Origin of the sequence: Desulfocurvibacter africanus subsp. africanus DSM 2603, from assembly GCF_000422545.1 — a bacterium.
In the GTDB taxonomy this organism is placed as follows: Bacteria; Desulfobacterota; Desulfovibrionia; order Desulfovibrionales; family Desulfovibrionaceae; genus Desulfocurvibacter; species Desulfocurvibacter africanus.
This window is the reverse complement of record NZ_AULZ01000029.1, coordinates 1-43,267: the sequence shown is the minus strand read 5'-3', so window position 1 is coordinate 43,267 and position 43,267 is coordinate 1. Positions and strand designations below refer to the sequence as shown.

Here is a 43,267-nt window from a genome sequence, read left to right as displayed (position 1 = left end):
CCGCAAGGCCGGCGTCTGCTGACAATGCTGGGCGGCCCGCCGACTGACTCATGCCCCTTGCTCATGGATGGAGCCTATGAGGGCAATGAAACAAGAACTCTGAGCCGAGATTTGGGTTTTGTTCCCGTGGTTCCTCCAAACCCCAATCGCTTGGAACCCTGGGAATATGACAAGGAGCTGTACAAAAAGCGCAATGAGATAGAGCGTCTATTCAGACGACTCAAAGGTTACAGGCGCATTTTTACCCGCTACGACAAGCTCGATGTCATGTACCTTGGCTTTCTCACCTTGGCACTAATTGTAGAGGCGCTCAGATAGCGTTAACAGGCCCTAGTTGGAACCGCGAGGCTTTCTCTGGTCAAGCCAGCAAATAAAGCCACTCGCAACCAGTCAACCGCGTACGGACTCTAAAAAACTGCCTGGGCGGGGGCCAGCCAACCGTGAAGAACACAGAGTATCTGCAAGCGAAGCGCAAGCCCTGCGCAGCCTGTGCAAGATTGAACATGTCGGGCAGGCTTGCCTTCCGACTATAAAGATCAACGCAGGAGCAAGGCGGGATCAATGCGCAGGGGGCGCGGGTCCACACAGCCCAGAATACCCAGATTCAGCCCGTCGGCCTGGGCCTGGGCCAGATCGATGATCCTGGGCTGACAGCGGCGAAGCCGCTGGTCGAGATATACGCTTACCGTGGGCAGGAGGCTGTAATCAGGGTTGACGCTACGCACCACGGCGATGCTCCCATCCGTCAGCCGCACCAGGCTGCCGGGAGGAAAGACGCCGATGCACTTGATGAAGCGCTCTACATAGGTGGGGAAGAAATGTGCGCCCTGCTGGTGGTAGATGTGGCCAAGGGCCGTGGTCGGCGTGCTCGCCTTGCGGTAGCAACGGTTGCTGGTCAGGGCATCGTACACGTCCACCAAGCTGATGATGCGGGCCAGCGGGCTTATGGCCTGACCCGCCAAGCCGCGGGGATAGCCCTGGCCATCATGGCGTTCGTGGTGCTGCATGATGGCCAGGAGCACGTCACGGTGCAACACCGCCGAGTCGCGCATGACCCGGTAGCCCTCCACGGCGTGACGCTTGATTAGAGAGTATTCCTCGTCATTCAGTTGCTCGGGCTTCTTGAGGATATCCTCGGGAATGCGCGCCTTGCCCACGTCGTGGTAGATGCCGGCGAGGCCGAGCACCCTCTGCGCTTCCAGGGGCAAGCCCAAGCTCCGGCCAAAAATGATCGAGAACATGGCCACATTGATGCTGTGGTGGAAGGTGTATTCGTCATGGACCTTCAATTTGGCCAGGCTGATCACGGCGGACTGGTTGCGGGTTGCGCTGGCGATGAGCTGGTCCACGAGAGGCAAGGCCTCCCGACAGTCCACGATCTTGCCACGGCGCACCTCGTCCATGAAGTGCCGCGTGTACTCCACCGCTCCGGTTAAGACAGCGTCGGCCGCCTCGACTTCCTCCTGGAACGGCACCACCTCCGACATCGGCCGGATGCGACTCCATAATTCAAGAATGCGTCGCCGATCTTCGCTTAGAGAATTCTTACCGCCATTGCCTGCCTGGGCGGAATCGGTGGGAGTTGTCATGGAATGAAGCGCATCCTGCATGCCGCACTCCGCATCCACCAAGCACGAACGGGACAAAACTCACAGTATGACAGGCCCTGCATGCTAGACTCCGGGGATAGCCTCATTCTTTATCGTGCTGAAACTGCATCATAGGGCGAGGAGATAACGGACGCAAGCAGTGTACCGGACCATCAAGGGATATCCGGCGATTACTCACTTGCATTTGTGACACTCGCCGGGATTGCGTAAGGCGAGAAAGGCTGCAGGATGCTTTATCCTAGCACTTGCCGGGACTCCTCCGAGGTCCCATCCATTGACCGGAAGGCCATTCTATGGTGACCTCCAGCGAACGCGTAAAGCGTCATTTACGGTCACGCCAGCGGGACAGGCACCAAGGAACAGCGACCATGCCTTACGATTCCCATCCACACCCGGAAGCCCCTTTGCCCTCTGCACCCTATGAGATAGGGGCCAAAACGCTTGCACCACAGAATATCCTCGGGCCGGTGCTGGCGGACCTGCCTGCTCCTGGGCGCACGCGCTATGCCCCATCGCTGGCCCGCTGCATGTCGCTTTGGGCGGCATGCCTGCGAACGGCCCGGCTGGAATCCGCTGGCGGCCCGATTCTGGCTCTATGGCTTCCGGCTGAAATAGAAGCCGAAGTAGAGCGTACTCTGAGCGAAGAGCCGGCCCTGGGTCTGCTGCTGCACCGTCTGGCAGCGCGACTGGTCATGGCTGCACTGGCCGACCTGCGGCCCGATCTCGCCGAACGCAGCTGCGCGCCCCTGCCCGAGATCGATCCGACACTGGCTCGCGCCTTATTACTCAACGGTCTGGCCACCGATGACGGACACCTCGCGCGCCGCTATGCCGTGCTCACCTTCGATAGCCACGGATCCCTCTCCTCTCACCAAGATGGATGCGCAGGTTGCAGCCTGCGCGCGGGCTGCCTGGGACCGTGCAACCGAGGCACGTCATGAAATTGCTCATGTTTTATGCTCCCGAATTCTGGCACAAGCCCTTCCAAAAGACTCTGCCCGAAGCCCCGGAAGCCGAGCCGACCGGTGCAATGGCCCGCGATGCGGTAGTCGTTTTCTACCATGGCGAAGCCGAGGACCATGACCGCCGGAGTAGCGTCCTGTCCAAGATGCTGAAGAACATCAAATGGCTGGGAGGAAAATTCAACACCAAGCAGGTTGTACTGCACTCTTTCGGGCACCTCTCGGAAAGCAAAGCTGACCCGGAATTCGTGCGCGAGCTAGTCGCAGAGGTACGCCAACGGCTGGAGAACACTGGCTACAGCGTGGGCGAGACACCCTTCGGCTATCTGAACGAGTGGAAGCTCCACGTGGCCGGGGACTCCCTAGCCAAGGTTTTCAAAAGCATCTGACAGCTCCGAGCCATTGTCGCTCGGCGTTTATGGGATGTGGGAACGTGGCGGGAACTTGGGAGGACTTAGGGGCTCTCATCGCTTCAGACTGAAGCCGGATTCGGATCAAGTCGCGCAGGAGCAAGAGCTACTGAAGCTTAAGGATGCTGTAAGCGCTGAACCACTCGTTTAGCACGGAAAAAGGAAGAGATACTTAGCGCCGAATCCGAGCCCCAGGCTTGGCGGCTGCTTGCGCTTTGGCGCTGGTCGATAAACCTGGACGCGCAGGCGGCATTTCGCCGGCATAGGAGATGGAGGCGGGCACAGGTCTGCCTGCCAGGAACCTTTCGACCAAAGGTCGCTGGGCGGCGTTCAAACGCACATCCGACAACGGCAAACCAGAACGCCGGCCTCCGTAGAGCTTGAGCGCTCCGTCCACGAAACCGGCCTGCAGGAATCCGACCTGCAAAGGACGGGGACTTCCCGAACGCGATAAATGCACATCCAGACGCAACGAGCATATTCGTTCCGGCCCATAGGTCGCCAGATTTCCCGTGAGAACGAGCGTTTCAATCACGGTTTCGGTCAAGATACCTGTCAGGAATGAGAGGTCTTCAGCGAATTGGGGCAAGATGGCCAGGTAGAAATCAGGATCGATCTTGAAGGCCGAAGACGAGCCCGGCCTGTTCAGGAACTCGCCGGATTGATCGAAAGCCAGCGCCAGGGCGCGCTGCAGGCGTTCCAGCAGTGCGGAATAATCGTTCAGGGGCATGACGTCTCCTGTGGAAGAGCATGCTGTCTGGCAGGCTTGGCTTTGGCTGAATACGAGGTTGTCGTTTAAGGCTCAAGCCCATCTTCCGGCCATGGCAACAAGTCCAGGTTGGCTGGTTTGATAGTGGCAAAACGAGCTGAACGGACCAAGAAGGCCGACTGGATACGATCCATGCGCACGCAATGCCGCTGTTTGCTCAACAATTGCAACCTGTTGAAAGACAGGACAATTCTTATTCTACACAGCCATAAGGCATCGCAAATTAAGACTAAAATATTATCTTAACATGAAAAGCATGCAAGCCTTAACGGGGAAGGACCCTGGGCGCTGTACACATTCATAAAAATGGTCCTTAATGACACGCGGCCATGAAATCAATAACCCCAAGCATACTGTTGCCGGCTGAAAACCAGCGACATGTACACCGAGAATCAAATGGATGCAGCGCTAGTACATTCCGCGATGCTTTTCGTTACGCTTAGCCCTAGTGAAGTTATAGTCATTGATCGCTCGATTGCCTCCTACCAGCATGGGCAACAGTTCCGAAACGACCAACACCACAACTACGAGCGTGGCAAGGATCATAAGCGCGAGTTGCGTATTCATGAGTTCCTCCTGACTTCGACAGCGATAATCCCTTGTGCCCATACACTATTCAATTTCCATACCGCGCTTCCGACCGCCTTCGGCATTGACCTCCATGTGTCATGACTCCAGCATAAGTGGACGAGCTCCCAGACTATTCCTTTTTCCATAGACGGCAGTGCATTCAAGGGAATTTAAGCGAGCGCGCCGGGCAGTGCTCTCACGTTCCCTGGGTCACACCCTGGCGCGAAAGCATCACTCTGCAACGTATTTCCCTTTAGAGCAGATTGCTTTTAAGACGCCCGCTCCGGCGTTGACGGCGCAAGTGAATTGCGCCTACGCCTACGCGGCGGCACGCCATGCCGACGCATGGCTTGCAGAGCATTTTCAAAAGCAAAATGCTCTAATGCGCAAATCTTTGTAGTTTATTGGTCTGCTCTGCCGAGATTCGACATAAAAGTAATGGCAAAGCTTACATAGCGTCGCGGATGCAACCTGGCAAAGATTAAGGAAGCAAGCCAGCATTAGCTGCATGGTCAGAGCTGACGTTACTTGGCTCAAGCAAGCAACTGCCTAGATTGAATGTATCTATAGATAGTGGTTGTCTGTCGAACTTGGCAGGCGCAATCTTTGGCCGGGTCACGAGGTCCTAGAGCAGATTGCTTTTAAGACGCCTGCTCCGGCGTTGACGGCGCAAGTGAATTGCGCCTACGCCTACGCGGCGACAAGCCATGCCGACGCATGGCTTGCAGAGCATTTTCAAAAGCAAAATGCCCTAAGAATGAACGGCGCGCCCTTGGGCGCGCCGAACAGCTTCAAACAGAGCTCAAGCCGCCTTGGCCTTCTTCTTCTGGCTCTGCTCTTCCTGCTCGAACTTGCTAAACATGTTGTCCAGCTCCTGAGCCGAGAAGGAATCCTCGATATCATCGAAGATTTCGCTCTCTTCTTCCTGGATATGGTGCTGGATCAACTCCATAAGTACCTGGGCCTTGGCCTTGAAGGTCTCGTCCGAGGTACCAACATCGAAAAGCTGCTTACAGACGTATTTCGCTGCGGAATGCTCCTCGATGCCCTCTAAGGCTGTCTCCTTGACCTCTCCACCCTGCTGACGCAAGGCCGGATAGATATGCTTCTCCTCGGCTTCCATATGAGGAACGAGGTTCTCACGGAGTTGATCAAGCCACTGCTGACGGTCCGACTCGGATGCCTTGACCAGCTTGCGCAGGATGCTCTTCACTTCCTGGTGTTCCTGATGGAGATGCTTGAGTAGCTTGTGCTGCGCCATCTCGTGTTCCTCCTGGTTTAACCTTCTGGTGTCTTTGGTCCCGCCGCGATCAGCCGAAATACGGCATGACGACTTCTATCTTGATAGCCTCAATGCCAACGAAACGCTGTCGGAGGAGCGAGAATCGGCGTGTAGGAAATATGGCAAGAAAAAGGCCCGGCTCTCGAAGCAGTCCGGGCCTTTGGCCTTGTGCCATTTCACCATTTCTCATGGATGCACAGCCCCAACCATCAATTAACTCTGGGATGAACACCGGTACGGCCAATCGACATGCGCATATAGGCCGAACGTCCGTGTGACTGACGTATGCTTCTGCCGGTTAAGCCTTTTCCGGCAACCTGGCGATAGCCTCGATCTCCACCTCCGCACTCATGGGCAAAGCCGAGACCTGGATGGTCGAGCGGGCCGGGGGGGTGCCCGTGAAGTACTCAGCATAGACCGCATTCATGCGCTTGAAGTTGCCCATGTCGGTCAGAAAGACCGTGGTCTTGAGCACGTGCTCCAGGTCTGCACCGGCAGCCTGCAGAATAGCTTGAATGTTTTTGATGACCTGTCGGGTGGCCGCTTCGATATCGCCGGCTACGAGCGCGCCCGTGGCCGGGTCTATGGGGGTCTGCCCGGAGACGAACAGGAGATTGCCGCTCGCCACACCCTGCGAGTAGGGTCCAAGGGCCGCCGGGGCCTTGGGCGTGCTGATGCGCTGCTTGGTCATGTTTCCCTCGTGCGCCGCGCGCTCTGGCGTAGCGCCTGTGCTGGATTGCAAGCCGACGACGCAGAGATCATACGGCCTATGCGCCAATCAGCCGGAAACACAAAACTAGCTGACTTTACTGAACAAGCCAAGCTAAACGCATTTGCAATTCCACACTTCACACTACAGGCGCGTCTGCACCGCGACGGTCCTGTCTTGGAATCCGAACGCGTTACTGCCGTACACCCTGCTCCAGCTCATTCAACAGTTTTCGGACCTGGGCAAGCTTCGCCTGAAGCTCTGGATTGTCGATCCGGCCTCCAAGGGCCTCGGCCTGACCAGAGACTTCGCGAAGTGCCGTGCGCGCCTGCTGCGAATTGATCTGTTGCGTGACCTGCTTGGGGCTCACGGCCTTGGATTCCAATGACCGCAACTTGGAGAGCATGGATTGTTCAAGAGCCGCAAAGTGTTGATCGACAACGTTGTCACGACTGGAGAGCTGCTGATCGACATCGGACCGCAGGGCTGACAGGCGCTGGTCCATGGTGGCGCCCAGCTCATCCATCCGGGAGGTCATCTGCTCGGACAGGATTGCCGCCTGCCCCTGAGAGCGGCTGTCCGTTGCGCCCATCTTCTGGAGCGCATTGTGCGTGTAGGCGGCCAGCCCACCGCAGAAAATGACCGCGACTATCGCCACAGCAAGAGCCGCAAGGGCCGTATCCTTGGTGTTTCGCAATACGCTGAGATCGAGATAGGTAGTGGTGCGCTCCTGGTCCTGCGTGCCTTTAGCCGTGTTCTTGCCTTCAGCCATGATCCTGCCCTCCCGGCATGTGCTTGCCGATGGTTGCCGTCCCTGTTCGGCGTGTACGCCAAGCAAAGTAGTCCTGTACATGCTGTAGCATGAACCGGCTGACTCAAGTCCAGGATTTCCTGTCCGTATCAACGCACCACGAGCACCGAACACGGCGCGTAGGCTACGACCCGACTCGCCACGCTACCTACCAGAAAGCGTTCGATCGCCGAGCGGCCCTTATGCCCCATGACTATCAGGTCCACGCCATGCTGCTCGGCATGCTGGACGATCCTGCTGGCCACGGAAGTTCCCTCCAGCACCAAGGTCTTCGCGGCCACGCCCTGGTTCTTGGCTTTCTGCTGGGCCTGATTGACGAGATCCTCGGCATTTTTCCGGAACTGCTCGAAGATAACCTGTTGGGCGCCAATCTCCGCCGCATCAGCGAAGTTGGGTTCAACCACACTTAAGATTGTGAGCTCGGCCTCCTCGCGCTTGGCCAAGTCAATGGCTTTGGCCAGCACCTTCTCCGCATAGGCTGATTGGTCGATAGCAGCCAGAATCTTCATGGCATCTCCTCCTTTACGGAATCGTTACGCTGGCATGTTCCCAAAGCCCGTACAGCCGTCCGGGTCAGTTCCTCATATCCGAATGTCCTTGATGCGTACCGAAGGCTCAAGGTTTACCATCCGTAGCTTTGCACGGGTGTACAACTCTTTTAAGTTCAAGCTTGTCCAGGCCTGCCTTCCACTCCTCGAGCGAGCAATGTTCCTCATCCAGAATTTCAAAGAACTCACCGGATTCCAGACTCAAATCAGGCCGCTCCGGATGATGCGTCCTCATCCACTCGAGCGCCTCCTTGGCCTCATCCATGCAACTGGCAGTAATGCAGTCAATGGGTTCCGTGCATCCATCACTGCCACATTTAAGGAGCATGTAACGCTTCTTCATGGCTGCCACACATGCAGTTACTTTGCCTCTAAACATTTGGCTTCGGCTCTGTTCGAGCCGAAGCCGGGACCTACTTGCTGATGGCTTCGACCAAGGCTGTTTCGGGAGAGAATGTCACGACCTTGCGGTCGCCTTCCTGCTTGGTCTTGAATGTCCCCAGACCTTGGATATCGACTGCATCATCATTATTCAGGCCCATGGCGATGATGGCCTTCATGACATCCAACGTCAGATAGGCGTCTTCCTCAGTGGGAAACTTTTCTGGAAACGTGCTTTGCAGATTTTTAACAATTGTCTTGGTATAACCTGTCAGGGGAGTTTCATGTACACGGGCTCTAGCAGCATCAACATCAGCATACTCAACATTGCAATTCTCATCAGTACAAGCGAGACATACGCCTGGGTAGTCCATGTTAACCACGTCTAAAACCTCCTATTTTTGGCATTTATACACTAATCCTATTTCAATATCGACTATTTCAAGATAGCAGTCAAAGAAAACAAAACTATGAAATCAGGCGTAAAATATAAAGGTTTCATGCTCATTGCTAAGTCAATCTCCACCTTTTCAGTACACATTGCCGACCAGATGAAACAAAATACGAAAGCAGAACGTGTAAGATGGCTCATTGTATTCGTTGCAGAAAGGAGTATGAAAAAACAAAGACCGGCGTGGCCAGCCGCAAAAATGGTAGAAGAGGCTGAAGGCAAACCATAAACCAGGAGTGCGCCATGGAATTCAAGGAAAACGATCTCCCGATCGAGCTACATCACGAGGATTCAGTGCGTCTTGGCGCTGGAGAAACCATACGCTTCGAAGCGAATGGAGAGGCTAAGGATGTTTTCATCGGTGACGCGTTCACCCCGACGATCCAACTCTTCCCGGACACGGACTACACATTCAACTCCGGGGACAAGCAGTACCAGGTGCGCGCCCATTTCGAAGACAAGCTCAGCGTGAAGCGACTTTGATGTCACCCAATAAGTCGGCTTTCACTATAGTTAATCAGATGCCATTTGGCGAACGGACCTGCACACGCGTGCCCAGGGCTTCTACGCCAGTGGCTTTGATTGCCTTCGTGCAGGCAGTACTGCTTGAAAGGTAAACGTTTGTTTGAAGGCTTATGGAAATGGATGCAGGCTGCCACGCCGCGATCCAGGAGTCCTTGTTAACAATCCGGCTGATTACAAGTACCTAGCCACGCCATGCGACTTTGCCTTTTCAGCATTCCAGCTTCGGAGTAGTCGCTTTTATTCTCGATCTCCCCTTGGTGAAATGAAGACGGCAGTCAGTGGTCGAACAACGAAGCCAAGCCGGCTCGTATCCTTGCAGCATAGTCTTGCCTGCACCATATTCTCTCCTGTATGGAAGGGTCGCAAACGATCATTGCGCTGACCCGAATAACAACCCACTCGAACCGGCGGCGAATACCGCCAGCATGCACCAAGCCAGCTTACGGCGGATCGAAATGTCCAGCTCTATCTCTTCGGCCGCGTACCGGCGAAAGCCGGTCTGCCCCGCACGCCTGGCGGCGGTCATGCTCGTCAGTCTGCTCCTGCTGACCGGCTGCGGTCTTTCCACAACCAGTCAACTGGGCAACTTCTCTTCGCTCTATGCCCGGGGGCTGTACCTGGAGGCCGAGAAAGCCGCCATGGACTCCAAGCAGGAGCTTAGCGAGATAGAAGGCGGCGACGGGCTGCTCCTGTGCCTCAACGCGGCCTCGGCCGCCCTGGCCGCTGGCGAGTACAGGCGAGCCGTGGATCTCCTGGATCGGGCGGAAGCACTCTCCGGGGATGCGGACCTGGAAGGCGCCCTCTCCAAGACTGGCGGAACGGCGGCGGAGATCCTCCTTAATCGCAACGTGCTCGGCTATGAGCCCCGGCAGTACGACCGCATCTTCATGAACTCCTATAAGGCCCTGGCCTTCCTGGCCATGGGAGACGTAGACAATGCTCGCGTGGAGCTCAACCGGGCCTTCGATCGCCAGCGTCGGGCCGTCGAATTCTTTGAGGCCGAGATAGCCAAGGCTCGCGACGCAGGGGCACGCAGGCAAGCCGGTTCCTCCCCCAACTCATCCCTGGATACGCAACGGATCGCCCAGGCCAGCCGCGCCCAAGCCGAGCGCATGGCCGACGAAGAGCATTGGAAGCCCTACCCGGATTATGTGAACCCCTTTGCCACTTACCTGAACGGCCTCTTTTTCCTGCTGGCCGGGCAGGATTCCGGGGATCTGGATAAGGCGTTGAACAGCTTGCGTCGTGTGCGCGGCATGGTCGGGGATAATCCGTACCTGGAGCAGGACATCGCCCTGGCTGAGGCCTGGATCGACGGAAGCGGCAACCGCCGAACCACCGAGCCCACAGTTTGGGTGATCTTTGAAAACGGTCTGGCCCCGGATTTGGCCCAGGCGCGCTTCAATCTGCCGCTGTTCGTGGTCAATGCGCGCATGCCGGTCAAGTATTTCGCCGTGGCTTTCCCCGCGCTGCAGCCTGGACGGCCTGCCCTGTCGAGCTTGGGCTTGGCAAGTGGCGGTGTGCCTATAGCCGAGACAGCGCCTCTGGCCGATGTTGGCCGTGTGGTGGGCGCCGAGTACAAGGTCCGACTGCCCTATGAGCTGACCATGGCCGCCTTGTCCGCTGCGTCCAAGGCCATGCTCCAGTACGGCGCGCAGCAGGCTGGCGGCGGCAAGGACACCGCCGCGGGCCAAGCCGCCAGCGCGATCATGGCCCTGTACACAGCAGTGACCACCACGGCCGACACCCGCTCATGGACGTCTCTGCCCACGGACGCGCAGTTCGCCAGGCTGTCTAGGCCTGCTGACGGCCGCCTAGCCATTACAACCACGGAAGGACGGGTCCTGCGCACGCTTACGCTGCCCGAGGCCCGCTTCTGTCTCATCCACGTGCGCATGCCTACGGCGGGAGCCGAGCCGGCTTGCGCCATCATCCCCTTTCAGGAGGTTCTCAACTGAGTATGCCCAGGATTCCATCATGCGTGACGATCATACTGGCGGCCGTGTTCATGTTGACGCTGGCCTTAGGCTGCGCGAAGCCCGATCCGCGCATCATTAAAGGACAAGGGCTGCGGAACATAACGGATCTGGCCGTCGGCGAACACCCGCGCGACGACGGTTTCCTCATGCTCCAGATCACGGGCCGCAATACGTCCTCGAGCGCCAGCGACTTCTACTACAAGCTGGAGTGGTTCGACGCCCAGGGCCTGCTGCTGGATTCCTTCCAGTCGCGCTGGAAGAAAGTCACGGTGCAGGGCCAGGTGCCCTTCGTCTTCACCGAAATCTCATCGCGCCCCAAGGCCAAGACTTGGCGTCTCATGTTCAAACACGATCTTAAGTAACACCCGGAGGTGGCAAATATGCGCGCACGTATTATTTTACTGGCCTTATCCCTTGTTCTGGTCCTTTCCGCTGGCTGCGCCAGCAAGGGCGTCCAGGTCGTGGACACTCGCGCCGATGCCGCTCCGCGCGTGCTGGGACTCGACTACCGCGACTTCGAGGCTGCCGCCGGCGATTCCATCGCCAAGTTGATTGCTTCGGGCGTTGTCAGCAAGCCCGGCGGAGGCCGCTATGTCATGGTCGTTTCGCGCGTGACCAACGACACCATGCAGCGCATCGACACCGAGCAGTTGACCAAGAAGATTCGCGTGGAGCTGCTCAACAGCGGCAAGGTCGTCACCACCACGGCCGTGGGCCTGGACGCGCCCGAGGACCCCATGGTGGCCAAGGCTCGCGAACTGCGGCAGTCCCAGGAGGTCAAGCAGTCCACAGTGGCCGGCCAGGGCACCATCGTGGCCCCGGACTTGAGCTTGTCGGGCAAGATCATCCAGATGAACCATCGCCTGGACAAGAAGACCCAACAGGTCGAGTACTACTTCATGCTCTCCCTGACAGACCTGACCACGGGTCTGGCCATCTGGGAAAACGAGACGCCCATAATCAAACGCGGCAACGCCAAGTCCGTAGCCTGGTAGACCAGCAAACCGTTCATAATGCAAAAGGGAGAGGCAGAGCCTCTCCCTTTTTTGTGAGCCTGGGATATCTTGTCCGCGCGAGAGCGAAGTGCGCGCTGACGGAAGCAGAGTCGCAGGAGGCGGTGCCTCTCTGGATGGCAGATAATCTACAGTGAAATCACCACCGGTATAACCACCGGGTCGCGGTCGAGCACCTTGCGGAAGAACCGCCGCAGGCTGCCGCGTATTCTGTCCTTGAGCTTCTGTATCTCGCCGGGCGGGATGTTCTCAAAAATGTCCAGCACGATACATTTGGCGTCTTCCAGCAGATGCGCATAGTGCTGCTCGAAGACGAAGCCCTTGGAGGTGATTTCCGGCCCAAGGGCGATCTCGCCGGACTTCTCGTCGATGACCAAGTTGACAATGACCAGCCCTTCGCCGGCCAAGAGCTGACGCTCCTTGAGCACACTGGAGCCCACGTCGCCCACGCCCTTGCCGTCCACGTAGATGTGCTCCACGGTGATGCGGTCCAGCAGGCGCATGGTGTTGTCCTCGAAGAGGCGCAAGGGCTGGCCGTCCTCCAGGATCAGGGAGCGTTCCTTGGCCACGCCGCACTCCACGGCCAAGCGTGAATGCTTGACCAGATGGCGGTACTCGCCATGAACCGGGACGAAAAACTTGGGTTTCACGGTGCGCAGCATCTGGCACAGCTCTTCGCGGTGGGCATGGCCCGAAGCGTGAATGCCGGAGACCCGCTCGTAGAGCACTTCGGCTCCCAGCTTGTAGAGCCGGTTGATAACCTTGGTGATGGCCCGCGTATTGCCTGGGATGAAGCGCGAACTCATAAGCACGAGATCGCCTTCTTTGATGCGCATCTGGCGGTGTTCGCTCATGGCCAGACGCGTCAGCGAGGACAAGGGTTCGCCCTGAGAGCCCGTGAGCAGCAAAACTATCTGGTCGTCGCGATAGTTCGATACGCTGTCCATGGGCACGAATATGGACTCGCTGGCTCGCAGGTAGCCAAGGTTCCGGGACAAATCAATGTTGTTCTGGATGGACCGGCCGCTGATGGCCACTTTGCGGCCGTATGTCTCGGCCAGATCGATGATCTCCTGCATGCGCTGGATATGGCTGGAAAAGAGCGTGACAAGGATGCGGCCCGTGGCCTTGGCGAAGATATCCGACAGCGACTGCTTGATCTCGCGCTCGGTGAGGGCATAGCCGTCGCGCTCCACGTTCGTGGAGTCCGAGAGCATGAGCTGTACGCCGGGGGCCGAGAACTCGGCGAAGCCCTCCAGGTCCGTGACGTTGGTGTCATCCAGTGGCGTGCGGTCGATCTTGAAATCGCCGGTGTGCACGATGCGGCCCGTGGGCGTCTCGATGCCCAGGCCGAAGCCCTCGATAATGGAGTGGCACACACGGAAAAAATTCACGGCAATATCGCCAAAATCCACGCGTTGTCGGCCCTCGACCGGACGCAAGTCCACATATCGGTCTAAGTCGTGCTCCCTGAGCCTGGACTCGATGAGCGCCAGCGTGAAACGCGAACTGTAGATCGGGGCATCCACATAGGGCAGCAGCCAGGGCAAAGCGCCGATGTGATCCTCGTGGCCGTGGGTAATGATGATGCCCTTGAGCTTGTCCTTGCGAGCAAGCACGAAATCGAAACGTGGGATGACGATGTCGATGCCGAAAAGATAATCCTCTGGAAACATGATTCCGCAATCGATCATGATCATGGAATCCCCGCACTCCAGGACCATGCAATTGAGGCCGATTTCTCCCAGCCCGCCTAGGGGGGAGAGTGTGAAATTCTTGCGGCTATCCGCCATGCCTATGCATCTCCAGGTAGGCTCTGCTCATGGCCTGCTGCAGGTTTTCCTTGAACTGTTCCCGCTCTTTAAGACTATAGCTGCCGGGAGCCACAGGCGGCAAGGCCTTGATCCTAACCGTACCCGGCCGGATGAACCAGTGGCCCTTGGGCATGATCTCTCCGCTTCCGGACATGACTACAGGAGCCACGGGCAGGCCGGTCTTGATGGCCAGAATGAACCCGCCGGCCTTGAACTCCTGGAGCTGGGAGAAGTCCCGGCTGCGAGTGCCTTCGGGAAAGATGACTATGCTGATCCCGGAGTTGGCGATCTCAACGGCTTCCTGGATGGCCTGCATGGCCTTGCGCATCTTGGCCCGATCAATGGAGATGTGGCCCACGCGGCGCAAGGCCCAGCCGAATACGGGAATCTTGAACAAACTATCCTTGGCCACCATGCGCACTGACCATTGGTCGAGGCAAGCGGTAAGAAGGGGAATATCGAAATTGCTCTGGTGGTTGGCCATGAATACGTAGGTCTGCCCAGGGGCCAGAGCCGAGAAGTCCGCTTCGACCTTGATCCCGGCTAGGGCCAGACAGGCCTTGGCCCAGATGCGCTGACTGAGGTCGGCGGGTTTGTTGGCGAAGGATCTGCCGAAGAGGATGCACAGAGTGCTAGAGACGACAGTCACCAGAGGATAGAAGGTAAAGAAAATGATGGTTCGAAGCATGCGATTACTTTCTCCGCGCAAGTGTTCACACACCTAACCCAAAAGGGGGCAAGGAACAAGGCGGAAAATGAAATCCGGTGCGGTTTTGACGAGATAGAAGAAGCTTATCTCTGAATGGAAGGAGCATACAATCTTCCAAGTCAGAGTTCGGTCCAATCCCCGGCGGCCTTGATACGACGTAAGATCGCGCAGGCAATTTGCAGGCTCTCCACCTACTTTTGTTGCATAAATTGCCGGGTGAAACCTGAACCTGGAACTCGCTGGCTACAGTCCACCTAAGATGGAACCCACTGCGGCCAGTCCAAAAACAGCCAATACGAAACAGGAAGCCAAGTCGATCCAGCGGGCCTTGTCGGCCAGGACCGAGCCGAATAGGCTGGTGCCGCCGGACAGCAGCAGCCACCAGAGGCAGAAACCGGCAAAGACGCCTGCAACCATGACCGAAGCGCCTGGGAGCCCTGGGAAACGCTCAACCCAGGCCGGCGAATATGCCCGCAAAGGACATAATGGAATGGCCCATATAGAAGAGGGCTAAGGAAGGTAAGATTTCCCCAGCCTTTGTGTAGTGCGCTTTAGCGGCGGTTTTCGGGCAGGGTCGGGCGATACGGTCAAGAATCCCAGCCGGGCCATTGCCGGCCCGGCCGAGTACAGTAGCGGATCATGCCTTTACCTTCTCGTATATCACCATCCCCTCCTCCAGTTCCCCGGCGAAGGTCATGCCACACTTCTCCAAGACCCGAATGGCCGAGACATTCTCGGAAAACGTCTGCGAGTAGCAACGCTTGGCGCCATGGGCAAAAGCCCAGTCCATCATGGCCTTGACCGCCTCCGTGGCGTAGCCGTGACCGCGGTGGGCATCTACGATGGAGAAGCCCACGCGTACCGAACCATCCTCGTCGGGCATGCCGTTGAAGCCGGTGGAGCCGATGACGCGACCGCCGGCCGGGTCGGATTTGCGGATGACGTACCAGATGAGCCACCCGGTTCGTTCCGGATGGGAGGCCAGCGTGTCGGCGAAATAGGTCAAAGCTCCGCCGATGATGGGTGTGGGCCAGCCCGGATCGGGGTAGGCGCCCAGGAGGGCGGCGAAGCGGTTGGGGCTCTGAAGGGCGGCCTGGGCCAAGGCCGGCGTTCCGGCCACCAAACGCAGCCGGGGGGTTTCAATCTCATGGGGAAAGGCCATTCAGCTCTCCTTAAGACGTTATTGTGGCAGGCAAAAGTAAAGGGCGGCCGTGAAAGCCGCCCTGATCCGTTTACTCGGCCTGTTTCCTGCTTTCCGCAATGACTTTTTCAGCTACGGGCGGAGGGCACTCCTCATAATGGTCGAACTCCATGGTGAAGGTGCCCTGCCCTCCGGTCATGGAGCGCAGATCCGGGGCGTAGCGCAGCACCTCGGCCATGGGCACGTGGGCCTTGATCTCGGTCACTCCACCCTGGGAGTCCGAGCCGAGCACCTTGCCGCGTCGGCTGGACAGGTCGCCGATGACATCGCCCATGAACTCGTCGGGCACGAACACGCTAATGAGCATTATGGGTTCCAGCAGCTTAAGGCCGGCCTTCTCGCAGGCCGCCTTGAAGGCCAACGAACCAGCCACCTTGAAGGCCATTTCAGAGGAGTCCACGTTGTGATAGCTGCCGTCGAACAGCTCCGCCTTGAAGTCCACCACCGGATTGCCCGTAAGCGGGCCTCGCTGGGCGGCTTCTTGGATGCCTTTGTCCACGGCCGGAATATACTGGCGCGGAATGGCGCCGCCAACAATTTTGTCCTCAAAATCATAGCCGGCGCCCTGCGGCAAGGGAGCGAAGCGCACGTGGCAGTCGCCGAACTGACCGCGGCCGCCGGACTGCTTCTTATGTCGACCCTGGACCTCGGCCTTACCCTTGAGGGTCTCGCGGTAGGGCACCTTGGGCGTCTTGAGCACGACATCGACTTTGTAGCGGCGCCTGGCCTTCTCCACTGCCGTCTCAATGTGCATCTGGCCCATGCCCGAGAGCAGGATATCGCTCGACTCTTCGTCGCGGAACAGATGCAGCGTGATGTCCTCGTCCAAAAGCTTGTTCACGGCCTGGAAGACCTTATCTTCCTCGCCTTTTTCCTTGGCGGCCAAGGCGAAAGTGATGAGCCTTGCGGGAAGCTGGGGCTTCTCAAGCACGAAAGGCGCTTTTTCGTCGCACAGGGTATCACCGGTGTGTGTGTCCTTGAGCTTGGCCACGGCCACGATGGCTCCGGGGCCAATGGGCTCCTTGGCCGGTGTCTGCTCCTTGCCTTGCAGAAAAAGCGGTTGCCCGATGCGCTCTGAGTTCCCTCGTTCGGGGTTGGCCAGGGTCGGAGTGCTGCCGGGCGCCAGGGTGCCGGAGAGGATGCGCATGACCGAAAGCTGGCCCGCGAAAGGATCAGCCAGGGTCTTGAACACGAAGGCCGCGAAAGGCGCGTCCGGGGTCGAGGAGCGCTGCTCGCCTTTGGCCGAAATCCAGGGCGCATGGGCGGTCGGCGGCGGCAGCAGATCCTGGATGATATCCAGAATCTGTCGTCCACCCTTGTTCTCCAGGCCGGAGCAGACCGAGACGGGCACCAGCTCGCCCGAAGCTACACCCTTGGACAGGCCGCGGGTGATCTCCTCGGGACTCAGACTGCCCACCTCAAGGTATTTCTCCATGAGCTCCTCATCGCTCTCGGCGATGTTCTCGATCATGGTCTCGCGCAGGGCCTGGGCCTCGTCGGCCAGGTCGGCCGGGATAACGGCATCGCTCATTCCGCCCGAGCCGTCGAACATGACGGCCTTGCCGGCCAACACGTCCACTAGGCCCTTGAAATCTTGCTGCTGGCCAATGGGCATGTACAGGAGAACGGGACGTATGCCGAGCTTGTCCTTTAGGTCTTGGAAAGCCATGTCGAAGTTGGCCCTGTCGCGGTCGAGCTTGGTGATGACGACCATGCCGGGCAGCCTGCGGGACTTGGCCTCATTCCATATCTTGCGCGTGAGCGGTTTGACTCCGTCCACCGCATCGATAACGAGCACCGCGCTATCCGCAGCCGAGAGGAGATAGGAAATGTCGCCGATGTAGTTATTATCGCCGGGAGTATCGATGAGATAATGCGGGTTTTTATTCCACAGGTAGCGGAAGAAGCCGGGCTGAATGGACCCGCGCCGTTTGGTTTCCTCTGGTTCGTAATCAAGAACCGTTGTGCCCTCTTCGATCTTACCGAGGCGGTTCACTGCCCCGGCGCTATGGAGCAGCATCTCGGCCACGGAGGTCTTGCCGCTGCCCCCGTGGCCGATCAAGGCGTAGGTCCTTTGTTTCTCCAGCATGCGCATCTCCCTTCCCTGAAGTTATTGCCATGAGCTGAAACTTGAACCGATATGGAAAGTGTAATTTTCTCCGGGTTTTGGTTTAATGATACTACCAGCTATAGGAAGCGGACTGCGAGGTTGTCAAGTCAAGGGACAAGGCCCGGCAAAGCGCCTTTTGGATCTGGCTAATGGCCTCCGAGTGGGTTTGCCCTGCCATGGACTATCCGCTGCTTGCGTCCTGCCCGTTTTTTTAACGCGGCTAAGCCTCGTTTATAGACCCGATCGAAAGTGCTTTAATGGCTCCCCAAGCCATGTTCCGATGCCCATGCGATCCTCCACACGGATTCCTCGCCTGCGGTCACAAAAAATAGGCACATATGGCCCTTGTAGCCGGAGACATTCTTCTCTATCAAGGACCGGTCTTGCAGAGAACGAATGCGTCAAGGAGAATCATATGGTTGAGGAAGGCAAAAAAGCGGCCGGGCCGGAAGAGTCCTTCGCCGATCTTCTCCACGATTACGAACAGGGCAGAGGCGAAGGCCTCAAGGTCGGAGACAAGGTCGAATGTAAGATCGTCTCCATCGGTGCCGATGCCGTTTTCGTGGATACAGGAGCCAAGGCGGACGGAGTGGTCGCCGCCGACGAGCTCAAGAACGAGGAAGGCGTAATCCCCTTCGCCGAAGGGGACGTGTTGCAACTTTATGTTGTGGATGTCTCCGGCGGACAGGTCAAGCTCGCCCGCGCCCTATCCGGGGCAGGCAGCATGGAGGCCCTGCGCGGCGCTTACGAAAGCCGTGTGCCTGTGGAAGGCAAGGTCAAGGAGGCCGTCAAGGGCGGCTTCAGCGTAGAGGTCATGCGCAAGCGGGCTTTCTGCCCAGTGAGCCAGATGGATATCCAGTACGTCGAGGACCCCTCGGTCTACGTGGATAACACCTACGAGTTCATGATCATCAAATTCGAGCAGAACGGCCGCAACGTCGTCCTGTCTCGCCGCGAACTGCTGGCCCAGGCTCAGAAAGAATCCGCAGCGAAGTTCCAGGCCGAGATCAAGCCCGGCGCCATCATCGAAGGCACCGTGAGCAAACTCATGCCCTATGGCGCCTTCGTGGAGCTCATGCCTGGTCTGGAAGGCATGGCGCACATTTCCGAACTCTCCTGGTCGCGGGTCGATGATCCTTCGGCCGCGGTGCAGCCCGGACAGCGGGTCAAGGCCAAAGTGCTCGCCGTGGAGCCGGGCAAGAAGGAAGGTCGCCTCAAGATTTCCCTGTCCCTGAAGCAGACCGAGGCCGACCCCTGGACTACCCTCGGCGACCGTTTCCAGGCTGGCGACACGGTGCAGGGCAAGGTAATCCGCTTGGCCGACTTCGGCGCCTTCGTGGAGATCGCCCCAGGCATCGAAGGCCTCGTGCACGTAAGCGAGATGAGCTATACCCGGCGCATCTCCAAGCCCAGCGATGTGGTCAATCCCGGTCAGGAAATCTCGGTGAAGATCAAGGATGTGGACTTGGCCAACAGGCGCATCTCCCTGTCCCTGCGCGACACCGCCGGTGACCCGTGGGAGCAGGTGCCCGAGAAGTTCAAGATTGGCCAAGCCTATTCCGGCGTGGTGGAGAAGCAGGAAGCCTTCGGCATCTTCATCCAGCTGGAACCGGGCGTGACCGGACTGCTGCCCAGGTCCCGCATCTCCAAGTCTCAGAAGCCGGCCAGCTTCGAGGCCCTCAAGCCCGGCGACACGGTTCAGATCACCGTGGACGAGATCAATCCCACCGAGCGCAAGATCACTCTTGGCACCGGCGAGGATCGCGGAGCCGAGGACTGGAAGAAGTTCAGCAAGCCGGCGGCGGCCCCTGCGGCAAGCGCGCCAAGCTCCGGCTTCAGCACCCTGGGGCAGAAGCTCCAGGAGGCCATGAAAAAGAAAAAGTAGGCGTACCGCCTCTTCTCTTGGCAATGGAAAGCCCCGGCTGTCTCCGAAAGAGCAGCCGGGGCTTTTGTCTTATATATCTTATACTTTAATGCAGTCCGCTTGTGTCGGGCGTTGTGCAGGAAGCAAGAACCCTAGCGGACTCAAGCAGGCATGGCCCGCGCCAACCACTCGAGCATCTCGGCGAGCTGCTCGCGCACGCGCACGGGCGCGGTGCCGCCAGGGATGGTGCGCCGTGCCACGGCGGACTCGTAGGCCAGAATCTGGAACACGTCCTCGCCTATCAATTCCGAGAAGCCCCGCAGCTCATCCAGGCTCAAGTCCTCCAGGCGCTTGCCATGCTTTTCGCACCAGGCCACGGCCCTGCCGGTGACATGGTGCGCCTCGCGGAACGGCAACCCCTTGCCCACCAGGTAGTCGGCCAGTTCAGTGGCATTGAGGAATCCGCGCCCCAAAGCCGCACGCATGGCCTCGGGTACAAAGGCCATCTCAGCCAGCATGCCGGACATGCAATCCAGGGACAGGCGCACGGTCTTGTCCGTGTCGAAGAAGGGTTCCTTGTCCTCCTGGAGGTCGCGGTTGTACGTGAGCGGCAGGCCCTTGAGCGTGGTCAGCAGGCCGATCAGACTGCCATAGACCCTGCCTGTCTTGCCGCGCATGATCTCGGCCACGTCGGGATTCTTCTTCTGGGGCATGATGCTGCTGCCAGTGGCGTAGCCATCGGGCAGACGCACGAAGCCGAAGGCCGGGTTGGCCCAGATGATGATCTCCTCGCACAGGCGGCTCAGGTGAGCCATGATCAGGCTGCCGCAGAACAGGGCCTCGGCCGCGAAATCGCGGTCGCACACGGCGTCCATGCTGTTGCGAAAGGTGGCAGGGAAGCCGACATCCTCGGCTACGGACGCGGGGTCCAGTGGATAGGTAGTCCCGGCCAGGGCCGCCGCGCCCAAGGGCGAAACGCGCACGCGCACCAAGCAATCCATGATGCGCTCATGGTCGCGGCGCAACATCTGGGCATAAGCCAGCAGGTGATGACCCAGGCTCACAGGCTGGGCAGGCTGCATGTGCGTATGGCCGGGCAGCAGCGTATCCGCGTGCTCCTCCGCGCGTTCGCACAGCACTCCCACCAGCCGCGCCACCAGCTCGCCCCACAGTGCCAGCCGCCGCGAGACGTGCAGCCGGAAATCAAGGGCCACCTGGTCGTTGCGGCTTCGGCCCGTGTGCAGCCGCTTGCCCGCGTCGCCGATGAGTTCGGTCAGCCGGGCCTCGATGTTCATGTGTACGTCCTCGCGGTCCGTGCGCCAGGAGAACTCGCCCTGCTCTACCTCGGCCTGTATGGCCTCCAACCCGGCCACGATAGCCTGGGCGTCCTCGGCAGGAATCACGCTCTGCCGGGCCAGCATGCGCGCGTGCGCCTTGGAGCCCGCTATATCCTCGGCCCACAAATGTCGATCAAAGGATACGGACTCGGTATAGGCCTCCACCAGCGCATCCGTGCCGCCCGTGAACCGTCCGCCCCAGAGTTTTTTGTCCGCCATGCGCGCCTCCTGTCCGGTCCGGACACTAGTGTCCGTTCCGATGAAATCTGGAAAAGCAGGCGAATACTATCATTGCCTTAGGCGCGCAAGCTGCGCGGCTAAAGGCTTTATTTTGCAAAAAGCAAATAGATGGCGAAGAGCGGCAGCGTCTCATCCACAAAATTCGGCAGGGCCTTGCTTCAAAACCCACCCGCGATTTCCGGACAAGCCGCATCTCAGGCCTCGCGCGGATCATCGACGGATTGTTGTCGAGCGCCATCCAGAAGCCGATAACTTGTCGCGCAGTCTGTTCAGCTGGTCTGTCTCTGCCCACTCAGGCTATGCTTCCATTAATGTGGGCACAGGTCTTCAGCTGGAGACGACATGGCAAGACCCGACTTGGATATGGGGCGTATCCCTGCTCAAAGCGTCGAGGCCATCATGGCCGGCTTCGGCGTCGGGCCTGGCGGCCTCTCTCTGCCCGAGGTCCAGGCAAGGCTTGAGCGCCTGGGCGAGAACAACATAAGCCATTCCCGCGGCAAGCCACTGGCATTGCGTTTTTTGGACCAATTCACGCATTTGATGGCCGTGCTTCTCTGGGCCGGTGGCGGCATAGCCTTCGCGGCCCGCTTGCCACAACTCGGCGTGTCCATCTGGCTCGTCAATATCATCAACGGAGCCTTCGGCTTCTGGATGGAATACAAGGCAGAGAAGGCCATGAAAGCCTTGCTTCGCCTGATGCCGGAGTCCGTTACGGTCATGCGGGACGGAATCGTCATGAAAGCCGGCAGTGCCGGGATCGTACCCGGCGACGTGGTCATCCTGACCGAGGGCGACCGTGTGCCGGCCGACGGACGGGTCATCGAGGAATACCGCCTGCGCGTGGACCAATCGACCTTGACAGGCGAGTCGATACCAGCCTCCAAAACCGCCGCCATCGTCGAGAACAAAGGAATCGATGCCGCCAACCTCGTCTTCGCTGGCACCACGGTGTCCGCCGGTGAAGCCAAGGCATTGATTATCGCCACGGGCATGGACACGCTCTTCGGGCGCATCGCTGGCGAGGCTCAGGCTGTGCGAGAGGAGCCCAGCCCGCTGCAACAGGAACTCAGGCGGGTCACACGCAGCGTGACCTTCATCGCCCTGGGCGTAGGCCTCGTCTTTTTCCTGTTGGCCGCCCTGTTCGTCGGCGTGCGGCCGGCCGAAAGCTTCATTTTTGCCCTTGGCATGATCGTGGCCTTTGTTCCTGAGGGACTTCTGCCGACGGTCACCCTTTCCCTGGCCATGGGAGTCCGCCGCATGGCCGCGAACAACGCGCTCATCAAACGCCTCTCGTCCGTCGAGACCCTCGGCTGCGCCACAGTCATCTGCACTGACAAGACCGGCACGCTGACCGAAAACGAAATGACAGTCGTTTCCCTCTGGACTCCCGTCCGCCAGCGGCATGTGACAGGCACGGGGTATTCCGCGTCCGGCCAAATCGAACACATGGACGATGCCGCCAGGCTCGCGCTCCAGGCGGGCTGTCTGTGCAACACCGCGACGCTCACACCCAAGCCTCTGGGCGATCCCACTGAAATCGCTCTCCTCGTGGCCGCTGCCAAAGCGGGCCTGGATCCGGACGCCTTCCGCTCGCGCTTCAGGAAACTCCACGAAATACCTTTCGAGTCGGAGCGCAAACGCATGTCCGTCATCATCGAGGAGGACGGCCTGAAAACAGCCTATGTCAAGGGCGCTCCGGACAGCATCCTCGCCCTCAGCAGCCGCCTGTCCAGAAACGGCGACATGGAACCCATATCCGCTACGGCGCGCGACGAGATCATCGCGGCCAACGACACATATGCCCGCGCCGGCTACCGCGTCCTGGCCCTAGCGCGGAGGGAGCTGCCCCGTTCCTTCACTCTCCCCGACAATCCGGACCTGCTGCCCCAGGAGACCGTGGAGACTGACCTGGACTTCCTGGGGCTTGCCGCCATGCTAGACCCGCCGAGGCCGGGAGTGCTGGAGGCCGTGGACTGTTGCCACGCCGCCGGCATCCGCATCATCATGATCACGGGCGACAATCCCCTCACGGCCGAGAGCATTGCTCGCCGCCTCGATATTCTCCGAGGTCCGCAGGCCGTGGTCGTTTCGGGCTCTGATCTTGAGCGCATGGACGACCAAAGCCTGTCCGACAGACTGCGGGGAGATGTCGTATTTGCGCGCGTCTCACCCGAAATCAAGCTGCGCATCGTCGAGACGCTCCAGCAGCATGGTGAGGTGGTGGCCATGACCGGCGACGGCGTCAACGACGCTCCGGCCCTCAAGCGCGCCGACATCGGAGTGGCCATGGGCCGGTCCGGCACCGACGCGGCCAAGGAGGCCGCGGACATGATCCTGGCCGACGACAACTTTGCCTCCATCGTTCGCGCCATCGAAGAAGGCCGGGCCGTATTCGTCAACATCAAAAAATTCATCACCTACATCTTCACGAGCAATATCCCTGAAGCAATTCCCTTCTTTCTTTTCGTCATGAGTCTTGGCCGCATCCCGCTCGCCCTGGGCATAATGCTCATCCTGGCGGTGGACCTGGGCACCGACATGCTGCCCGCCATCGCCCTGGGGGCCGAGCCGGCCGAACCAGGAATCATGAAGGTCCCGCCGCGCGACCGGCGAGAGCGCCTTATCACGCCTGCATTGCTGCGACACTCATTCCTGTTCCTGGGGCTCATCCAAGGAATGGCCTGCATGGCCGTCTTCTACTATTACTACTGGACCAACGGCTACGCAGGGCAATGGCTGGATCTGCCGTCAGAAGGTCCTGTCTATGCCTCGGCCACGGCCCTGACCTTCGCGGCCGTGGTGGTCACCCAGATAGGCAACCTCTTTGTGCAAAGGGCCGGCTCGCGCTCCGCCTTCCGCATCCCCCTGGGAGGCAACCGTCTCCTGTGGCCCAGCATCGCGACGGAGCTTGCCGTCATGATCCTCGTGGTCCACGTTCCGTTCTTGCAGGGCATCTTCGGCACAGCTCCGTTTGCGGCTCGTGATTGGATCGTTCTAGCAGTGCTGATCCCTTTGCTCCCTTTGGCCGACGAACTCAGAAAGTGCGTGCTTCGGAAGAGAAGCCAAAATAAACGCGCTATGTCCTGATGAGGCCGCCACGTGCGCTTCCGGAGGAGCCGCCGGTAGCATCGTTCCCAGATGCAAATGGCGACCGGCCCTTCCACTTTGGAATGGAGCCGATCGCCGCACGAAGTATGAAATCGGCGGAGAGGCTCCGCCGGGCGTCCAAATGTTCTACTTCTTGGCCTTGAACCCACGCACGCGCAGGCCTTGCAGCCGGATGAAGCCGGCGGCGTCCTTCTGGTCGTAAACCTTGTCGGCTTCGAAGGTGGCCAGATCCATATTGTAAAGCGAATACGGAGACTTGCGAGCTACGGGGTACACGCCGCCCTTGTAGAGCTTAACGCGTACTGTTCCGGTGACCTTCTCCTGGGTCTTGTCGATCATGACCTGCAGGGTTTCGCGCTCGGGCGAGAACCAGAAGCCGTAGTAGACCATCTCGGCATAGCGCGGAATGAGCGAATCGCGCATGTGCATGACCTCGCGGTCCAGGGTCAGGCTTTCCAGGTCACGGTGCGCGGCGTGGATAATGGTTCCGCCGGGCGTCTCGTACACACCGCGGGACTTCATGCCCACGAAGCGGTTTTCGACCATGTCCAGGCGGCCAACGCCGTGCTTGCCACCCAGCTTGTTGAGCTTCTTGATGATCGCGGCAGGCGAGAGCTGCTCGCCGTTGATGCTTACGGGATTGCCTGCCTCGAAGCCGAGCTCGATGACCTCGGCCTGATCCGGGGCCTTCTCCGGGGGCACGCTGAGCAGATACGAGGCCGGGCCAGCCTCCAGCCAGGGATCTTCCAGCTCGCCGCCCTCAAAGGACAGGTGCAGCAAGTTGCGGTCGCAACTGTAGGGCTTCTCCTTGGTCACGGGCACCGGGATGCCGTGCTCCGTGGCGAAATTGACCAAGTCGGTGCGCGACTTGAACGTCCACTCGCGCCAGGGCGCGATGGTCGTGATCTGCGGGGCCAGCGCCATGGAGGTCAACTCGAAGCGCACCTGGTCGTTGCCCTTGCCCGTGGCGCCGTGGGCCACGGCCTGAGCGCCTTCGGCCAAGGCGATCTCGACCATGCGCTTGGCGATGAGCGGCCGGGCGATGGACGTGCCCAGCAGGTAGCGTCCCTCGTACAGGGCTCCGGCGCGCATCATGGGGAAGATGAAATCGCGGGCGAACTCCTCCTGCAGGTCCTCGACATAGGCCTTGGACGCGCCGGTTTTTTTGGCCTTGTCCTCCAGGCCGTCCAATTCCTCTTCCTGACCCAGATCGGCCGTGAAGGTGACGACCTCGCAGTCGTAGGTCATCTTAATCCACTTGAGGATGATGGAGGTGTCCAGGCCTCCGGAGTAGGCCAGGACGACTTTCCGGATATCGCTCATATCGAACCTCGTGAACTGAATGTGTGGCTTACAGACTTACAATATTTCTCAGCTTCCAGCGTTCGCTCGGTAAGCTGCGCGAAGCAATCCTAATTACACATGTAAATGGTTCAAAAGCAATCCGTCGTTCCACTGACCCCACGCAACGCATTCGGGGCCAACTCGCAGGCCATCACATTTTCGTCGGGAATCGGATGCGTGGGTTTGATGCCGAAACCGGCGGCCGTCCTAAAGCCGTAGCGATGGTAGTAAGCGGGGTCGCCGACAAGGAGCACCGACGTGTAGCCTCTGGCCTTGGCCAATCTGAAACTCTCCTTGATCAGCGCGGAGCCTATCCCCCGGTTCCTGTACTCCAGGGCCACCGAAATGGGCGCCAAAAGAAGCGTTTCGAACTTGGTCTCGCCATCAACGACATGGGCCTTGGTCAGCATGATGTGCCCAACAAGCTGGCCATTTTCCTCGGCAACCAGGGCCAATTCGGGAATATAGTTGCCGCCGCTGCGTAGTTGGTTGACGAAATCCTGCTCCTTGCCATTGGAAACTTTCGCGGTCTGAAACGCGACTTTGACCAGGTCGTATATTTGAGGGAACTCTGCTTCTGTTTCTCTTCTAATGACCATGGCGAGTCCTTAAATAACTTCATTGCCCCCAAGCCTCGCGGTCCTCATGACTAAAGGGACCACATCCCCTGGCGGGTGGGGTTCGGGGAGGAGCGAGCCGCTCTGGCAGGCAACGCCCTCCCCTATTCACATCTAGATCGTATGAAACGGCTTCGGGCCGGGGCGGTCGTCCGCGAACTCCCTGGCCGTGGACTCTGGAGCATGGCCGAAGACCCATTCCAGGATAGCCTTCTGCATGTGCAGGCGGTTTTCGGCCTGATCCCAGACAATGGAGGCCGGGCCTTCCATGACTTCGTCCGTGATCTCCTCGCCTCGGTGGGCCGGCAGGCAATGCATGACCTTGACCTCGGGATCGGCCAGCTTGAGCAGCTCGTCATTGACCTGGAAGTTGGCAAAGGGCTTGGACCGTGCGCCCTGCTCGCTCTCCTGGCCCATTGATGCCCACACGTCGGTGTTCACGTAGTGCGCGCCATCCATGGCCAGCTTGGGCTCATGGGAAACATGAATCCGCGCTCCGAGCTGCACGGCCTTGTTCAGGATGCGGGCATCGGGCTCGAAACCCTTGGGTACGGCCAAGGACAGGTAAAACGGGAAGTATATGGCCGCATTGATCCACGAATGGGCCATGTTGTTGCCGTCGCCTATCCAAGCCACCTTGAGATCCTTGAAGGACGGGGTGCGCTCGTACATGGTCAGCAGGTCGCTGAGCACCTGGCAAGGATGGTGGAGGTCGGACAAGGCGTTGACCACCGGCACGCTGGCGTACTCGGCCAACTCTTCGAGTTTTTCCTGTCCGAACGTGCGCACGATCATGCCCGCGCAGTAGCGCGAAATGACGCGGGCCGTGTCCTTGAGGGGCTCGCTACGGCCGAGCTGGGACTCATGGGGGGTCATGAAGATGGTGTCGCCGCCCAGGTGACGCACGGCCATCTCGAAAGACAGACGTGTGCGGGTGGAAGCCTTTTCGAAAATCATGACCAGCACCTTGCCGGCCAGAATTTGGCTCCTGTGGTCGGTGTCCTTCATCTCCTTGGCCCGTGTGACAAGGGCCCAGGATTGAGATCTAGGCATGTCGAGAATGTCGAGAAAGTGCTTCCACTTGTTGGGCATGGCGCGCTCCAGGGGCGAAAATGACGTGATGCGCCTATGCGCATCATGAAAAGATGAAACTTAGCCGCGGGATAAGCGGATGTAAAGCCTTTTACGTGCACAAGTCCGTCCGTGAACGCGTGCAGAGCCTGCGCCGGAGATGATGGCCGCCGCCAGTCCGGATGGTACGGCGATTAGAGCATTTTGAAAATGCTCTGCAAGCCATGCGGCGGCATGGCTTGCCGCTAGCTTCGGCGTAGGCGCAATTCACTTGCGCCGTAAACGCCGGAGCGGGCGTCTTAAAAGCAATCTGCTCTAGCAGCATGACCTGCCCCGAGCCGATCTTCATACGCTGAATCCAGACAAAACGCCCTTCATCTGGTTTACTTTCCAACTCGCCACTGGCATCGGTATTGCTGCTGCGAATGAAGCAATTCGCACCGGGAGCGGTCATGGATATTCTCTTCTCAGTCATCACCCCAAGCCGTGTGGATCGGCCCTTGGCACTGGCCCACGCCGTCAGCAGCGTCGAGGCGGCCGCTCTTGAGGCCGAACGGCTGAACCTGCTGCACCGTGAGCAGGTGGAACACTTGGTAGGCTTCGACGGCCAAGGCGGCACGCGGCCAAAGACGCTGCTCCCAACCAGTTTCATAGACTTCCCGCGTCAGGGCAATTTCGGCAACCACATACGACATCACCTGCTTCGCGCAGCCCGTGGCCGGCACGTGCTTTTCGTGGATGACGACAACGCGCTTCTTCCGGGAGCATTTGCCGCCTACCACCCGCATCTGCAAAACGAATTCATCGTCGCGCGCATCGACACGTCACTGGCTTTTGACATTCCTCACCTGCCACGCCCCGATGAAACCGGCAGCGCCGAAGCGGCTTTGCGCCAGGGAAACATCGACCCGCTCTGCCTGTGCCTGTCCCGTGACCTCGTGGTGGAACGCTGTCGGGGCTGGGACAACGAGGGCGGTTATGAATCGGACTTCCTGAATTTCCGCCGCTATTTTCGCCGCGCCCATGGGGCCGTGCGCATCGATGACGTGGTGGGAGTCTACGACGCCGGCCGCGGCCTGGATGTGCAGGGCCTCAACGAACGCCAGCGCAAGCTTGTACCCCCGGCAACGCAGTAACGTATTTGACTGCCGCTGCCCAAGGCGATACAGACTCATTCCTTGTAGGGGAACTTCAACCGCAACAGCCGCCCCCCAGGGCCGCGGCCACGGAGCATGACATGAGCCTTTGTCCCTGCGCATCAGGTAAGAATTTCAGCGAGTGTTGCGAACCCATTATCAAAGACCAGGCCAAGGCTGGAGGTCCCGAGGCGCTCATGCGCGCTCGCTACACTGCCTTTGCCGTGCAGGATATCGATTTCCTGCGCGAGTCGCTTATGCCCGGCACTCGCCAGGATTTCGACGAGCAGGCCGTGCGCCAATGGGCCCAGGCAGCGCAGTGGCCGGGCGTCGAGATAGTCACTTCGGAACTCGCGGCGGACGGCGAAAGCGGCGTTGTGCATTTCATCGCCCGCTATACAGTAAACGGAAAGCCCCAGGAATTTGAGGAAAAGGCCATTTTCCAAAAGCAGCAGGGGCTCTGGTACTACGTTGACGGCGAAGTCAGAGGCCAGACCACCTACCGTCGTGAGTCGCCCAAGATCGGCCGCAACGATCCCTGCCCCTGCGGCAGCGGCAAGAAGTATAAGAAATGCTGCGGCTAGCGAACCTGCCGCAGGTTAACCATCAACCGCGAGGAGCCTCAATGCGCCTTGCATACCTGATCGCGCTCGCGCTGCTCGCCGTCCTGCTGGCCGGCCCGGCGTCAGCGGCGGAAAAAAGGAGCCACCCCATGGTGAAGCTTGAGACGAGCATGGGCGACATCGTCCTGGAACTGGATGCCGAGAAGGCCCCCAAGACCACGGAAAATTTTCTGCGCTACGTGCGCGAGGGCCACTACGATGGAACCATCTTCCACCGGGTCATAAACAACTTCATGGTCCAGGGCGGCGGCATGGACAAGAACATGAGCGAGAAGCCCGGCCATGAGCCCATCGAAAACGAGGCCGACAACGGCCTGAAGAACGAGGCCTACACCGTGGCCATGGCCCGCACCAACGATCCGCACTCGGCCACGGCGCAGTTTTTCATCAACGTCAAGGACAACAGCTTCCTGAACCACAAGTCCAAGTCCGCCCAGGGCTGGGGCTACGCCGTGTTCGGCAAGGTGGTCGAAGGCAAGGAAGTGGTGGACGCCATCAAGGCCGTGCCCACGGGCAACCGCGGCTACCATCAGGACGTGCCGCTCATGCCTGTGGTCATCAACAAGGCCACCGTGGTCGAAGACAAGAAGTAGCCCACCGGCTGCTTTCCCAGGCCGTAAAAAAGGCCGGAAGCCCTAGGGCTTCCGGCCTTTCTATTTTGAAACGATGGGTCCAGGGAGATTATCTCCCTGGCAGGGTGAGGTCTGGAGAGGGACAGCGTCCCTCTCCAGTTTTCTTTTCCTAGAGCAGATTGCTTTTAAGACGCCCGCTCCGGCGTTGTCGGCGCAAGTGAATTGCGCCTACGCCGAAGCTAGCGGCAAGCCATGCCGATGCATGACTTGCAGAGCATTTTCAAAAGCAAAATGCTCTAATGCGCTCGCCGCGCCTGCACTCCATCTTTCAGGAGCGTGCTGGCGATGGGTTGCACATCCTCGGTGGCGCAGAACATGGCGCGCGGGGAACTCTCGCCGCAGGCGAGAGCCTTGTCCAGGACGTCATCCATGTTCTCCACCTGGATGATCTCAAGGTCCTTGAGGATCTCCTCGGGCACATCCTTGAGGTCCTTGGCGTTGTCCTTAGGAATGAGCACCGTGGTGATGAGGCCGCGATGCGCCGCCAGGAGCTTCTCGCGCAGACCGCCGATAGGCAGCACGCGCCCGCGCAAGGTGATCTCGCCGGTCATAGCCAGGTCGTTGCGCACGGGCAGGTTGACCAGCGCCGAGACCACGGAGGTGGCAAGGGTCACGCCGGCGCTGGGGCCGTCCTTGGGCACCGCGCCTTCCGGCACATGGATATGGATGTCCACGCTCTTGTAGAAGTCGGGCTTGAGGCCAAACATGTCCGAGCGCGAGCGCACGTAGGATATGGCCGCGCGAGCCGACTCCTGCATGACATCACCCAGCTTGCCGGTGATTTCCACCTTGCCCGAGCCGGGCATGAGCGCGGTCTCCACCGTAAGCAATTCGCCGCCCAGTTCGGTGTAAGCCAAGCCCATGGTCATGCCGACCTGGGGCGTTTCTTCCTTTTCGCCGTAGCGGAACTTGGGCACGCCCAGGATGGATTGGAGATTCTGGGCCGTAATCTGCACGGCCATCTCCTTGTTACCTTCCTCAACGAGCTTCATAGCCGTCTTGCGGCAGACGCTGGCCAGTTCGCGCTCCAGGCTGCGCACACCCGCCTCTTTGGTATAGCGACGGATGACTTCCAGCATTGCGTCGTCGGACAGAGAAAGGTTTTCTTCTGTAAGCCCGTGCTGCTTGATCTGCTTGGGCAGCAGGAAGCTGCGCGCGATCTGGCGCTTCTCGGTTTCCAGATAGCCGGGCAGCTCGATGATCTCCATGCGATCGCGCAGAGGCGCCGGGATGGAGTGCAGGCTGTTGGCCGTGGTGATGAAGAAGATCTTGGACAGATCGTAATCCAGATCGAGATAGTGGTCACCAAAGGCGTTGTTTTGCTCCGGATCCAGGACCTCCAGCAGCGCGGCCGAAGGGTCGCCGCGGAAGTCCATGCTCATCTTGTCCACCTCGTCCAGGATGAACACCGGGTTGTTGTACTTCACCCGCTTCAGGGACTGAATAATCTTGCCGGGCAACGCACCAACGTAGGTCCGGCGATGACCGCGGATCTCCGCCTCGTCGCGCACGCCGCCCAGGGACAGGCGCACGAAGGGTCGGTCCGTGGACCTGGCAATGGACTTGGCCAACGAGGTCTTGCCCACGCCCGGAGGTCCCACGAAGCAGAGAATGGGACCCTTGAGAGTGCCCACCAGGCTCTGCACGGCCAGAAACTCCAGGATGCGCTGCTTGGGCTTGTCCAGGCCGAAATGATCCTCGTTCAGAATCTGCCGCGCCTTGGCCATGTCCAGAGGCGTTTCCTTGAGCTCGTTCCAGGGCAAGTCGAGAATCCAGTCCACGTAGTTGCGCACCACGGTGTACTCGGCCGAGCTGGGCGGAATCTGCTTGAGCTTCTTGCACTCGCGCAGGCCCTTCTCACGGGCCTCCTCGGGCATGTTCTTCTCGCGCATGCGCTTCTCGAGCTCCAGGATCTCGGTGACCGGATCCTCCTCGCGCCCCATCTCCTTGGTGATGGCCTTGAGCTGCTCGTTCAGGTAGTAGTCCTTCTGATTCTGCTCCATCTGCGACTTGACCCGGCCCTTGATCTTCTTCTCCAGGGACGAAATCTCAATTTCGGCATTGAGCAGCCCGAAGGTCTCCTCCAGGCGCTTGATCGGGTCGAACTCCTCCAGGACCTTCTGCTTGGTGGCATACTCGGTCTTGAGGTGCGGCATGATGGCATCGGCGAGCCGCCCCGGCGCATTCAGGGAATTCATGGCCGCCACGGTCTCTTGAGCCAGCTTCTTGTTGACCTTGGCGTACTTGTCCAGGGCCTCGTGGGTGGCGCGAACCAGAGCCTGAGCCTCCAGAGTATCCGAGTCGTCATCGCTGATGGGCTCGGTCTCGACAATGGGATACTCGTGCTCGGGGTCGAAACGGTACGTTTCCTTGTCCCAGGTGGCGCGCTGAAGACCCTCGAAGAGCACCTTGATGGTGCCATCGGGCAGCCGCAGGAGTTGGAGAATCTTGCTCACAGTGCCGACGGAGAAAAGATCCCCAGGCTCGGGGCGCTCCTTCTCGGGCACGTTCTGGGTGACCAGAAATATCTTCTTGTCGTATTTGGTCAGCGCGTTCTCGATGGCCTTGATTGATGCCTCGCGCCCCACGAACAAGGGCACGATGGACTTGGGAAACATGACCACTTCGCGCAGCGACATGATCGGCAGCTCGATCCGCTCGAGGAAGGGATCGTTTCCGAAGGAGAAAAACTTGGACATCGCGCCTCCTGATTACGTTGGAACCGGCGGGAGGGAGAACCCGCAGGCCGGCAGGCAGCCGGGATTCCAGATTATTAAGGCCGCCGGTGAATATGTCAAACCGGCGGCCTTTTTTATCCCGCAAATGCGGGACGAGCTGCGTGTGTGTCGACTAGGCCGACTTGGCTTCCTGATGATAGAAGAGCAATGGATCCACGCCCTTTTCCACCACCGATTTATTGATGACGCACTCCTTGACCCCGGTCATGGACGGCAGACGGAACATGATTTCGAGCATGATGCTCTCCATCACGTTGCGCAGGCCTCGGGCGCCGGTCTTACGCAGAATGGCTTGTTGGGCAATGCCGCGCAGGGCGTTGGCCGTGAAGCGCAGTCTGACCTTATCCAGTTCGAAGAGCTTCTGGTACTGCTTGACCAGGGCGTTCTTGGGCTCGGTGAGCACACGCACCAGATCGTCCTCGCCCAGGTCGATCAGTGAGGTCACCACGGGCACGCGGCCCACGAACTCCGGAATCATGCCGAACTTGACCAGATCGTTGGGATGCGCGAAGCGCAGGAGCTCGCTTATGCTCAGCTCGCGCTTGCCCTCCACCTTGGCGCCGAAGCCCATGGCTCCGCCGCGCATGCGCTGCTGGATGATCTTGTCCAGGCCGATGAACGCTCCGCCCATGATGAACAGGATGTTCGAGGTATTCAGGCGGATGAACTCCTGCTGCGGATGCTTGCGGCCACCCTTGGGCGGGATGTTGGCATCGGTGCCCTCGATGATCTTGAGCAGAGCCTGCTGCACGCCCTCGCCCGACACATCGCGGGTGATCGAAGGCGAATCGCCCTTGCGCGCTATCTTATCGATTTCGTCGATGTAGACGATACCACGGCTGGCGGCCTCGATATCATAGTCCGCGTTCTGCAGGAGCTGAACCAGGATGTTCTCCACGTCCTCGCCCACATAGCCCGCCTCGGTCAGGGTCGTGGCGTCGGCGATGGCGAAGGGAACCTTGAGAACGCGCGCCAGCGTCTGGGCCAACAGAGTCTTGCCGCAGCCCGTGGGGCCAAGCAGCAGGATGTTGGACTTGTCGATCTCCACGTCCTCGCCGGCGGTATCGGCGTAGTAGACACGCTTATAGTGGTTGTGCACAGCCACGGAGAGGACTTTCTTGGCCTGCTCCTGGCCAATGACGTGCTCATCCAGCTGGTCCTTGATCTCCTGCGGGGTAAGCAGGCGGCCATCCTCGAGGCCCTCGGAGACGGATTCCTGGGCGATGATCTCGTTGCAAAGCGAGACGCACTCGTCGCAGATATAAACCTCGGGTCCGGCGATGAGGCGCTGCACCTCTTCTTGGACCTTGCCGCAGAAGGAGCAGCAGAGATCCGGGGGCAAATGCGAATTCTTGGCCATCTTCTTTCCTATCTTCCTTAGAAGCTCGTCCTTTGCTTGCTCGCTCCTGACGCGAGTAGCGTTATCTTAAACTGACGGGCGATAGAGTCCGCCTTGTACTTCCAACTGCGCAGTATCGAGCTTGGCTCGACAATCGCTCTTGGATGCCTCACATTCGGAGGCCGTCCATATCGTCATGGCCCGTGTAGCTGATCTTCAAGGGCATTAAGCTTTTGGCCCTTTTTCGGAAGCCGTCTTGCCTCTGGAAACCATGATCTTGTCGATAAGGCCGTATTCAAGGGCTTCCTGAGCGCTCATGAAGTAGTCGCGATCCGTGTCTCGCTCGATCTGAGCCAGATCCTTACCGGTATTCTCGGCCAAGATGCGGTTCAGGTCGGCGCGCATGCGCAGAATCTCGCGGGCGTGGATGTCGATATCCGAGGCCTGGCCCTGGAAGCCGCCCATGGGCTGGTGTATGAGGATGCGCGAATTGGGCAGAGAGAAGCGCATGCCCTTGGTGCCCGAAGAGAGCAGAAATGCGCCCATGCTGGCGGCCTGGCCGATGCATAGCGTGGACACGGGGCAGGAGATGTAGCCCATGGTGTCGTAGATGGCCATTCCCGCGGTCACGGAGCCACCAGGTGAGTTGATGTACATGTAAATCTCCTTGTCCGGGTCCTCGGACTCCAGGAACAGGAGCTGGGCGCAGATCAGGCCGGCAATATGATCGTCGATTGGGTAGCCGAGCAGAATGATGCGGTCTCGGAGCAGGCGGGAGTAAATATCGTAGGCCCGCTCGGTGCGACCGGTGGTCTCGATAACGATGGGAACTTGCGCAAAGGGCATTCGATTTCTCCTTTCGCGATTGGCCGAAGCCGGCCCGAAGTGGCCGGCACAGTCGCCGGTTCGCCGGGCTGGATCATCACTGAGTCTTGAACGATTATGCCGTACCCGTACAATTAGCCATTTCGAACCTTGATCTCAAGCCGAAAAACTATGGCCGCTTGAGCAAGTGTCAAGCAAGTATCGAGCCGGTTGGTGAAGTAGCAGCTTAGCCGCCTTGGACTTCGGGGTGATATGATTTTTTTCCACCTTGCCGGAAGCCCTGAAAATTAGAAGGCCGGCCCGGAAAGCCGGGCCGGCCGTTCGTCAACTATGCCGAAGCTTCGGCTCCACCCGCGCTCTGAGCGGGTGGGACCTCGGTAACTTCCGCGGTTTCGTAGATGAGTTCAGAGGCCTTGTCAGCCAAAATGCGATCCTTGATGTCATGGATGAGCCCGGTGCGCTCGTGGTACTCGCGCAGGTTCTCATACTCCTGTCCGGACTGGGCAGCGGCCTGGCGGATGACAGCTTCCACTTCCTGGGGATCCACGGTCAGGCCCTCGTTAGTGGCCACGGCCAACAGAAATACCTGAGTGCGGGCCATCTTCTCGGCTTCGGGCTTGAACTCGGCCTGAAGCTCCTCCATGCTCTTGCCCAGAGACTCCAGGCTCTTGCCACGGCGCTCCAGCCGCTCGCGGCGCTCGCTCACCATATAGCCGATGTTCTTCTCCACCAAGCTCGGCGGCAGCGGAATTTCCATGCCTTCCATAAGCTGGTCAATCAGCTTGTTCTGGGCCACGGACTTGTTTAGCTGCGTGCGGCTCTTGGTGTAGGATTCGGTAATGGCCTCGCGCATCTTGTCCACGCTCTCGAAGTTACCGGCCTTTTTGGCCAGCTCGTCGGTCATCTCGGGCAGCCGCTTCTCCTTAATGGAGTGCAGATGCACGCGCACTTCGGTGGACTTGCCAGCCAGCTTCTCGTTGATGAAATCGGCGGGGAAGGAGATCATGCCGGTGCGCTGCTCGTCGGGCTTAAGGCCGATGATGAGTTGCTCGAAGCCCTCAAGAGCCTGGCCTTTGCCCAGTTCGAGTTGAAAATTGTCGGCCTTGAGCCCTTCGAACTCACCACCAGCCAAGGCGGCGAAGCTTACGGTGACCACGTCACCGTCCTTGGCCTCGCGCGGCTCTTCCACCTCGGCCACTTCGGCCAGGCTTTCGCGTATGCGCTCCACAACGGCCTGGACTTCGTCGTCCTTGACCTCTACGGATTCCTGCTCAATCTTACGGCCTTTGTACTCGGGCAGATCAAGCCTGGGCGCAACCTCGAAGCTGACGGAATAGCTGAAATCCTCGCCCTTGACGATCTGACCGGCATCGACCTTAAGGCCGGACATGGGCACGAGCTTCAGCTCGGTAAGTATCTGATTGATATGCAGGTTGATGAGATCGGTGGTCGCTTCATCAAAGATCTGTTTGCGGTATCTGGCCTCGACCATATCCGTGGGCACCTTGCCCTTGCGGAAGCCTTTGACGTCGGCATCGCGGCGGTACAGAGCGGTGGTGGCCAGAATGGCCGAGGTGGCCTCCTCGGCCGGCACGGAAACCTGAATCTTGCGCTCCACTGGGGAAATTTCTTCGACCTTGTATTCCATGGGGCTCTCCTTCTCCTCGCTGGTATTCTACTATTTTTTTCAACCCCATGCCCCCATGCCAAAAAGCTGGACGATAGGGTCGGGATAATTTGCAAACGCCTTTTATAGAAGCCAAACAGCTCATGTGTCAATCCAGTTGAGATTCTGACAGCCGAAAGGCTCCTACGAACCAAGCCGTACAAACCACTATTAACCAAAGTCACACATTGACAACTCCAGCGACTCTCTTTAGCTGTCCTGCTTTTGCAATGTTAGGCTGAAACCACGGCGAATTTCACCGCACTGTACACAGGCTCGCGACATCTCTTCCTTTCAGCTGTTTCGCGCACCGACTTTCGGTTACAGGCTCAATCGCCCTATTCGTCAGTTTGCCAGAAAAACGACACCCCTCCCAGGCCAACACCTGTTCGGTACCTGAAGGCCAGCAACTCGTACGGAGATACAGCATGCGCAGAGTAATCACCTTACGAACCAAAATGATGATTTTCGCCCTAAGCATCGGCCTGACGCCACTTTTATGCATGGGCGTTTTCAGCATTTTCACCGCATCCAAAAGCCTTTCCAGACAAGCCTTCAACGAGTTGGAGGCCGTGCGCGACATAAAGCTGCATGCCTTGCGGCAGCATGTTAAGAGCTGGTGCGACACCATCGAGGTTCTGCGCGAGAGCGAAGACGTGCGCGGCGGGCTCGCAAGTTTGACAAGCTACGCCAACCGCGCCGCCATCCTGCCAGGCATGAGCATGGACGTGCGCTCCGATGACTACGAGCGGCTGCACGCCCGCCATCATTCCTTTTTTCAGCGCTATGTCGCCAACCTCGGCTACTATGACATCTTCCTCATCTCCTCCGAAGGCCGAGTGCTCTTCACCGAAGCAAGGGAATCCGATCTCGGCGCGGATCTCGCCGAAGGGCCCCTGCGCGACAGCGGCCTGGCAAAGGTTTGGCGGCAGGCAATGACCGGCAATCTGGCCTTTACTGATTTCGCGCCATACGCACCTTCGGCAGGCGAACCCGCGGCGTTCATCGCCGCGCCGGTCATGTCCGGCCCACGCACGGCCGGCGTCGTGGTTCTGCAGATCTCCATCACCGACATCAACGCCCTCATGGCCCAACGCTCGGGCATGGGCACCACCGGCGAGAGCTACCTCGTGGGCAGCGACACGCTCATGCGCTCCGACTCGCCCCTGGACCCGGAGCACCATTCCGTAAAGGCCTCCTTTGCTGATCCAATACTGGGCAAAATTGACAGTCTGACCGCCCACAAGGCGCTGAAGGGCGGAAGCGGCGTGGAGATTCTGGAGGATTTCAAGGGCCGGCGAGTGCTTTCGGCCTATGCGCCCTTGGACGTCCTGGGTGAACGCTGGGCTTTGCTGGCGGAAATCGAAGCTAACGAGGCCTTTGCACCTGTGCGCTCGCTGACGTTCGCGGCAGCCGGCATCGCCCTACTCGCCGCATTGGGTGTCGCAGCGGCCAGCTTCCTGTTCCTGCGCCGGGAGCTGCTGTCACCCTTCGCCAAGCTACAAGCTTATGCAGCCAGAGTTGCTGAAGGTGACCTGCAGGCTAAGGCTGAGATCGACGACCAAGCCGAGATCGGCAATCTGCAATCTTCAGTCAGCCGCATGGTGGATCGACTAAAGGCCAAAATGGCCGAGGCCGAGGCCAAGGGGAACGAAGCCTCCGAGCAGGCAGACAACGCCCAGGCTGCCTTGGAAGAAGCGCGGCGGCAGGAGGAGCGCGTGAGCATGCTTCTTGGCAAGCTGCGCCAAGTGGCCGACAGGGCCGACCAGATATCCGAACGCGTGGCCTCCTCGGCCGAGGAGCTTTCCGTGCAGGTGGAACAGGTAAGTGGCGGAGCCGAAGCACAGCGTGACCGCGTGTCCGAAATCGCCACAGCCATGGAGCAGATGAATGCAACCGTGGCCGAGGTGGCCCGTAACACCAACCAAGCCTCATCCCAGTCGCACGCGACCAGTGACGAAGCCGAAAAGGGCGCTCATGTCGTGGAGCAGGCCGTTGCCGCCATCGACCGCGTGCGCTCCCAGGCTTCCCGGCTCAAGAAGAACATGGCCGACCTTGGTCAGCAGACCGAATCCATCGGCAAGATCATGAACGTCATCAGCGACATCGCCGATCAGACAAACCTGCTGGCCCTCAACGCGGCCATCGAAGCGGCCCGCGCCGGAGAGGCCGGCCGAGGCTTCGCCGTGGTAGCCGACGAAGTGCGCAAGTTGGCTGAAAAAACCATGGGAGCCACCAAGCAGGTGGACGCAAGCATCCGCGCCATTCAGGACGCCGCGAAGCAGAATATGTGCGGCATGGACGACGCGACCACGGCTGTGGAGGAAGCTACGGACCTGGCCCGCAATTCGGGCCAGGCGCTACAACACATTGTTGGACTGGCCCAGAACAGCGCCCGCCAGGCCGAAAGCATAGCCACGGCAACGGAGCAGCAGTCCGCGGCGTCGGAGCAGATCCGCCGCAGCCTGGAGGAAGTCAACCGCGTCATCGCCGAGACCGTGAACGGCATGAGCCAATCATCCGCCGCCGTGCGCAACTTGTCGCAGATGTCCACGGATTTGCACCGGCTCATCACCGAGATGCAGGACGCGGGCAAGGCCTAAAGCACGCAAAAAGGGCCGGGCGATATGCCCGGCCCTTTCATAAGCCACTGGTGCGTGAGGGGAGACTCGAACTCCCATGGCTAAGCCGCCAGATCCTAAGTCTGGTGCGTCTACCAGTTCCGCCACTCACGCATGGCCGGCAACCATCATTCACGAAAAACGATTTCGGCCCTGACGTCAACCGTCGGGCCGAGTGTCCGGCGTAGCGGAGGCTTTTTGGCCTTTTTGGGGCGGCCTGTCAACTCGCTTTAATGCGCTGCCCCCATTGGCCGGCAACAAGATGATTCACCGGCCCACTCCCCTTCCCCACGGGGAAGCTCTCGCGGATGGCGGCGTTGAGGAATTCCTGGGAGCGGCGCACGGCATCTTCCATGGACAGCCCCAGGCCCAAATTGGACGCAATGGCAGCGGACAGGGTACAGCCCGTGCCGTGACGGCTCTCGCCGCCCACGCGCGGCATGGGCAGGCTGACAATCTTGCCGTCCGGCAGGCCCAGCCAGTCCGTGACCTGCTCCCCTTCGCGCATGTGCCCGCCCTTGATGAGCACTGCCTTGGGGCCGAGATCGAGCAGCGCACGCATGGCCGCGAAAACGTCCTTGGACGATTCGATCTTCAGGCCCGAGAATAGCTCAGCCTCGGGGATGTTCGGCGTGAGCAGCGTTGCGCGCGGGAAAATGTGCGTCTTCATGGCCGACACGGCCGAGTCCTGCAAAAGCTGGTCGCCCGACTGGGCCACGCACACCGGGTCCACTACCAGCGGAAAGGCGACGTCACGCAGGCCCCAGGCCACGGCCCGGATGATCTCGGCCGAGAAGAGCATGCCCGTCTTGGCCGCGGCCACGTCGATGTCCGCCAGTACCGTTTCCAGCTGCTTGGCCACGAATTCGGCCGGCGGCGCATGGATGCCGGTCACGCCCCGCGTATTCTGGGCCGTCAGGGCCGTGATGACCGACAAGCCGTAGCAGCCGTGGGCATGAATGGTCTTGAGGTCGGCCTGGATGCCGGCCCCGCCGCCGGAGTCCGAGCCAGCGATGGTCAGGATGGAAGGAATGGCTTGCACTGTCACCCCTAGAGCAGATTGTTTTTAAGACGCCCGCTCCGGCGTTGACGGCGCAAGTGAATTGCGCCTGCGCCTGCGCGGCGGGAAGCCATGCCGACGCATGGCTTGCAGAGCATTTTCAAAAGCAAATGCTCTAAAAAAGTTGCGTCTGGTTGAACAGTTCCTGAAGTCTCACCTTCAGGTGCGTGTAGCGCTTCTCCGCGTCGTTGGCGCGCAGGGCGATGCCCACGGCCTTGTCGCTGCCGATGAGCACGGCCAGCTCCCGGGCGCGGGTCAGCGCGGTGTAGAGCAGGTTGCGCTGCAGCATGATATAATGTTGCGTAACCATGGGCACCACAACGGCAGGGTACTCGCTGCCCTGGGACTTGTGCACGCTCACGGCGTAGGCCAGGGTCAGCTCGTCCAGATCCGCGGCCTCGAAGGCCACTCCCCTGCCCTCGAAATCCACCAGCGCCTCGCCCGCCTCCGGGTCCACGCTGGTGACCCAGCCCAGGTCGCCGTTATAGATTTCCTTCTCGTAATTGTTGCGCAGTTGCAGCACCCGGTCGCCGGGACGGAAGGTCGTGCGGCCGCGCACGATCTCCTGCATGCCGGACCTGAGCGGATTGAGCCGTTCCTGGAGCATGGTGTTGAGCGCCTGCGTGCCCACCTCGCCCTTGTGCATGGGCGTGAGCACCTGGATGTCCCGCTTAGGATCCAGGCCGTAAATCTCGGGGATGCGCTCGCACACGAGCTGCAGGATGAGCGCCTGCACGCGGGCCGGTTCGTCCTGGCGCACCCAGAAAAAGTCCTTCTTGGGCGGCACGGCCTTGCTGTCTTCGCCGGGGAACTGACCGTCGTTGACCCGGTGGGCGTTGGTCACGATCCAGCTCTCCTGAGCTTGGCGGTAGATGCGCGTAAGGCACATGCTCGGCACGACCTGGCTGGCGAGCAGGTCGGACAGAATGTTACCCGGCCCCACGCTCGGAAGCTGGTTCACGTCGCCAACCAGAATGAGCCGGCAGGTCAGCGGAAGCGCACGCAGCACACTGACGAAAAGCTGCGCGTCGAGCATGCTGGCCTCGTCGATGATGACCGCCTCGGCCTTGAGCTTGGAGTCCTCGTTGATCGAGAAGCCCTGTTCCGGCGAGTACTGCAGCAGCCGGTGCAGAGTCGAGGCGGACTCGCCGGAAGCCTCGGACAGCCGCTTGGCCGCGCGGCCCGTGGGCGCGGCGAGCTTGATCTTGAGCCCGGCTTTCTTGAGCGAGCGTACGACCATGCGCGTGATGGTCGTCTTGCCCGTGCCCGGCCCGCCGGTGATAATGAAGGCCTTGTTGGCTACCGCGCCCAGCACGGCCTCGCGCTGCTCATGGGAGAGCTTGATGCCGGTCTCGGCTTCCAGTTCCGGCAGGCCGCGCTCGACCTTCTCCAAGGTTGCCGTGGGTGCGGGATGGCTCACAAGATTGTACAGCCGCGAGGCCGTCTCCTGCTCCCAGCGATAGAAGTGCTGCAAATACACGCCGCGTTGCACGTCGGCCGTGCCGATCTCCTCGACCACCACGCGCTTGCGCTCCAGCAGGCCGGCCAGAGCCTGATGCAGCTTGGCCGACTCCATGCCCTCCAGCATGCGGTCCACCTGGTCTAGGAGCTTGTCCTCCGGGAAAAACAAGTGGCCCTTCTCGGACATGCTGAACAGGGCGTAGACGATCGCGGCCTCCAAGCGCACTTGGCTGTCGGGCGGCAGGCCCAGCTTCATGGCCATGACGTCGGCCGTGCGGAAGCCGATGCCGCGCACCAGATAGGCCAGCTCGTAGGGGTTCTCCTTGAGCCGCTCCACGGCCTCGGCCCCGAAGGCCTTGTAGATCCTGGCCGCGTAGGTGGTGGGTACGTCGTGGGACTGCAGAAAGAGCATGAGCGTGCGAATGTCCCGCTGGGTGCCCCAGGACTCGCGGATGCGCTCCAGGGTCTTCTTGCCGATGCCGTCCACTTCGAGCAGCCGCTCGGGCTCGCTCTCAATGATGTCCAGCACGGCCGTGCCGAAGGTCGCCACCAGAGCCTCGGCCGTCTTCGGCCCCACGCCCTTGATGAGCCCGGACGAAAGATAGCGCACGATGCCGTGTTCCGTGGCCGGATAGGTCTGTCGGAAGGAGGTCACCTCGAACTGTCGGCCAAACTTGGAGTGCACGATCCAGCGGCCGGACAGCTCCAGCATCTCGCCAGGCGTGACCTGGCCCAGGATGCCCACGGCCGTGACCAAGCCGGGCTCGCTGGCCGAGGCGGCGCGCAACACGCAGTAGCCGTTCTCGGCGTTCGAGTAGACCACCTGGCGAACCTCGGCCCTGAGCGCTACCTGGAGCGTTTCGGAACCGGCTTCGTCGCCAGGAAGAGCCATCTGCTGCTGTTCGCTCATTTCCACCGCTTTGATATGTCGCAGTGCTTAGCTGGGAAGGGCTCCGCTCTCCCAAGCCCCAGCCTGCCAGGTTGCACGGCCTCTTGGACCCGTGTATGGATCCGGCCGGCTCATGATGATTCTACGCTGCCGGTGTAAACGAGATTGTCGCTGCAACAGCCTCAATCTCGTTCACGAATGCTGTGGGCCGGGGGCCAAAGTAGTCTATTGAAAACGTCGATAAGACGAAAGCTGTGCCCTTGCAAATGACTACCGGAGGACCGCATGGTTTCCAAGGCTTTTTCGTACCTGTGCATGTCCACCGAGCAGTAGCTCAAGGGAGATAGACTCAGAGGACAACTCGAAGCATCCTGCAAATACGAAGACACGCACGGACTACTTGTCGAATCCCTGTATGACATCGGCGTCTCGGCATTCGGGGCGCAAACCGGCACACCGGGGTGCTTAAAGAGGTCCTCGGCCTTGTCGAAAAGGCAAGCTCAAGAGAAGCTCCCGCCTGCCTATCGGAAACTTCAACAGGCTTTCCCGAGAACAAGTCACCAAGGCTCTGCCGCAATTCATCTCGCTGGTCAATGCCGAGATAAGGGGTAAGGTCACACTTTCTCTCAAGAGGCTCTTGCCATCGGGGCAGGGTCTATTCATGGTCTAAAGCAGATTGCTTTTAAGACGCCCGCTCCGGCGTTGACGGCGCAAGTGAATTGCGCCTACGCCTGCGCGGCGGCAAGCCATGCCGACGCATGGCTTGCAGAGCATTTTCAAAAGCAAAATGCTCTAGGGCCTGTTCACACTAAAGCAGTTTATGAATGAAGATAAGGGCCCAG

General features: G+C 59.7%; 39 protein-coding genes and 1 tRNA gene. 14 read left to right on the top strand and 26 right to left on the bottom strand.

Annotated features, from left to right (window positions below):
- A partial coding sequence (locus H585_RS21685; RefSeq protein WP_027368574.1) for an IS5 family transposase occupies positions 1 to 318 on the top strand: 318 nt, incomplete at its 5' end.
- Positions 319 to 536: 218 nt separating this feature from the next.
- Here the strand turns inward: H585_RS21685 and H585_RS0116480 are convergent.
- Positions 537 to 1,487, bottom strand: coding sequence for an HD-GYP domain-containing protein (locus tag H585_RS0116480; RefSeq protein ID WP_244432593.1), 951 nt, complete (start codon positions 1,485 to 1,487; stop codon positions 537 to 539).
- 491 nt (positions 1,488 to 1,978) lie between these two features.
- Here H585_RS0116480 and H585_RS0116475 point away from each other — a divergent pair, with 491 nt between their 5' ends.
- Positions 1,979 to 2,551, top strand: a complete 573-nt coding sequence (locus H585_RS0116475; RefSeq protein ID WP_027368628.1) for a hypothetical protein — start codon at positions 1,979 to 1,981, stop codon at positions 2,549 to 2,551.
- Positions 2,548 to 2,961, top strand: a complete 414-nt coding sequence (locus H585_RS0116470) for a threonyl-tRNA synthetase editing domain-containing protein (RefSeq protein WP_014260807.1) — start codon at positions 2,548 to 2,550, stop codon at positions 2,959 to 2,961. Before H585_RS0116475 ends, H585_RS0116470 begins: the two co-directional genes overlap by 4 nt.
- A gap of 193 nt (positions 2,962 to 3,154) precedes the next feature.
- Here the strand turns inward: H585_RS0116470 and H585_RS0116465 are convergent, their stop codons facing one another.
- The 8 genes from H585_RS0116465 to H585_RS0116430 form a co-directional block, all read right to left on the bottom strand.
- A complete protein-coding gene (locus H585_RS0116465) occupies positions 3,155 to 3,712 on the bottom strand; it encodes a hypothetical protein (protein WP_027368627.1) in 558 nt (185 codons plus the stop codon).
- Positions 3,713 to 4,159: 447 nt separating this feature from the next.
- Complete coding sequence (locus H585_RS23505) at positions 4,160 to 4,318, bottom strand: hypothetical protein (protein ID WP_005984042.1); 159 nt, start codon at positions 4,316 to 4,318, stop codon at positions 4,160 to 4,162.
- A gap of 805 nt (positions 4,319 to 5,123) precedes the next feature.
- Positions 5,124 to 5,582 (bottom strand): hemerythrin domain-containing protein, encoded by a 459-nt coding sequence (locus tag H585_RS0116455; RefSeq protein ID WP_027368626.1) that lies wholly within the window; start codon positions 5,580 to 5,582, stop codon positions 5,124 to 5,126.
- Between the two features lie 319 nt (positions 5,583 to 5,901).
- Positions 5,902 to 6,294: a RidA family protein gene (locus tag H585_RS0116450; RefSeq protein WP_005984046.1), complete on the bottom strand. Its 393-nt coding sequence runs from the start codon at positions 6,292 to 6,294 to the stop codon at positions 5,902 to 5,904.
- Between the two features lie 211 nt (positions 6,295 to 6,505).
- Positions 6,506 to 7,084, bottom strand: coding sequence for a hypothetical protein (locus tag H585_RS0116445; protein ID WP_027368625.1), 579 nt, complete (start codon positions 7,082 to 7,084; stop codon positions 6,506 to 6,508).
- 128 nt (positions 7,085 to 7,212) lie between these two features.
- The gene (locus H585_RS0116440; protein WP_027368624.1) at positions 7,213 to 7,632 is read right to left on the bottom strand and encodes a universal stress protein; all 420 of its coding nucleotides are present in this window, start codon (positions 7,630 to 7,632) and stop codon (positions 7,213 to 7,215) included.
- 106 nt (positions 7,633 to 7,738) lie between these two features.
- Positions 7,739 to 8,014 carry a hypothetical protein gene (locus H585_RS21680; RefSeq protein ID WP_051183184.1) on the bottom strand — a complete coding sequence of 92 codons (276 nt, stop codon included), beginning with the start codon at positions 8,012 to 8,014 and terminating at the stop codon, positions 7,739 to 7,741.
- A gap of 70 nt (positions 8,015 to 8,084) precedes the next feature.
- Positions 8,085 to 8,426, bottom strand: a complete 342-nt coding sequence (locus H585_RS0116430) for an HU family DNA-binding protein (protein ID WP_244432595.1) — start codon at positions 8,424 to 8,426, stop codon at positions 8,085 to 8,087.
- Positions 8,427 to 8,522: 96 nt separating this feature from the next.
- On the opposite strand from H585_RS0116430, the gene H585_RS23150 reads away from it, so the two are divergent.
- From H585_RS23150 to lpoB, 5 genes are all read left to right on the top strand, one after another.
- The gene (locus H585_RS23150) at positions 8,523 to 8,732 is read left to right on the top strand and encodes a hypothetical protein (protein ID WP_138708212.1); all 210 of its coding nucleotides are present in this window, start codon (positions 8,523 to 8,525) and stop codon (positions 8,730 to 8,732) included.
- A 14-nt stretch (positions 8,733 to 8,746) separates the two neighbouring features.
- Positions 8,747 to 8,986, top strand: a complete 240-nt coding sequence (locus H585_RS0116425; protein WP_027368623.1) for a hypothetical protein — start codon at positions 8,747 to 8,749, stop codon at positions 8,984 to 8,986.
- Between the two features lie 497 nt (positions 8,987 to 9,483).
- A complete protein-coding gene (locus tag H585_RS0116415; RefSeq protein ID WP_244432591.1) occupies positions 9,484 to 10,986 on the top strand; it encodes a COG3014 family protein in 1,503 nt (500 codons plus the stop codon).
- A 23-nt stretch (positions 10,987 to 11,009) separates the two neighbouring features.
- Positions 11,010 to 11,369, top strand: a complete 360-nt coding sequence (locus H585_RS0116410) for a YcfL family putative periplasmic lipoprotein (protein WP_027368621.1) — start codon at positions 11,010 to 11,012, stop codon at positions 11,367 to 11,369.
- A gap of 18 nt (positions 11,370 to 11,387) precedes the next feature.
- On the top strand, positions 11,388 to 12,002 hold the full coding sequence (gene lpoB, locus H585_RS0116405) for a penicillin-binding protein activator LpoB (protein WP_027368620.1): 615 nt from the start codon (positions 11,388 to 11,390) through the stop codon (positions 12,000 to 12,002).
- A gap of 146 nt (positions 12,003 to 12,148) precedes the next feature.
- Here the strand turns inward: lpoB and H585_RS0116400 are convergent, their stop codons facing one another.
- From H585_RS0116400 to fusA, 5 genes are all read right to left on the bottom strand, one after another.
- A complete protein-coding gene (locus H585_RS0116400; protein ID WP_014260796.1) occupies positions 12,149 to 13,813 on the bottom strand; it encodes a ribonuclease J in 1,665 nt (554 codons plus the stop codon).
- On the bottom strand, positions 13,803 to 14,522 hold the full coding sequence (locus tag H585_RS0116395; RefSeq protein ID WP_014260795.1) for a lysophospholipid acyltransferase family protein: 720 nt from the start codon (positions 14,520 to 14,522) through the stop codon (positions 13,803 to 13,805). Before H585_RS0116395 ends, H585_RS0116400 begins: the two co-directional genes overlap by 11 nt.
- 264 nt (positions 14,523 to 14,786) lie before the next feature.
- Complete coding sequence (locus H585_RS23305) at positions 14,787 to 14,960, bottom strand: hypothetical protein (RefSeq protein ID WP_154658858.1); 174 nt, start codon at positions 14,958 to 14,960, stop codon at positions 14,787 to 14,789.
- A gap of 220 nt (positions 14,961 to 15,180) precedes the next feature.
- Positions 15,181 to 15,705, bottom strand: coding sequence for a GNAT family N-acetyltransferase (locus H585_RS0116385; RefSeq protein ID WP_014260793.1), 525 nt, complete (start codon positions 15,703 to 15,705; stop codon positions 15,181 to 15,183).
- 70 nt (positions 15,706 to 15,775) lie between these two features.
- Positions 15,776 to 17,833: an elongation factor G gene (gene fusA, locus H585_RS0116380; RefSeq protein ID WP_034628327.1), complete on the bottom strand. Its 2,058-nt coding sequence runs from the start codon at positions 17,831 to 17,833 to the stop codon at positions 15,776 to 15,778.
- 436 nt (positions 17,834 to 18,269) lie between these two features.
- On the opposite strand from fusA, the gene H585_RS0116375 reads away from it, so the two are divergent.
- Positions 18,270 to 19,739, top strand: a complete 1,470-nt coding sequence (locus H585_RS0116375) for a 30S ribosomal protein S1 (RefSeq protein ID WP_014260791.1) — start codon at positions 18,270 to 18,272, stop codon at positions 19,737 to 19,739.
- A gap of 140 nt (positions 19,740 to 19,879) precedes the next feature.
- Here the strand turns inward: H585_RS0116375 and argH are convergent, their stop codons facing one another.
- Positions 19,880 to 21,274: an argininosuccinate lyase gene (gene argH / locus H585_RS0116370; RefSeq protein ID WP_027368618.1), complete on the bottom strand. Its 1,395-nt coding sequence runs from the start codon at positions 21,272 to 21,274 to the stop codon at positions 19,880 to 19,882.
- A gap of 363 nt (positions 21,275 to 21,637) precedes the next feature.
- On the opposite strand from argH, the gene H585_RS0116365 reads away from it, so the two are divergent.
- Entirely contained in the window at positions 21,638 to 24,382 is a 2,745-nt protein-coding gene (locus tag H585_RS0116365; protein ID WP_027368617.1) for a cation-translocating P-type ATPase, read from the top strand.
- A gap of 147 nt (positions 24,383 to 24,529) precedes the next feature.
- Here the strand turns inward: H585_RS0116365 and H585_RS0116360 are convergent, their stop codons facing one another.
- The 4 genes from H585_RS0116360 to H585_RS23145 all read right to left on the bottom strand — a co-directional run bounded on the left by H585_RS0116360 (position 24,530) and on the right by H585_RS23145 (position 27,889).
- Positions 24,530 to 25,726, bottom strand: a complete 1,197-nt coding sequence (locus tag H585_RS0116360) for an argininosuccinate synthase (RefSeq protein WP_005984078.1) — start codon at positions 25,724 to 25,726, stop codon at positions 24,530 to 24,532.
- Positions 25,727 to 25,836: 110 nt separating this feature from the next.
- Positions 25,837 to 26,346, bottom strand: coding sequence for a GNAT family N-acetyltransferase (locus H585_RS0116355; RefSeq protein ID WP_027368616.1), 510 nt, complete (start codon positions 26,344 to 26,346; stop codon positions 25,837 to 25,839).
- A 132-nt stretch (positions 26,347 to 26,478) separates the two neighbouring features.
- Positions 26,479 to 27,456 (bottom strand): ornithine carbamoyltransferase, encoded by a 978-nt coding sequence (gene argF, locus H585_RS0116350; protein ID WP_027368615.1) that lies wholly within the window; start codon positions 27,454 to 27,456, stop codon positions 26,479 to 26,481.
- A 91-nt stretch (positions 27,457 to 27,547) separates the two neighbouring features.
- Positions 27,548 to 27,889, bottom strand: a complete 342-nt coding sequence (locus H585_RS23145; RefSeq protein WP_138708211.1) for a hypothetical protein — start codon at positions 27,887 to 27,889, stop codon at positions 27,548 to 27,550.
- Here H585_RS23145 and H585_RS0116345 point away from each other — a divergent pair.
- From H585_RS0116345 to H585_RS0116335, 3 genes are all read left to right on the top strand, one after another.
- Positions 27,888 to 28,571 (top strand): hypothetical protein, encoded by a 684-nt coding sequence (locus tag H585_RS0116345; protein ID WP_027368614.1) that lies wholly within the window; start codon positions 27,888 to 27,890, stop codon positions 28,569 to 28,571. The two genes, H585_RS23145 and H585_RS0116345, sit on opposite strands and share 2 nt — an antisense overlap.
- Before the next feature lie 101 nt (positions 28,572 to 28,672).
- The gene (locus H585_RS0116340) at positions 28,673 to 29,155 is read left to right on the top strand and encodes a YchJ family protein (RefSeq protein WP_027368613.1); all 483 of its coding nucleotides are present in this window, start codon (positions 28,673 to 28,675) and stop codon (positions 29,153 to 29,155) included.
- 41 nt (positions 29,156 to 29,196) lie between these two features.
- Positions 29,197 to 29,787, top strand: a complete 591-nt coding sequence (locus H585_RS0116335) for a peptidylprolyl isomerase (protein WP_014260784.1) — start codon at positions 29,197 to 29,199, stop codon at positions 29,785 to 29,787.
- Positions 29,788 to 30,062: 275 nt separating this feature from the next.
- On the opposite strand, the gene lon is transcribed toward H585_RS0116335, so the two are convergent.
- From lon to tig, 4 genes are all read right to left on the bottom strand, one after another.
- A complete protein-coding gene (gene lon, locus H585_RS0116330) occupies positions 30,063 to 32,525 on the bottom strand; it encodes an endopeptidase La (RefSeq protein WP_014260783.1) in 2,463 nt (820 codons plus the stop codon).
- Positions 32,526 to 32,676: 151 nt separating this feature from the next.
- A complete protein-coding gene (gene clpX, locus H585_RS0116325; RefSeq protein ID WP_014260782.1) occupies positions 32,677 to 33,924 on the bottom strand; it encodes an ATP-dependent Clp protease ATP-binding subunit ClpX in 1,248 nt (415 codons plus the stop codon).
- Between the two features lie 204 nt (positions 33,925 to 34,128).
- On the bottom strand, positions 34,129 to 34,749 hold the full coding sequence (clpP, locus tag H585_RS0116320) for an ATP-dependent Clp endopeptidase proteolytic subunit ClpP (RefSeq protein WP_014260781.1): 621 nt from the start codon (positions 34,747 to 34,749) through the stop codon (positions 34,129 to 34,131).
- A 307-nt stretch (positions 34,750 to 35,056) separates the two neighbouring features.
- Positions 35,057 to 36,376 (bottom strand): trigger factor, encoded by a 1,320-nt coding sequence (gene tig, locus H585_RS0116315; RefSeq protein ID WP_027368612.1) that lies wholly within the window; start codon positions 36,374 to 36,376, stop codon positions 35,057 to 35,059.
- Between the two features lie 446 nt (positions 36,377 to 36,822).
- On the opposite strand from tig, the gene H585_RS0116310 reads away from it, so the two are divergent.
- Positions 36,823 to 38,997: a methyl-accepting chemotaxis protein gene (locus tag H585_RS0116310; RefSeq protein WP_027368611.1), complete on the top strand. Its 2,175-nt coding sequence runs from the start codon at positions 36,823 to 36,825 to the stop codon at positions 38,995 to 38,997.
- A 48-nt stretch (positions 38,998 to 39,045) separates the two neighbouring features.
- Here the strand turns inward: H585_RS0116310 and H585_RS0116305 are convergent.
- From H585_RS0116305 to recD2, 3 genes are all read right to left on the bottom strand, one after another.
- Positions 39,046 to 39,129 (bottom strand) — tRNA-Leu (locus tag H585_RS0116305).
- Between the two features lie 106 nt (positions 39,130 to 39,235).
- On the bottom strand, positions 39,236 to 40,057 hold the full coding sequence (thiD, locus tag H585_RS0116300) for a bifunctional hydroxymethylpyrimidine kinase/phosphomethylpyrimidine kinase (protein WP_027368610.1): 822 nt from the start codon (positions 40,055 to 40,057) through the stop codon (positions 39,236 to 39,238).
- 133 nt (positions 40,058 to 40,190) lie between these two features.
- Positions 40,191 to 42,446 (bottom strand): SF1B family DNA helicase RecD2, encoded by a 2,256-nt coding sequence (gene recD2 / locus H585_RS0116295; RefSeq protein WP_027368609.1) that lies wholly within the window; start codon positions 42,444 to 42,446, stop codon positions 40,191 to 40,193.
- Positions 42,447 to 43,267 lie beyond the last annotated feature (821 nt).

What these genes read in the sequence shown, in the direction of transcription:
- H585_RS0116480 (WP_244432593.1), bottom strand. Translation starts at nt 1,487, where the DNA reads ATGTCGGAGGTGGTGCCGTTCCAGGAGGAAGTCGAGGCGGCCGACGCT.
- H585_RS0116475 (WP_027368628.1), top strand. Translation starts at nt 1,979, where the DNA reads ATGCCTTACGATTCCCATCCACACCCGGAAGCCCCTTTGCCCTCTGCA.
- H585_RS0116470 (WP_014260807.1), top strand. Translation starts at nt 2,548, where the DNA reads ATGAAATTGCTCATGTTTTATGCTCCCGAATTCTGGCACAAGCCCTTC.
- H585_RS0116465 (WP_027368627.1), bottom strand. Translation starts at nt 3,712, where the DNA reads ATGCCCCTGAACGATTATTCCGCACTGCTGGAACGCCTGCAGCGCGCC.
- H585_RS23505 (WP_005984042.1), bottom strand. Translation starts at nt 4,318, where the DNA reads ATGAATACGCAACTCGCGCTTATGATCCTTGCCACGCTCGTAGTTGTG.
- H585_RS0116455 (WP_027368626.1), bottom strand. Translation starts at nt 5,582, where the DNA reads ATGGCGCAGCACAAGCTACTCAAGCATCTCCATCAGGAACACCAGGAA.
- H585_RS0116450 (WP_005984046.1), bottom strand. Translation starts at nt 6,294, where the DNA reads ATGACCAAGCAGCGCATCAGCACGCCCAAGGCCCCGGCGGCCCTTGGA.
- H585_RS0116445 (WP_027368625.1), bottom strand. Translation starts at nt 7,084, where the DNA reads ATGGCTGAAGGCAAGAACACGGCTAAAGGCACGCAGGACCAGGAGCGC.
- H585_RS0116440 (WP_027368624.1), bottom strand. Translation starts at nt 7,632, where the DNA reads ATGAAGATTCTGGCTGCTATCGACCAATCAGCCTATGCGGAGAAGGTG.
- H585_RS21680 (WP_051183184.1), bottom strand. Translation starts at nt 8,014, where the DNA reads ATGAAGAAGCGTTACATGCTCCTTAAATGTGGCAGTGATGGATGCACG.
- H585_RS0116430 (WP_244432595.1), bottom strand. Translation starts at nt 8,426, where the DNA reads ATGGACTACCCAGGCGTATGTCTCGCTTGTACTGATGAGAATTGCAAT.
- H585_RS23150 (WP_138708212.1), top strand. Translation starts at nt 8,523, where the DNA reads ATGAAATCAGGCGTAAAATATAAAGGTTTCATGCTCATTGCTAAGTCA.
- H585_RS0116425 (WP_027368623.1), top strand. Translation starts at nt 8,747, where the DNA reads ATGGAATTCAAGGAAAACGATCTCCCGATCGAGCTACATCACGAGGAT.
- H585_RS0116415 (WP_244432591.1), top strand. Translation starts at nt 9,484, where the DNA reads ATGTCCAGCTCTATCTCTTCGGCCGCGTACCGGCGAAAGCCGGTCTGC.
- lpoB (WP_027368620.1), top strand. Translation starts at nt 11,388, where the DNA reads ATGCGCGCACGTATTATTTTACTGGCCTTATCCCTTGTTCTGGTCCTT.
- H585_RS0116400 (WP_014260796.1), bottom strand. Translation starts at nt 13,813, where the DNA reads ATGGCGGATAGCCGCAAGAATTTCACACTCTCCCCCCTAGGCGGGCTG.
- H585_RS0116395 (WP_014260795.1), bottom strand. Translation starts at nt 14,522, where the DNA reads ATGCTTCGAACCATCATTTTCTTTACCTTCTATCCTCTGGTGACTGTC.
- H585_RS23305 (WP_154658858.1), bottom strand. Translation starts at nt 14,960, where the DNA reads ATGGTTGCAGGCGTCTTTGCCGGTTTCTGCCTCTGGTGGCTGCTGCTG.
- H585_RS0116385 (WP_014260793.1), bottom strand. Translation starts at nt 15,705, where the DNA reads ATGGCCTTTCCCCATGAGATTGAAACCCCCCGGCTGCGTTTGGTGGCC.
- fusA (WP_034628327.1), bottom strand. Translation starts at nt 17,833, where the DNA reads ATGCTGGAGAAACAAAGGACCTACGCCTTGATCGGCCACGGGGGCAGC.
- H585_RS0116375 (WP_014260791.1), top strand. Translation starts at nt 18,270, where the DNA reads ATGGTTGAGGAAGGCAAAAAAGCGGCCGGGCCGGAAGAGTCCTTCGCC.
- argH (WP_027368618.1), bottom strand. Translation starts at nt 21,274, where the DNA reads ATGGCGGACAAAAAACTCTGGGGCGGACGGTTCACGGGCGGCACGGAT.
- H585_RS0116365 (WP_027368617.1), top strand. Translation starts at nt 21,638, where the DNA reads ATGGCAAGACCCGACTTGGATATGGGGCGTATCCCTGCTCAAAGCGTC.
- H585_RS0116360 (WP_005984078.1), bottom strand. Translation starts at nt 25,726, where the DNA reads ATGAGCGATATCCGGAAAGTCGTCCTGGCCTACTCCGGAGGCCTGGAC.
- H585_RS0116355 (WP_027368616.1), bottom strand. Translation starts at nt 26,346, where the DNA reads ATGGTCATTAGAAGAGAAACAGAAGCAGAGTTCCCTCAAATATACGAC.
- argF (WP_027368615.1), bottom strand. Translation starts at nt 27,456, where the DNA reads ATGCCCAACAAGTGGAAGCACTTTCTCGACATTCTCGACATGCCTAGA.
- H585_RS0116345 (WP_027368614.1), top strand. Translation starts at nt 27,888, where the DNA reads ATGGATATTCTCTTCTCAGTCATCACCCCAAGCCGTGTGGATCGGCCC.
- H585_RS23145 (WP_138708211.1), bottom strand. Translation starts at nt 27,889, where the DNA reads ATGACCGCTCCCGGTGCGAATTGCTTCATTCGCAGCAGCAATACCGAT.
- H585_RS0116340 (WP_027368613.1), top strand. Translation starts at nt 28,673, where the DNA reads ATGAGCCTTTGTCCCTGCGCATCAGGTAAGAATTTCAGCGAGTGTTGC.
- H585_RS0116335 (WP_014260784.1), top strand. Translation starts at nt 29,197, where the DNA reads ATGCGCCTTGCATACCTGATCGCGCTCGCGCTGCTCGCCGTCCTGCTG.
- lon (WP_014260783.1), bottom strand. Translation starts at nt 32,525, where the DNA reads ATGTCCAAGTTTTTCTCCTTCGGAAACGATCCCTTCCTCGAGCGGATC.
- clpX (WP_014260782.1), bottom strand. Translation starts at nt 33,924, where the DNA reads ATGGCCAAGAATTCGCATTTGCCCCCGGATCTCTGCTGCTCCTTCTGC.
- clpP (WP_014260781.1), bottom strand. Translation starts at nt 34,749, where the DNA reads ATGCCCTTTGCGCAAGTTCCCATCGTTATCGAGACCACCGGTCGCACC.
- tig (WP_027368612.1), bottom strand. Translation starts at nt 36,376, where the DNA reads ATGGAATACAAGGTCGAAGAAATTTCCCCAGTGGAGCGCAAGATTCAG.
- H585_RS0116310 (WP_027368611.1), top strand. Translation starts at nt 36,823, where the DNA reads ATGCGCAGAGTAATCACCTTACGAACCAAAATGATGATTTTCGCCCTA.
- recD2 (WP_027368609.1), bottom strand. Translation starts at nt 42,446, where the DNA reads ATGAGCGAACAGCAGCAGATGGCTCTTCCTGGCGACGAAGCCGGTTCC.